At 38.9% G+C, this 57,671-nt stretch carries 48 protein-coding genes; 13 read left to right on the forward strand and 35 right to left on the reverse strand.

What is annotated here, in order from left to right:
* The coding region (locus tag M5A78_RS19975) for an IS3 family transposase (protein WP_248736569.1) at window positions 1–90 on the forward strand (90 nt) is incomplete at its 5' end.
* A gap of 59 nt (window positions 91–149) precedes the next feature.
* Here the strand turns inward: M5A78_RS19975 and M5A78_RS19980 are convergent.
* The 3 genes from M5A78_RS19980 to M5A78_RS19990 form a co-directional block, all read right to left on the reverse strand.
* Window positions 150–2,543, reverse strand: coding sequence for a M14 family zinc carboxypeptidase (locus M5A78_RS19980; RefSeq protein WP_248737038.1), 2,394 nt, complete (start codon window positions 2,541–2,543; stop codon window positions 150–152).
* Window positions 2,544–2,903: 360 nt separating this feature from the next.
* Window positions 2,904–3,818 (reverse strand): pseudouridine-5'-phosphate glycosidase, encoded by a 915-nt coding sequence (locus tag M5A78_RS19985; RefSeq protein WP_248737039.1) that lies wholly within the window; start codon window positions 3,816–3,818, stop codon window positions 2,904–2,906.
* Window positions 3,815–4,912 carry a PfkB family carbohydrate kinase gene (locus M5A78_RS19990; RefSeq protein ID WP_248737085.1) on the reverse strand — a complete coding sequence of 366 codons (1,098 nt, stop codon included), beginning with the start codon at window positions 4,910–4,912 and terminating at the stop codon, window positions 3,815–3,817. Before M5A78_RS19990 ends, M5A78_RS19985 begins: the two co-directional genes overlap by 4 nt.
* A 435-nt stretch (window positions 4,913–5,347) precedes the next feature.
* Between M5A78_RS19990 and M5A78_RS19995 the strand changes: the two genes are divergently transcribed.
* Complete coding sequence (locus M5A78_RS19995) at window positions 5,348–5,884, forward strand: ribonuclease H-like YkuK family protein (protein ID WP_248737040.1); 537 nt, start codon at window positions 5,348–5,350, stop codon at window positions 5,882–5,884.
* A gap of 86 nt (window positions 5,885–5,970) precedes the next feature.
* Here M5A78_RS19995 and M5A78_RS20000 read toward each other — a convergent pair whose 3' ends face one another.
* The 3 genes from M5A78_RS20000 to M5A78_RS20010 form a co-directional block, all read right to left on the reverse strand.
* Complete coding sequence (locus M5A78_RS20000) at window positions 5,971–7,431, reverse strand: PAS domain-containing sensor histidine kinase (protein WP_248737041.1); 1,461 nt, start codon at window positions 7,429–7,431, stop codon at window positions 5,971–5,973.
* Between the two features lie 185 nt (window positions 7,432–7,616).
* Entirely contained in the window at window positions 7,617–8,627 is a 1,011-nt protein-coding gene (locus tag M5A78_RS20005; protein ID WP_248737042.1) for a DUF418 domain-containing protein, read from the reverse strand.
* 119 nt (window positions 8,628–8,746) lie between these two features.
* Window positions 8,747–9,355 (reverse strand): class I SAM-dependent methyltransferase, encoded by a 609-nt coding sequence (locus tag M5A78_RS20010; RefSeq protein WP_248737043.1) that lies wholly within the window; start codon window positions 9,353–9,355, stop codon window positions 8,747–8,749.
* Window positions 9,356–9,621: 266 nt separating this feature from the next.
* On the opposite strand from M5A78_RS20010, the gene M5A78_RS20015 reads away from it, so the two are divergent.
* Complete coding sequence (locus M5A78_RS20015; protein WP_248737044.1) at window positions 9,622–10,440, forward strand: PRD domain-containing protein; 819 nt, start codon at window positions 9,622–9,624, stop codon at window positions 10,438–10,440.
* A gap of 60 nt (window positions 10,441–10,500) precedes the next feature.
* Here the strand turns inward: M5A78_RS20015 and nagE are convergent, their stop codons facing one another.
* The 4 genes from nagE to M5A78_RS20035 all read right to left on the reverse strand — a co-directional run bounded on the left by nagE (window position 10,501) and on the right by M5A78_RS20035 (window position 15,819).
* On the reverse strand, window positions 10,501–11,949 hold the full coding sequence (nagE, locus tag M5A78_RS20020; protein WP_248737045.1) for an N-acetylglucosamine-specific PTS transporter subunit IIBC: 1,449 nt from the start codon (window positions 11,947–11,949) through the stop codon (window positions 10,501–10,503).
* A gap of 195 nt (window positions 11,950–12,144) precedes the next feature.
* Window positions 12,145–12,630: a PTS sugar transporter subunit IIA gene (locus M5A78_RS20025; RefSeq protein ID WP_248737046.1), complete on the reverse strand. Its 486-nt coding sequence runs from the start codon at window positions 12,628–12,630 to the stop codon at window positions 12,145–12,147.
* 226 nt (window positions 12,631–12,856) lie between these two features.
* A complete protein-coding gene (locus M5A78_RS20030; RefSeq protein ID WP_248737047.1) occupies window positions 12,857–14,158 on the reverse strand; it encodes an ATP-binding protein in 1,302 nt (433 codons plus the stop codon).
* A 356-nt stretch (window positions 14,159–14,514) separates the two neighbouring features.
* On the reverse strand, window positions 14,515–15,819 hold the full coding sequence (locus M5A78_RS20035; RefSeq protein ID WP_406603725.1) for an MFS transporter: 1,305 nt from the start codon (window positions 15,817–15,819) through the stop codon (window positions 14,515–14,517).
* 117 nt (window positions 15,820–15,936) lie between these two features.
* Between M5A78_RS20035 and M5A78_RS20040 the strand changes: the two genes are divergently transcribed.
* Window positions 15,937–17,160, forward strand: coding sequence for a helix-turn-helix domain-containing protein (locus tag M5A78_RS20040; protein ID WP_248737049.1), 1,224 nt, complete (start codon window positions 15,937–15,939; stop codon window positions 17,158–17,160).
* A gap of 782 nt (window positions 17,161–17,942) precedes the next feature.
* On the opposite strand, the gene M5A78_RS20045 is transcribed toward M5A78_RS20040, so the two are convergent.
* From M5A78_RS20045 to M5A78_RS20085, 9 genes are all read right to left on the reverse strand, one after another.
* A complete protein-coding gene (locus M5A78_RS20045; protein WP_248737050.1) occupies window positions 17,943–18,932 on the reverse strand; it encodes an ornithine cyclodeaminase family protein in 990 nt (329 codons plus the stop codon).
* A 15-nt stretch (window positions 18,933–18,947) separates the two neighbouring features.
* Complete coding sequence (locus M5A78_RS20050; protein WP_248737051.1) at window positions 18,948–19,856, reverse strand: sulfite exporter TauE/SafE family protein; 909 nt, start codon at window positions 19,854–19,856, stop codon at window positions 18,948–18,950.
* Between the two features lie 314 nt (window positions 19,857–20,170).
* A complete protein-coding gene (locus M5A78_RS20055; RefSeq protein WP_248737052.1) occupies window positions 20,171–20,359 on the reverse strand; it encodes a twin-arginine translocase TatA/TatE family subunit in 189 nt (62 codons plus the stop codon).
* A 21-nt stretch (window positions 20,360–20,380) separates the two neighbouring features.
* Entirely contained in the window at window positions 20,381–21,295 is a 915-nt protein-coding gene (locus M5A78_RS20060; protein ID WP_248737053.1) for a 4Fe-4S binding protein, read from the reverse strand.
* A 60-nt stretch (window positions 21,296–21,355) separates the two neighbouring features.
* Window positions 21,356–22,189 (reverse strand): dimethyl sulfoxide reductase anchor subunit family protein, encoded by an 834-nt coding sequence (locus M5A78_RS20065; RefSeq protein ID WP_248737054.1) that lies wholly within the window; start codon window positions 22,187–22,189, stop codon window positions 21,356–21,358.
* Window positions 22,190–22,205: 16 nt separating this feature from the next.
* Window positions 22,206–22,754 (reverse strand): DMSO/selenate family reductase complex B subunit, encoded by a 549-nt coding sequence (locus tag M5A78_RS20070; protein WP_248737055.1) that lies wholly within the window; start codon window positions 22,752–22,754, stop codon window positions 22,206–22,208.
* A gap of 23 nt (window positions 22,755–22,777) precedes the next feature.
* Window positions 22,778–25,354 (reverse strand): molybdopterin-dependent oxidoreductase, encoded by a 2,577-nt coding sequence (locus M5A78_RS20075; protein WP_248737056.1) that lies wholly within the window; start codon window positions 25,352–25,354, stop codon window positions 22,778–22,780.
* 12 nt (window positions 25,355–25,366) lie between these two features.
* Complete coding sequence (locus tag M5A78_RS20080; RefSeq protein ID WP_248737057.1) at window positions 25,367–26,092, reverse strand: TorD/DmsD family molecular chaperone; 726 nt, start codon at window positions 26,090–26,092, stop codon at window positions 25,367–25,369.
* Window position 26,093: 1 nt separating this feature from the next.
* The gene (locus M5A78_RS20085) at window positions 26,094–27,434 is read right to left on the reverse strand and encodes a radical SAM protein (RefSeq protein WP_248737058.1); all 1,341 of its coding nucleotides are present in this window, start codon (window positions 27,432–27,434) and stop codon (window positions 26,094–26,096) included.
* A 257-nt stretch (window positions 27,435–27,691) separates the two neighbouring features.
* Here M5A78_RS20085 and M5A78_RS20090 point away from each other — a divergent pair, with 257 nt between their 5' ends.
* From M5A78_RS20090 to M5A78_RS20100, 3 genes are read left to right on the forward strand one after another with little or no spacing between them, the layout of a single operon-like run.
* A complete protein-coding gene (locus M5A78_RS20090) occupies window positions 27,692–28,912 on the forward strand; it encodes a PucR family transcriptional regulator (RefSeq protein WP_248737059.1) in 1,221 nt (406 codons plus the stop codon).
* A gap of 19 nt (window positions 28,913–28,931) precedes the next feature.
* Entirely contained in the window at window positions 28,932–30,947 is a 2,016-nt protein-coding gene (locus M5A78_RS20095; RefSeq protein ID WP_248737060.1) for a molybdopterin-dependent oxidoreductase, read from the forward strand.
* Window positions 30,940–31,479 carry a 4Fe-4S dicluster domain-containing protein gene (locus tag M5A78_RS20100; protein WP_248737061.1) on the forward strand — a complete coding sequence of 180 codons (540 nt, stop codon included), beginning with the start codon at window positions 30,940–30,942 and terminating at the stop codon, window positions 31,477–31,479. The genes M5A78_RS20095 and M5A78_RS20100 overlap by 8 nt, the downstream gene beginning before the upstream one ends.
* 226 nt (window positions 31,480–31,705) lie before the next feature.
* On the opposite strand, the gene M5A78_RS20105 is transcribed toward M5A78_RS20100, so the two are convergent.
* Complete coding sequence (locus M5A78_RS20105) at window positions 31,706–32,683, reverse strand: aromatic ring-hydroxylating dioxygenase subunit alpha (protein ID WP_248737062.1); 978 nt, start codon at window positions 32,681–32,683, stop codon at window positions 31,706–31,708.
* A 331-nt stretch (window positions 32,684–33,014) separates the two neighbouring features.
* On the opposite strand from M5A78_RS20105, the gene M5A78_RS20110 reads away from it, so the two are divergent.
* Window positions 33,015–34,358: a nucleobase:cation symporter-2 family protein gene (locus tag M5A78_RS20110; RefSeq protein ID WP_248737063.1), complete on the forward strand. Its 1,344-nt coding sequence runs from the start codon at window positions 33,015–33,017 to the stop codon at window positions 34,356–34,358.
* An 83-nt stretch (window positions 34,359–34,441) separates the two neighbouring features.
* Here the strand turns inward: M5A78_RS20110 and M5A78_RS20115 are convergent, their stop codons facing one another.
* Entirely contained in the window at window positions 34,442–36,355 is a 1,914-nt protein-coding gene (locus M5A78_RS20115; protein WP_248737064.1) for a Xaa-Pro dipeptidyl-peptidase, read from the reverse strand.
* Between the two features lie 342 nt (window positions 36,356–36,697).
* Between M5A78_RS20115 and M5A78_RS20120 the strand changes: the two genes are divergently transcribed.
* Entirely contained in the window at window positions 36,698–37,873 is a 1,176-nt protein-coding gene (locus M5A78_RS20120; RefSeq protein ID WP_248737065.1) for an acyl-CoA dehydrogenase family protein, read from the forward strand.
* 94 nt (window positions 37,874–37,967) lie between these two features.
* Here the strand turns inward: M5A78_RS20120 and M5A78_RS20125 are convergent, their stop codons facing one another.
* Window positions 37,968–39,077, reverse strand: a complete 1,110-nt coding sequence (locus tag M5A78_RS20125; protein WP_248737066.1) for a tubulin-like doman-containing protein — start codon at window positions 39,075–39,077, stop codon at window positions 37,968–37,970.
* A gap of 326 nt (window positions 39,078–39,403) precedes the next feature.
* The gene (locus tag M5A78_RS20130) at window positions 39,404–40,573 is read right to left on the reverse strand and encodes an MFS transporter (RefSeq protein WP_248737067.1); all 1,170 of its coding nucleotides are present in this window, start codon (window positions 40,571–40,573) and stop codon (window positions 39,404–39,406) included.
* Window positions 40,574–41,172: 599 nt separating this feature from the next.
* Between M5A78_RS20130 and M5A78_RS20135 the strand changes: the two genes are divergently transcribed.
* Window positions 41,173–41,904 carry an ABC transporter ATP-binding protein gene (locus M5A78_RS20135; protein WP_248737068.1) on the forward strand — a complete coding sequence of 244 codons (732 nt, stop codon included), beginning with the start codon at window positions 41,173–41,175 and terminating at the stop codon, window positions 41,902–41,904.
* Window positions 41,901–42,653 (forward strand): ABC transporter permease, encoded by a 753-nt coding sequence (locus tag M5A78_RS20140; RefSeq protein ID WP_248737069.1) that lies wholly within the window; start codon window positions 41,901–41,903, stop codon window positions 42,651–42,653. The genes M5A78_RS20135 and M5A78_RS20140 overlap by 4 nt, the downstream gene beginning before the upstream one ends.
* A gap of 190 nt (window positions 42,654–42,843) precedes the next feature.
* Here the strand turns inward: M5A78_RS20140 and M5A78_RS20145 are convergent, their stop codons facing one another.
* From M5A78_RS20145 to M5A78_RS20165, 5 genes are all read right to left on the reverse strand, one after another.
* Window positions 42,844–43,590, reverse strand: a complete 747-nt coding sequence (locus M5A78_RS20145; RefSeq protein ID WP_319942322.1) for an amino acid ABC transporter ATP-binding protein — start codon at window positions 43,588–43,590, stop codon at window positions 42,844–42,846.
* Window positions 43,591–43,605: 15 nt separating this feature from the next.
* Entirely contained in the window at window positions 43,606–44,265 is a 660-nt protein-coding gene (locus M5A78_RS20150; RefSeq protein ID WP_248737087.1) for an amino acid ABC transporter permease, read from the reverse strand.
* Window positions 44,266–44,330: 65 nt separating this feature from the next.
* Complete coding sequence (locus M5A78_RS20155; RefSeq protein WP_248737088.1) at window positions 44,331–45,104, reverse strand: amino acid ABC transporter substrate-binding protein; 774 nt, start codon at window positions 45,102–45,104, stop codon at window positions 44,331–44,333.
* Between the two features lie 317 nt (window positions 45,105–45,421).
* The gene (locus tag M5A78_RS20160) at window positions 45,422–46,612 is read right to left on the reverse strand and encodes an MFS transporter (protein ID WP_248737070.1); all 1,191 of its coding nucleotides are present in this window, start codon (window positions 46,610–46,612) and stop codon (window positions 45,422–45,424) included.
* Window positions 46,613–46,793: 181 nt separating this feature from the next.
* Window positions 46,794–47,030, reverse strand: a complete 237-nt coding sequence (locus M5A78_RS20165) for a YciI family protein (protein ID WP_248737071.1) — start codon at window positions 47,028–47,030, stop codon at window positions 46,794–46,796.
* 326 nt (window positions 47,031–47,356) lie between these two features.
* Here M5A78_RS20165 and M5A78_RS20170 point away from each other — a divergent pair, with 326 nt between their 5' ends.
* Together M5A78_RS20170 and M5A78_RS20175 are read left to right on the forward strand one after the other, a co-directional pair.
* On the forward strand, window positions 47,357–48,124 hold the full coding sequence (locus M5A78_RS20170; RefSeq protein ID WP_248737072.1) for an ABC transporter ATP-binding protein: 768 nt from the start codon (window positions 47,357–47,359) through the stop codon (window positions 48,122–48,124).
* Complete coding sequence (locus tag M5A78_RS20175; RefSeq protein ID WP_248737073.1) at window positions 48,111–50,042, forward strand: ABC transporter permease; 1,932 nt, start codon at window positions 48,111–48,113, stop codon at window positions 50,040–50,042. Before M5A78_RS20170 ends, M5A78_RS20175 begins: the two co-directional genes overlap by 14 nt.
* Window positions 50,043–50,076: 34 nt before the next feature.
* On the opposite strand, the gene M5A78_RS20180 is transcribed toward M5A78_RS20175, so the two are convergent.
* The 7 genes from M5A78_RS20180 to M5A78_RS20210 form a co-directional block, all read right to left on the reverse strand.
* On the reverse strand, window positions 50,077–50,976 hold the full coding sequence (locus tag M5A78_RS20180; RefSeq protein ID WP_248737074.1) for a sensor histidine kinase: 900 nt from the start codon (window positions 50,974–50,976) through the stop codon (window positions 50,077–50,079).
* Between the two features lie 92 nt (window positions 50,977–51,068).
* Window positions 51,069–51,743: a response regulator transcription factor gene (locus tag M5A78_RS20185; RefSeq protein ID WP_248737075.1), complete on the reverse strand. Its 675-nt coding sequence runs from the start codon at window positions 51,741–51,743 to the stop codon at window positions 51,069–51,071.
* A gap of 341 nt (window positions 51,744–52,084) precedes the next feature.
* On the reverse strand, window positions 52,085–52,366 hold the full coding sequence (locus tag M5A78_RS20190; RefSeq protein WP_248737076.1) for a hypothetical protein: 282 nt from the start codon (window positions 52,364–52,366) through the stop codon (window positions 52,085–52,087).
* Between the two features lie 614 nt (window positions 52,367–52,980).
* On the reverse strand, window positions 52,981–54,042 hold the full coding sequence (locus M5A78_RS20195; protein ID WP_248737077.1) for a sigma-70 family RNA polymerase sigma factor: 1,062 nt from the start codon (window positions 54,040–54,042) through the stop codon (window positions 52,981–52,983).
* 69 nt (window positions 54,043–54,111) lie between these two features.
* Window positions 54,112–55,416 (reverse strand): WD40/YVTN/BNR-like repeat-containing protein, encoded by a 1,305-nt coding sequence (locus tag M5A78_RS20200; RefSeq protein WP_248737078.1) that lies wholly within the window; start codon window positions 55,414–55,416, stop codon window positions 54,112–54,114.
* Window positions 55,417–55,474: 58 nt separating this feature from the next.
* Window positions 55,475–56,530, reverse strand: coding sequence for a hypothetical protein (locus tag M5A78_RS20205; protein ID WP_248737079.1), 1,056 nt, complete (start codon window positions 56,528–56,530; stop codon window positions 55,475–55,477).
* A gap of 607 nt (window positions 56,531–57,137) precedes the next feature.
* Window positions 57,138–57,461, reverse strand: a complete 324-nt coding sequence (locus M5A78_RS20210; protein WP_248737080.1) for a DUF2834 domain-containing protein — start codon at window positions 57,459–57,461, stop codon at window positions 57,138–57,140.
* Window positions 57,462–57,671 lie beyond the last annotated feature (210 nt).

Here is a 57,671-nt window from a genome sequence, read left to right on the forward strand (position 1 = left end):
ATTCACTATTACAATAACAAACGAATAAAGGCAAAATTAAAAGACCTAAGCCCAGTAGAATACCGAACTCAGGTCCTCAAAGTAGCCTAAAATATTTGTCTAACTTTATTGGGTCAGATCAGTTACAGAGTCAGGCTCCTTCAATCACATTATTTTTCAAAAATGGCATTGGATAGCAGTCGGAATAGGTAATCTGTATGATCTCTGAAGCCCGCCTCCAGACCAATTAAGGTTACATCCTTATCCTGCTCTTTGACCATTACTGCCTGACCTTTAGCGTTTCTGTTATTTCTCCAATGACCCGCTATAAAGAAATCATCAGTGTTTGCATATCTTGCCACCACTTTATCATTTCCAGTATTGGTATACCATGTAGGACGATAAACAAATCCGAGATCATCCTGTCCATACCCGGCTGTTAGACCCGCCCCCTCATAGTTGACCTTCACAATTCCATTGCTATCTGAACCACCGTTATTAATTGTATCGTCCGTTAACCCTAGCGTTTTCGTTGCCTGTGAAGCGCTGGATCCTACTGCTATATATTTACCACCTTGAGCTACAAAGTTTGTAATGTTCGCTCTTAACTTCGCTTCCTGAGCCTTATCTTGAGGGCCAAATTCTTTATTTGAAGCACTTGTGATGACAGTAATGAGGTTGGATGATCCGCTGTAAACAAATACATCAAACTCTTTTAATCCTTTTTCGGCAACTTCTACTGGTGTCACTTCTGTTACCTCGAAGCCAAGTCTCCTTAAGGAAAGCTTTGTTCCGCTGTGGGACTGGACTTTACTTATGCCGCCGTCCTTAAGAATCGCAACTTTCAAGTTGGATAATGGAGTGGCATCTGCCGGTACCTTCGCGGTGGATTCCACCTGAATTCCAGATTCCTTAACAGCTTCGGAGATTTTATTTGCTGCTGCTTCTGTGTAAAAATTACCTTTGGAATCGCGTACAACAGGTAGCCCTTGTTGAAGCAACGTATTTACTAGATTGACAGCTTTTACGGAGCTGTTTGGAATCAAGAATGGACCTTTACCGGAAACAGATCCTTCTTCCGATATTTTGTTCAATTTTGTTGTTGTAACATCAACAGAACTTTGTGTAGGTATCGCTTCAAAGCCCCAGAGTTCTGGCAGACTCCATGCTGAAATATCATACATCGCGTCGATATCATTGGTGATATCTTCACCCTTCCAAAGCATAGTATTGGCTAATCCAGCTTTTGCCTGGTCCATATTAACGATGTACGTCCCTTTAGGATATGATTTCCCATCCACATTGAATGCCTTAGGAGCCTGAACCACATCAATGTCATTGTTGATTAAATGATTAACGGCTTTATTGGTTACAGTCGGATCTTTTTCATTAACCGGAAGGATATAGGCTTTAGGGAAGAAACCCTCTTTATGAAACGGATGGTCAAAGTTTATGCCGCGTTTAAACATTTCGATTTGGTCGGTAATCATGGCTTGTTTGTTCTCTGTGGAAAAATTAAGAGCACCAATAATGGCGTTGTACATCCAACGCACACCATCCCAATCATTTGTCGGTGTCTCTAACGTATGACCGTAAGCCCCATGATACATCGCATACATTGGAGTGAAAATTGGCGGATAGTCATCCCATCCATCCTTGTCATTGCGCTGTGGAATATAGACGCCTTGCATATTTTGGTACAATTTATTATCCGAGAATTGACCCTTCTTCATCATAATCTCATTTTCCATCGCTTCTGCCTGCTTATATGCCCATTTGTTATAAAGATCATATTCGTAGTTAGGATTATGCGGCGGCGTACAAGGTTCAATCAACCCTTGTCGGTTTGGCGCGTAATTTTTCACGTATCCATGTGTATCAAGGAACACCATTGGGTTCCATTCTTTAATGAGCTCAGCAGTTTCTCTCGTTTCCGGCTGGGACTGGGTAATAAAGTCACGATTCAAGTCAATCCCCTCGCCATTAAACCGGGTGGCATCGACACGTCCATCAGGATTTTGGACAACGTTAAAAATGAGAATGTTATTTGCCAAAATGTTTTTCGTCTCTTGGTCATTCTCTGTGGCAAAGCGTTCAATTAACTGAAGTATGGCATCGGTTCCAGCAAATTCTGTACCATGAATGGAACCATTAATCATGATTGGCACTTTAAAGTCTGGATTGTTGGCTATCCAATCCTGAGCCTTGCCTGGGTTTTTAAACATTTGCTTTCTTAACGCCTGGATTTTTCCAAACTTTCCATGAGAATCAGGGTCAGCAATGGTTACAACATAAAGAGGATGTCCATCCGCTGAAGTCCCGCGAACATCGACTTTCACACGGTTCGATTGTTTCTCAATTGCTTTCAACTTGGAGCCGATTTGCGAGAATTTCACAAAGTCATAGTTTTCACTATTAAACTTACTTCCATCTTGTTCCTCGTAAACATTGACGCTTGTCCATTTTGGCGCATCAGCAAATCCAGGTGTCAATGGTACTGTAGTAAGCAAACCCACAACTAAAATGCCGGCAACCACTTTCTTTTTCTTTTTCTTTTTCTTCATTCAAAAACCTCCATTTTCGAATAATTATTTAATCGTATGCATAATTACTTATTACCTCCTATTTTATTATGAAAACCATTAAATTCCATCCAGCCTTTCTCCTAAACAACCATGAATTATTACTAGGTTAAAAGTAACAACACACACACTACCATTCTATGAACAAAAAATTTTATTATTACATATTTAAAATCTAGTTCACAACATGTCCGCTCAGGACGGACAAATGTCCACGAACGGTGCCTGACACCCTAATTACTAATGACACACTAAGAAAAGTGCATAAAAAAATGGCAGAGAGAAAGGTCTCTCTGCCATTTTTATTGTTTTAAACTATTTTTATGCTATTTTTCGAAGGATCTATTTCAAAGACTCTAAGCTTACAGCAATTTTTGAACCTAACACGGCGTTATTTTTTACTAACTGAATGTTTGAATCTAAGCTTTTTCCACCAGTTAATTCTTTTACTTTTGCTAGTAGGAATGGTGTTGCATCTTTACCTGAGATGTTGTTTTCCTCCGCTTCTTTTAAAGCAGTTTCGATTACATCAGTAATCATTTGCTCATCCATTGCATACTCTTCTGGGATTGGATTAGCAATAACAGCTCCACCCTTTAATCCCAAATCCCATTTCGTTTTTAATGTTGAAGCAATGCTTTCGGCATCATCTGCACGGAAGTTTACTGGGAATTTACTTGAGCGAGTATAGAATGATGGAAGTAGATCCGTTTGATACCCCATCACTGGCACACCTTTTGTTTCAAGATATTCCATTGTTAAACCTAAATCTAAGATAGATTTAGCGCCTGCACAGATAACAGCTACATTCGTTTGTGCTAGTTCTTCTAAATCGGCTGAAATATCCATTGTTGTTTCAGCACCACGGTGTACGCCGCCAATTCCGCCAGTTACGAAAATATGAATTCCAGCGAGTTCTGCACAAATCATCGTCGCAGCAACTGTTGTTGCCCCTTTTTTCTTAGTAGCAACCAAATAGGCTAAATCACGGCGAGATGCTTTGGCAACATCTGAGCTTTTCCCGAACATTTCAAGCTCATCATCAGATAAACCAATTTTAATTTTTCCATCTAAAATGGCAATTGTAGCTGGTACTGCTCCATTGTCACGAATAATTTGTTCTACTTCACGGGCAGTTATCACATTTTGTGGATAAGGCATGCCATGTGAAATGATCGTCGACTCCAAAGCTATGATTGGTTTTCCTTGTTCTTTCGCTACACGTACTTCTTCAGATAATGTAATGTATTGTTTCATGATAATTCCTCCATGTCTTTTTGTAGTTGTGCCGCTGATAAATCCTGGCGTACGGTGTAGGATGATTGTAAGGTCTTTGAGGCGTTAACCGCTCCAGCCTTGGCAATATCCCTTAAATTTTTACCATTTAACCAAGAATAAATTACTGCAGAAGAAAATGCATCCCCCGCACCGGTTACATCCAGGATATCCTTTGTTTCAATCGAAGGCATATGAAAAATTCCTTCTTCATTATTCGCAATCATTGCCCCTTTTTTCCCATTGGTAATAACAACATTAGCTATACCAAGTGAGAGCCATTTTTCAAGGGCAAGCTTCCACTCATCTTCATTGGTTATTTTAATATTAAAATACGTTTCCGATTCATCACGGTTAGTTATTAACCAAGCTATCCCATCTAAATCATCAGGTATTCGATTCATTTTCGGTGATGAAACCGGTATTAAAGCGATCGGTCTATCATGTTTTCTCGCAAATTGGCATAAAAATTGCAAAGTTTCCTTTGGACAGTTTAAGTCTGCCACAATGCATTTTGCCCTACTTAATAAAACATCCTGTTTTTGGAGTAATTCTGGTGTAATGGACTCATACACTTCCATATCGGCAAGAGCTATAATTAACTCGCCGTCCGTATCTAGAACAGCAGTATACGACCCTGTTGACTTTCCAGGGATTTTAGCCACTTGATCTAAATGCATATAGAGTGTTGATGATTCTTCAATGAACGACCAATCACTGTCAGTACCACATGCTGTTACTAACGATACTCCCATTCCAAGACGACCTAAATTCTCGGCGATGTTTCTTGCGACTCCTCCCACACTCTTAGCTGATTGAATAGGGTTAGAAGTACCCAACTGTGCCTTGTTCTTTACTTGGAATTTTCGGTCTAAGTTAGCCCCGCCGATACAAACAATTTGCTGTGACTCATTTAAAACATAAGCCCGCCCTAAGATTTCGCCTTTTCTAGTAAGCCCGGAAATAATATTAGCAATCGAAGGCCTTGAAAGACCCAAAGCCTCTGCAAGCTCCTGCTGAGAAATATAGGGGTTCTTTTGAATCAAATTAAAAATTAACTGCTCTTTCTCGGTCATTCTCTCAGTCACACACTCACCTCCTTTTAAACTTTTGTTTAAAATCAGAACTTATGTTTACATTGTACTCCTCATTGTTAAATAGGTCAACTCCTTTTTGACTATCTTAACTTAATCAAAACAAACAAAATACATTCATCAATCCCGCAAAGGGTAAAGCCAAAACCGATAAGCCTTAAACATGATCGGTCAAAAAACGGAGACGTACCTAGGATGGTCATACCGAGTGAAGCATCATTTGTTATCCAGCAGATTATTAAAAAAATGGAAACCTAACTCGGACGTTTCATTCTAATTGCACCCATTCCCCCAAAAAATATAGAGAATAAAAACGAATTTTTCAACGGCTGCACGCCAATTATCCCCTTTCCATAAAATGTGGAAAGAACCAAAACTGAATTTTCCAACATGAAGGGAAAGATGTGGTGCTTAAATATGAAAAAATCCCAGACTTATCACCAGTCGTTTCAAAATCTCCAAGAGAATGAAATAATGTTTGAACAGGTTTTTGAACGGATAATCGAGTTCATGAACATAGATCCAAGTGGAAACTTCCGCCTAATGGTGGGAACAGATTCACAGGTTCACAAATCCCAGACTACCTTTATCACTGGAATAGTTATTCAAAATGAAGGGAACGGTGTTTGGGCGTGTATTAGAAAAGTGATAGTTCCCAGAAAAATGACCCATTTACATGAGCGGATCTCTCTTGAACTATCCTTAACAGAAGAAATTGTTTCTATGTTCACAGAGGAGAAAAAAAATGAATTAATCCAGATTGTCCTTCCATATCTCTATCAAGGCGCAACATTTATCATGGAGGGTCATATCGATATTGGGGCGGGGAAACGAAATAAAACCAGTGAATTTGTCAAAGAAATGGTATCAAGAATAGAATCCATGGGAGTCGAACCCAAAATCAAACCAAACGCCTTCGTCGCCTCCAGCTATGCCAACCGCTACACCAAATAGTGTATGGTGTCAGGCACCACAAAAAGACAAATGTCCACCATACGCGGACAAAATACAACATTTGTCCACGTGTGATGCTCGACACCCTAAATATATTCTAGTTCAATTATTATTGTGGTGCCTTGTCCTGGCTGGCTTTCGATTTTCATGGTGCCCTTGTGTTCTTGGATGATCTTATTGCTGACTGTTAGGCCAAGTCCGATTCCTTTTTCCTTCGTTGTATAGAATGGAGTACCTAAATAGCGCATTAAGTCTGTGGCGATGCCGATGCCCTCATCGAAAATATGAATTAACACTTTATTTCCTTCAACTTTCTCTACCTTAATATGGATATCTCCACCGTTAGGCATGGCTTCAATGGCGTTTTTAATAAAATTGACAAAGACCTGCTTCAGTTGGTGTGGGCTGCAAAGTAAATCGATATCGTTTGCTTGATAGTGGTTTATGATTTGCACATTATGTAGTAAGGCTTGTGGGTGAAGAATGTTAACCGTGCTTTCAAGTATTAAGTAAAGACTTTCTCGTTCATATTGAATGGCTTGCGGTTTCGCAAGTGACATAAATTCATTGACAATTATATCAATACGATCTAATTCGTTCATAATTATCGATAAGTAGTGGTCTTGTTTTTCCTTGTTAGGCGTACTTTTCAAAAGTTTTGAGAACCCTTTTAAAGAAGTCAATGGGTTTCGTATTTCATGAGCTACACCTGCCGCTAATTGACCGATTATGGAAAGACGGTCTAAATTACGAAGTGCCTGATCATTCTTTACTCTATCCGTAATATTTCTCCCAACCGAAACATATGATTCGATTTCTTTTTGTTCGTTATAGATGGGAGAAAGATTTGATTCAGAATAAATGATTTCTTTATCTCCAGTCAACACCTTTACTTGGAATAGCTGGGGCTCATTTGTTTCGACTAGTTTTTGAAACACTCTTTCAAAATGCCCCCTATCATCAGGAGAGATAATGTCAAATATATCTCGACCAATCAATTGCTCTGGGGTATACCCCAGAGCCCTTTCGTGAGAGGGTGATGCATAGACAATCTTTTTATCCTTCGAATAAACCTTAATCATATCTTCTGTATTTTCCGTGATTAATTTATATAACTCACGAGTTCTTTTCAATTCTTTTCCTATAAATACACTATCAGTAATATCACGGTAAATGGCTATTATAGCGAATATTTCTCCCTTGGAATTTCGAAAAGGAGAATAGGAAACTGCTATATCAAGAACTCTTCCATCTTTATGAAAACGTTGAGTAATAATATTATGGAATGGACTACCTAATTTAACATTTTCTTTTATTTCCTTTACTGAATCAGGAATGGGAAAATCATCATATTTTCTTCCTAGTAAAACATCTTCTGTAAATCCGAAAATTTTAGTATACATTTGATTTACTCGAATAAACCGGTCCTCCATATCGATAATACAGATTCCGTCAGCGGAACAATTGAGAAAAAGATCAATTATTTCATCTGGATTAAGGATAATAGATTTATCTTCTTTTCCAATAATAGGGAAACTTTTCGGCATGTTCATCTCTCCAAACAGGTCAGATATCCTATCTTTCTCCATTTTACAGAATTTTAGAATAAAGAAAATAGAAATTTTAAAGGGTGTCACTTATAGGGTGTCAGGCACCATGAAAGGACATTTGTCCATTCGCGGTGCCTGACACCCTTATTTTATTTGACAAGGAAAACCTGATGCCTTGCCACTCATGTTTTAGTGCTTTTTTTGAGTGGCGGAATTTCAAAATAGGTCACCACTCTCCACATCCATTCCAATGGCCCGAATCTAAAGAAGCGCAGCCAAATCGTACTGAAGATAAGTTGAACAAAATAGATGGCCAAACATAAATAAAGCGATTGAACATAAGTAATATGGTTGAATAAATGCAGCATCTTCCCCGCCAGTAATATGAAGACAGTTTGTGAAATGTAGTTTGTTAGTGCCATTCGCCCGTAGCTTTTTAACGGTGATAATACTTTCTGAACCAAGGGGAATTGTAAAAGTAAGATCATGAGCCCCATATAAAACGCCGAGATAATCGGGCCAATCGTAATCCCAATGTTCAAAAAGTGCTGTGTCTCCTGGTAATCCCCTTCCGATCCATTGCCAAACACAACAGGAATAAATTGGTATTGATACATAAGCGCCGATGTACTTAATAAAAACATAACCCCTGTAAAAATAGCTGTCGTTTTCCAATGTTGTCTAAGGTTTTCAAATACCCGATATTGCCCGGCGGCAATTCCCAATAACATAAGAGGAAAAACCATGAAAAGCTTAAATGAAACGATTCCCAAAATCATTAACAAGACGGTTCCAAACACAAGATTAACCATTTTATTGACATTGTAAAAAGGCAAAATAAATAGGCCACAAATAGCGTATACTGTAAGCGCTTCGCCAGGATGAAACTGGACATGGACCAAGCCGATGATAAATAATGCGGCGATTCTTCTCAGAAATAAAACGAATCCGTTCCTTCCTTTCGCATTGGCCCGTGTGATAAAAATATAAAATCCAACCCCAAACAGAAAGGTAAAAATCGTATAAAAACGCCCTTCCACAAATAAATATAAAAACCTCCAGTAAGAAGAATTTATGGTGTGGGGCGCCGGTAGCTTCACAGACAGCAAAGGGATTATATTCACCAAAATGATTCCCATCAGCGCAAATCCCCGCAAATAATCAAGCATATCAATCCGTTTATTTAACTCCATCGCCGCCTCCTTAAAGTGGTGCCCGACACCCAAATGATGTCCACAACAGACGGACAAATGTCCACAAGTGGTGCCTGACACCAAAACTGACACCGATACATATGAACTCAGATCCCTCTCTAGTATTCTAGCCGATAGATCAAAAATCTTTCATTTGGATTATGTTCATATAAATACGGCAATTGGACTTCTCTTTTTAACTCAAAAGAAGTATGGTTTTCAAGAAAATAAATATAATCCTCTGATGGATAATATAACACCAATTCAATATTCCGCTCTGATTCTTCCACTGACAGCAGGATGTTATTTACGATTTTCCTAAACACTTGAATCGAAAACGGATTGAAGAAATAAAAGCGATTATCCCTTGAATCTATTTCATACTCTTCTGCCAGGCAACAATGAAACTGAATTTTATCCAAACTATTTTTGGTTCTCCTCACGTAACTCCCGCGATTTTCAACTGCAGCCTGAAAAAGAGTCCCGTCCATTTCCACCCCGACCACTGAAGCATGGAAAAAATATTCGATATAAAAGTTTAACCGCCCTTTCCCGCACCCGAAATCAACCACTCGATCACTGCTCTCCACTTCATAATGACGAAATAGTTCCTCCAGGGCGCTATAAGGCGTCGGCTCATAGCGGTGATAGTGCAGGGACTTATGAAACCCCTGCTGCTCCCCTCTTGTTTTTATGTTCAATAATTTATCATAATAATATTCTTTCATTGATTACACCTATTCAAGTTTGTTTATAACAGCAACTATGCTTTATTTAGATTAAACTATTTTTTGAAAAAAAGACATTAAAACCAAGCCATCCCCCCATTTCTCCTGAATATCTGCAATAAAAGAAGGAAATAGTGGTATAATGTCGAAAGTCTAATAAAATAGAAGAATGATTTTGTTCTAGCACCGAAAGATTAAAATCATTTCTACAAAACCTTAATCATTAATCCTCTGTTTGGAAGAAAGGAACAAGGAGATGGTTTCATATGAAAATTAAAAAAATATTAAATAACAATGCCGTTGTCGTTTCAGATAACAATGAAGAGAAGATTGCCATTGGCGGGGGAATCGCTTTTCAAAAAAAGAAAAATGATATTATTAACCCAGGTAAAATTGAAAAACTATTTGTCATGAAGGGAAATGAAAAATTCCAACAGCTCCTCCTCCAAATACCCGAAGAACATTTTACCCTCTCAGAGGAGATTATCACCTACGCTGAAGACTCCCTTGGATGTAAATTAAATGATCATATCCATATCGCCCTAACTGATCACTTATCATTTGCCATTGAAAGAGTACGAGACGGAATTAATCTTAAAAATAAGCTTTTTCATGAAATAAAAATCCTTTATAAAAAGGAATTTGAAATCGGTATGTGGGCCCTTAGGCATATTGAGAAAAAGACAACTATTAAAATGCCCGCAGATGAAGCAGCCTTTATTGCCCTTCATCTTCACACCGCTAACCTAAATGGTGGGGACATGAAGCAAACACTGCGGCAAACAGCGATCATTGGGGATATGGTCCAGATCATTAAGGATGACTTAAACATTGAAATTGACGAAGACGATCTTTCTTACCAGCGCTTAATGACCCATCTTCGCTTTGCTATTTCTAGAATCAGCAATGGTGAGCCGAATACAATCGATGACGAGATGCTGAAAATGATCACCAATAAATTCCCAACCGCCTATAACTGTGCGAAGAAAGTTGCCAAGGAACTTTCGCAAAATCACGCCATACAACTGCCAGAGCACGAACTCGGATACTTAACCCTTCATATCGAAAGATTACGAAAGCGATAAAAAACGCCTGGACCTCTATGCTGTCCAGGCGTTTTCGCATCAATACCAGCTATGATATTTCTACTTGTTCTTGCGGATCTTGATAATTTCATCGGCAACAAATTGTACATTGGTTCCGACAATAACTTGAATGCTTTGCGGACCGACAACATTAATTCCCGGTACGCCTGTCGCTTTAATTTTCTTTTGGTCAACGGCCTTCATATCTTTTACTTCCATTCTTAGACGAGTTACACAATTGTCAACCGACACGACGTTAGCGTCGCCGCCTAGGCCTGCGTAAATTTGCGCTGCCATCGAAGCAAATTTACTCTCACCTTTCGCAAGAGAAATTTCTTCAGTCTCTTCATCATCATCTTCACGACCAGGAGTCTTAAGGTTGAATTTCGTAATGATAAAGCGGAATAAGAAGTAATAGATGACCGCAAATACTAGTCCTTGAACAATTAACCAGTATGGGTGATTTGCCATTGGATTTTTTAAACTTAAGAAAAAGTCGATAAATCCTCCACTAAAGGCAAATCCTGCTGTCCAATGGAATGTAGCTGCAATCGCCAATGAAAGACCAGTTAAAATGGCATGCACAAGATAAAGCATTGGAGCTAAGAACATGAAAGCAAATTCTATTGGTTCTGTTACCCCTGTCAAGAAGGAAGCAAAACCTGCTGCCAACATTAATGAAGCTATTTGTTTTTTCTTTTTTGTTTTTGCAGTATGAACCATCGCTAATGCTGCAGCAGGCAACCCAAACATCATGATTGGGAAGAATCCTGCTTGATACATTCCTGTAACTCCTTTTTCACCTTTACCTGACAAGAAGTTTCCAATATCATTGATTCCCGCAACATCAAACCAGAACACGGAGTTTAAGGCATGGTGTAACCCAGTTGGAATTAAAAGTCTGTTGAAGAAACCGTAAAGTCCCGCACCAAAAGCACCTAAATCACTAATTGTTTTACCAAAAGAAACTAATGCAGTATAGATGACTGGCCAAATAAAGAACAATGCACCAGACACCACCAACATTGCAACCGCTGTCATAATTGGTACCAGGCGTTTCCCACTAAAGAAGGCAAATGCATCTGGCAGCTTTACATGACTAAAACGATTGTACATCATCGAAGCAACAATACCTGAAAGAATACCCACAAAGGCATTTCCGATTTTAGCAAACGCAGGGTCTACCTTTGCTGCATCAATTCCCTCCAGCAAAGCAACCGAGCCGGTTGAAAGTAAGGTTGTTACGACCAGATAGGCAACCAAACCACTTAGCGCCGATGAGCCATCTTTTTCCTTTGCCATACCCAATGCTACACCTACAGCAAATAGGATTGGTATATTATCAATAATTGAGCCCCCGGCTTTAATTAAGAAAGCAGCAAACGGACTATCCGCCCCCCAGCCTGTTGGATCGATCCAATAGCCAATACCTAGTAAAAGGGCTGCAGCTGGTAAGATTGCAACCGGTAACATCAAAGAACTACCAAGTTTTTGAAAATACTTTTTCATTTTTTTACCTCCCATAAATTTTAATCAAACTACTAAACTGTCAATAAAACGAACAATGAATACGAATAATTCCTACAAAAGAATGACGAATAGCAGCCTTATATCCGATTTATTATTGTGTTAATCACCTCCTTCAAGATAATTTTTATTAATGTGAAGGACTGAATTAGGAAACAGCCCTTCACTTCAAACCAATTACACAGAGGCTGTGAAAATAACGGTCTTGCCGGCAGTACCTTCTTTTTCCTCAGTGAAGGCATAATGCTTCTTACCTTCTTGACTATTGGTAATCACAATCGGTGTGATCGTGCTTTTTGCATTTATATTAATATATTCCCAATCAACCTCAATTAGTAATTGTCCGGCAGAAACTCTGTCCCCTTCTTTAACTGCAACGTTAAACCCCTTGCCTTCTAAAGAAACAGTTTCTAAACCGACATGAATGAGGATTTCTGACCCATCCTCAGCACGAATGCCAATCGCATGCTTAGTAGCAGCAACAAGAATAACGGTCCCCTTTACCGGGGCATAAATATTTCCGTTTGTCGGTATCACCGCAATCCCTTCCCCCATCATCTTTTGACTGAAAACAGGATCTGGAACTTCCTCAAGTGGAACAATCTTACCATTAACTGGTGTATAAAAATCCACTGCATCTTTTTTAAAAAAATTAAACTTCATAACCATAACTCCTTTGCTTTTTGTTTATAGTTCCCAAAAGATGTAAAAGAAACAACAAAAAAGGCATGGGGGTACAAATAAACAGATGTAGACATCCATTCATTCTACCACCATGCCTGATCGTATCAGTAACATGTGATCATAATTAAACTTACAATTAATAATACCATTAATTTATAAAAATACAATATGAAAACGCAATCATTTTTTTAAAGGAAAAAATTCCCTATTTAAGCAGAAGGTTTTTTTCAATAGATTCAACAGAATTTTCCCTTTCATTTAGTTCATTCATACTCGGGAATTGGATTGTAAAGATGGTCCCTTTCCCAAGTTCACTTTCCACCTTAATTTTGCCTTTCATTGCCCGAATAAGCTGGAATGAAATAGTAAGCCCGACGCCGGTGCCTTTTTCCTTTGTTGTAAAAAAGGGAGTTCCAATCTTCTTAATTTGGCTTTTCGTCATCCCTTTTCCACTATCAATGATTTCGATGGTGATGGTACCACCCATCTCAATCGTATTAACCGTAAGAGTTCCTCCTGTTTTCATCGCTTCAATGCCATTCTTGATAATATTGACTAACACCTGCTTGATTTCACTTCTGTTTCCTTTTATGTAAAGAGATTCTTGAATATTCGTCTCGATTGTTATGTTCTGAATATTCGAATAAGAAGTCATCAGGGCAATCGTCTTCTTCACCTCATCAGATAGATTGATAGTAGATAACTCTTCCGTATTGGGCTTTGCTAACGACAAGTAATCATTAATAATAATTTGGGCATGATCCAGTTCATTTAAAGCAATTTCAATGTAATTTTTCTGAGCAGTTTGCAAGTTTTCGTCGTCGGAAATTAACTGCAAAAAACCTCGAACAGAAGTCAGCGGATTCCTTACCTCGTGGGCAACCGAAGCTGCTAATTGACTAATCACATTTAATTTTTCATCATTCTTTAATTTCTCACGAAGCTCTATTTGTTGATTAACATTTTCGATGACAAACACAACCATCATCAAGCAGATCCAAGTAATGAAATAAAAAACAACCATGAAGAAAATTTGCTCGAATTGATTCGCTTTGAAAAGGGTAACCAAAACGATTAAAGTATTAGCTAAAAATACTAAACTGACAAACACTATCTTATGGTTCTTTTGGAAGTCTGTAATTTTATTTCTCAAAAGGATAAGAAACAGACTTGTGAGTGAATGATTAATTAAAACGACATAAAACCCGTCTCCGCCAATCATAAATCGATAAACTAATAAGACCATTACCGTGATTAACCCTGGAATCGTTCCTCCATAAACAAAAGAGATGATAAAGGGAATGATTCTAAAATCATAGACATATCCCTCTGAAAATTTCATTGGATAAGACATAGCAAGAACTAAAATTATCAATAAAGTGAGGGTTAGTTTCGAATAAGCCTTACTTCGTTCCCTGTTTTTTTCATGAAAAAATAAATGATAGACTACCATTGGAAAAAATACAATTAATATTTGATATAAAATTACTTTGACATCAATAGCCATTAAATAACTCCTCCAAATAGGTAGTCATATGATTCAAAGCAAAACACTAAATACTTTTATTAACATTACAGCAATTTATTTCAAATTTATTATACACCATCAGACGAAAAAAAAGAGTGGCAGTTTCACCTCCGCTCTTCAAAATACTTAGACTAAAAAAGAATTGTCATGCTTTAGACAAGGAGCAAGTTCCTTTTATCAGCGACTTTTGCGGTTTTATCAGCGAATCGAAGGGTTTTGGTCAGATCGTCCTTAAATTTCGATAAAAGCAACCAGCTATGAAAAAGAAGCCGATTTTTAATACTTAAGAAAAAAGTAAACCTTCCTAATTGTTAGGAAGGTTTACTTTATTTGGATCACGAAACCACGCCTGCTTCTCGCTTAAGGGAACGCTCCCTCTCTAGTTGAGGATGCGCCTTCCTGACGACAGCCGGTCTCGCAAGCACAAGCATAACGCCAATTAATAAACTCGCTGACAAAAGTAAGATCCACTGTGCCTGAAAAACATCGTACAAGAAGCCGTATAGGACCATTCCTAGTGGCATCAACGCCATTGACATCGTTTCAAGAATGGAAAAGATGCGACCTTTATAATCATCATCGATTTGCTTTTGCATCATAACCATCAATGGTGTATTGACAATGATGATCAGTGCACCAAGACTGAACATCGTAATCATGTAATAACTAAAAACCAATCCATACGTCATTTTGATCATTAAGGGCAGGGCAATCGCCCCCATAAAGATTCCCATTCCAATGATAGCTCGCTTTGATACAAGAAACGGAAATTTCACTTCTTTTCTTATCGAGAAATAGATTGATAGAAACAGCATTCCTATGGCAAATGCCCCTTGTGTAAAGCCAAAATGTTGGGAAACCATTTTCATTTTTTCAATAAGGATGAAAGAATAGCCAACCTCAAAAGCACCAAAGAGGAAATTAATTAACAGTGATATCCAAATGATTGTCATGAGCAACGGTTGTAATTTCAAATAGCTAATTCCTGCCTTCATACTTTGCCACATCGATTCGTTCGGTTCCCCTATCACAGGTTCTTTTCGGTTCGCAAACAGTTTAAAATTCATGGTTGATTCAAGCGTCACTGCGATTGTCGAAGCTGCCATATACATGATGAGGAATACAGGCATTGAAACGGCTCCGTACAATAAACCCCCTACTGCAGGGCTGGCAATGGCCGCAAAGGAAATGGACATCTGGTTTAATGACATCGCTCTTTGAACTCTTTCCTTATCAACGAGTCCTGTAATCGAGGACGTAAACGTCACCCCGGAAAACATAGAAGTCAGGGACAAAATACACGAAGTAGTATAAATCGCGGCAAGTGACAATCCTGATGTAAAACTTACGGCTAGTAATCCTCCAATTGCCAGTGTTGTGGCTATTTGTGCAATAATGACAATCATCTTTCGCGAGTATTTATCCACCATATATCCTGCGAATGGAGCAGCAAGTGTTCGCGGTAAAATGTTGCAGATTAAATTCGCGGCAAAACTAGTCGCTGAACCGGTAGCTTGTAAAATATAAAAACTGATCGCGAAAGCATATACTTGTGCACCAAACGATGAAATCAATTTGCTAATCGTGAATGTCCAAAGATGATAGGTTGCCTTTTTAAGCTTTTGATGATCATCCAACACTATCTCCACCCCTAATGTTTAATTTAATTAAACAAATCATACCACTTAATCTCTTCCATTTCAAGGGAAAGTTTAATATAATTAAACTAACTAAGAATCTAGGAGCGTGCTTTTTTAATGTTTGGAGAAAGAATACGGGAAATAAGAAAAAAGAAAAAGATGACCCTTGAGGCACTCGCGGGTGAAGAACTGACAAAAGGGATGCTTAGCCTAATTGAAAATAACAAGGCAAATCCTTCAATGGATAGCTTAAATTATATCGCTAAGCGGCTGGAGGTGGAAGTAGCCGATCTGCTGGAAGAAATAAGTTCACAGGAATTGCATGAAACCCTCGAAAAAGCGGAGAAGATATACAATTTACCGTCTGAAAAAATGGTTGATAAAAATAAACAGCTAATTACTCTAATTGATCCTTACATCACAAACCTTACCCAGGGATATGAGTCAGCACGATTGTTAGACATATATAGCCGTTGTCTTTACCATGAAAAAAAAGCGGGCTGGCAGAATCATTCGGAAAAGGCTGCAAAAATGTACGATCAAATGAATTTAACAAATAAGCGTGCTAACATTGGTATCTTTTGGTCCATGGTGAAATTTATCGAGCACGACTACTTACAGTCTTTACAGATTCTCTTAAGTGAACGGAAGAAAATCGAATTAAACCACGCTTTCATTGACCCTATGACACGAGTGGATTTTGACTATCACGAGGCCATTTTACATTTTGCTGTCGGTGATTCGGATTCAGCTGCCCATGTGATGGAAAACGCCATTCATTTTTCAAAAGAGCATCGAATCTTTTATCGCATTGATGATTTGTATAGACTCGCCGCTGCACACGCAGAAATGACTCACAATAAAGAAGCAATAGCACATTATTCGTTGAAGTTAAAACAATACGGAGAGTTTGCAGATGACAAGCAGTCTATCCTCGTACATGATTTTTTTCAGGTTATGTCGTTCATCTCAGAGAAGCATGATTATATAAAAGCATTGGAAATCATCGAAAAGCATTTAGCAGATCCAAAAATGATAGAAATCTACCGGTATTTGTACCTACTAGAAAAAGGTAAAGCCTTGTTTGGCATTGGTCGCTTTACCGAAGCCATTAAATGTTTAGAAAAAGTTGAACTACCGACCTATATGCATCATCCATTTGATTTATCTTTGTTTTATGTAATGGACTCCTATAAAGCACTTTGCTACCTTGAGCTCGGAAACATGGATAACGCTCTTCGGTTCGCCAAAATAGCTGTCGAGAATTTCGAATGGCTTCCCTATACACCTTACAAAGACTTTGCTGCTGAGACGTTCAATACTGTCAAAGCGACGCAATAGTTCAGTAGTTACAGACCTCGAACTTCGGGGTCTTATCCACTAGCCTAGAGGCAAAAAATTTGCCCGGAATTGCCATTTCAACTCCACGCACTCATGAGGAGTGCGACCGTTTCGTCCTGATTTTAACCAGGGCAAGGGCCCAAAAACGAAAACCTGTCTGAATCCTGGTCCTATTCGGACAGGTCGAGGGCTCAAAAACGAAAACCTGTCTGAATCCCGGTCCTATTCGGACAGGTCGAGAGCCAAAAAGTGAAAACCTGTCTGAATCCCGGTCCTATTCGGACAGGTCGATGGCTTAATACTCCCCTTTCGTGAGTATTCCTGATTATTAGATGGATTTGCCTCCGACATAGGAATATAATGATAGAGTTTTGGGACATCCTTTTTCAAGGTTTCCTTACCTTTACATAAAATTGACAACAAGGAGATAAAACAATGTGATTTGTATTTTTTCTTTTAATAGCCTTCGCTTGGTGCGATGCCGACTTATTTTATAAAAAAGGCACAGATAGTAATGACAAATTCAACCAGCTCAAAATTATCATCACGGTAGGATTGGTCAACTGCCATCATAAATTGCTCCACCCCATCATTCTCTTCCCTTCATTCTCCAACGAAAATTCCTTAACCGCCTTTGAATTTGGCACAAAAAAATCTCCCTTCTATGCAGGGAGATCTTCAACAACCATATTTTCATTTTTATTCGTCTAAACTAGAGTAATGAACAGAATACTACATCTAGATGGCAATTTTCACCAAATCGCGATGGCGGGGTTATTATTCTAAATCTCCACGACATTTCCCACATTATTTTCTATCGCCTTTTTATAGATTTGATGGGCGGTAACGACATCAAGTACCGCTGCACCAACAGTTTTGAAAAGGGTAATTTCTTCGTCGGTTTCTCTTCCTAAAATTTGTCCTAGAATAACCTCACCTAATTCACCATTGAAGTCCTGCTCAGAAACGATGCCCTTTTCCATTGGGATTAAGAAATCTCCTGCTTCCGCCAGTACACCCTCTTTTGTGTCAAAGAAAACTTTATCTGCATTTTTGACGATATTTTCATCAAGCTCTTGCATTTGTGGTGTATACGCTCCTACCCCGTTAACATGTGCCCCTTTCTTCACCAAAGTACCATCAAAAACTGGTCTTCTTGAAGTGGTCACACAAGTGATAATATCCGCATTCCTAACTGCTTCATTTCCATTTTCAACTGCCACAATCTCGGTATCATAGGCTGCTAATTCACGCTGCATCGTTTCTGCGAACTCTTTTGCTCTTTCATAATTGATATCGAATACCCGAACTTCTTCTAAATTTCTTACACAAACCATCGCTTCAAGCTGTGTAGCCGCCTGCCCTCCAGTTCCAAATAAAACGCCAATCTTAGCATCTTTTTTAGCAAGAATATCAGTGGCCGCACCTTGAACCGCACCCGTACGCAATTGCGTTAAATACGTTCCATCCAAGATGGCACACACTTCGCCCGTCGTTCCATCCAAAAGGATCATTTGGGCCGGAACGGAAGGTTTACCTTTTTCGATATTTTTTGGAAAAACAGATACGATCTTAATTCCCGTAGCATCAAATTCTTCTACATAGGCTGGCATAAATAAGCTTTGTCCCTGTTCCTTTGGAATATCAATATTCACCCTTAGCGGAGATACACACTTTCCGGCCGAATAGATTCTTAACGCATCTTTATCCGCTTCAATCGCATCTTTCATCGTAAATACTTTTTTGATATCTTCCTTTGTTAAAACTAACATATATAATCACTCCTATTATTTTGCAGCTGCTAGCTGTTCATTTTCTTCTTTTTTGCTTGAAGATTTTAACTCATTTATTAGCATGCTTAATCCGCTATAAAGTAGAATGGCAGCAACGACCCATTGGATCATGGAAACATCTAGACCCTTAACTAGATAAACGGCTACAAGAACACCGATTACACCGAAGGTTGAAGCAAATAACGTGATTTTTCTTCCATATTCTCCGAATTTAATAAATTCCATGCTGCCCACAGGTACAGAGAAGGTACATGCACCCATCATAATTGGGAAAGCAACTGCTGGGTTCATTCCGAGTGCATATATTGTAGCCATTGTTAAGGCATAAGATCCGATTCCGATATTGTTTAAAGCTCCGAAAATGAATAATGCTACGGCTGCTGTGACAAGTTTACCACCAGTAAGAGCTGTTGCTGTCCCACCAGAAGGGACAAGGTTGAATTTACCAGCTAATATAAATGCCGTGGCAACCAACAATCCTACACTAATAAATCTTCTAATTACCTTAGGATCTAATTTCACGACAAATCTTGGTCCAATATATGCTCCTATGATTTGAGCAACGATACAAACGATTAATGTAACTGGACTTACTTCGATAACGGATATGTATGCTAGCGCCATTACCGCTACTGGAATAACACATTGGGCATTTAGGGTACCTGGAAGCTTTTTATCTGAAACTAGTTTCTTTTTTCGATAAAGAATCGTAGAAATAGCAAAGTCTGAAACACCAAAGGTTGAGAAAAAGAAGATGACGGCAGAAGAGATCGATAAAAATATATTGCTGCCTGGCTCTTTCTTTAGTTCACTTTTATTTTTTCGTAAATCCTGTACAAGCTTAAATGCGAAAATACCATTAATAATTACTATAAGTGCTAGAATCGCTGTTGCCATTGTCATTCACTCTCCATTTTTATTTTTATTAAGGATGGGCCCTTTTAAAATAACCTTCACGCAGAAGTTTGTGAAGTATTTCACTAACTTCTACACCCTTAATATACTCCCCGCTTTTTCAAACAACAATAGCTTTCACAGTTTCTTAACATATTTACTTTTATTACGATGCAAATCTTTCACACTTTTTTAACATAATGTTCTTATTCATTCAAAAAATCCCTCAGACTCCAGTCTGAGGGAATAGTTTAGCGCTACCACGGCTATCAAACACACATTTTGAGTTTGTATTATTAAATACCAACGTCCGTTCCTCTTATTTATAACACCTTTACTTTTTCTTCTTCGTTTTCTTTTTCCTCATCCATCAAGCCTTTAGTGGATTTCTTGAATTCTTTTAAGGATTGACCAACTGCCCTTCCTAATTCCGGTAGTTTCTTAGGACCAAATATGATTAAAGCCAGAACTAAAACAATGATTAAACCTGGTATTCCGATATTTGATAGCATTTTTTCCATCTCTTTTCATTTTTAGCATGTTTGGCTATTTAAGTATCCAGCTTTCCGATTCTTACAGGCCGGACAGCTTTCATCATGTTCACGCAATGTTTGAAAGCTATTGTTGCAGAGGCTACACATTTTCGTATATACATCATAGCTTTTCGTAACAGCTGAGGCTATTAAACTTGTCATGGTAATAGCCTTTTCAGGGCAAAGCTCCTGACAAAGCTGACAACCGGAACAGGACTGAGGGTTTATCGTAAAGCCGGTGTCATCTAACTTAAAACAAGTTTTAGGACACATGACTTCACAGCCCTTACAGAGGGAACACTTTTCACGATCTATTGTCACATCAAAAAATTGATGATCAGGATAATATCGAGTAACATCTAAATCCATGTGGTTAAATCTCCATTTGGCAGGGGTTACTTGCCGTACAAATGACTGGCCTTCCTTCTTCCAGAGCGAAAATAGCTCTCTTCTTGAATAAGAATCCTCGAAACTTGTTTCAGTTTCTGTCATAAAAGGCGTCCTACCAAGCTTACATAATAATGAATTGACTTCTTCCACCATATCCTTCCATTCTAGGCTGAACTCTTTTTCTTCACAGGCAATCGTGTTGATTCCTTTAGCATGGTAGATCAGCAGCTCCTTTGGAGATGGAGGTTTTACGGTTGTGGCAATTATTTTATTTTGAAAAAAGTCTTTCTTTGGAAGTATGCCAGACACAGCTTGAACTGGACAGGCTACGATGCAGCTTCCACATTCTCTGCACTTTTGATTATCTATTACTGTCTTTCCCTGAGAGATGATTAGGGCACCATCATGACAGGCGGTTACACACTTTTCACAGGTAGATCGGGGGCTCTTATGACGCACACAAGCTGATGATAAAACTTCATACTCATAATCAAGACTTTCCATCCACTTTTCAACGAATCCCATTCATTCCACCCCCGATTTTTTAAAAATACGTAGCAGGTACCCCCTGCTTCATTAATAACCTTATGAACCTAATACGTAAAACACATATCTGCTCATGCCTTCTGCGAGAACAAAGAAGATCAGTGCAGCATAGATAAAGGCGTAATTAATTTTATTCTTGGTGGTAAGAGCTAAATAAGCCATCAATGAAAGGCCGGCAATTTCAATCACCCACCGAACCCCAATCATGCTGGAGTATGGTACCAGTTTATTAGCCGCTGTTTCACTCGAGATTGACTGAATTTCAGGTATATAAGCATTGAACATGGCTGAACCAATTAACTGGACAGCAATTCCAATGATACTAAACGCGAATGCCCACTTTATCGCCTTTAGGATTGCTTTACCCTCAAGGAATGGGGCAATAAGGCTTGCCCCAAGAATAGGACCGATTGAAAAAGCTGTACCATAAAAAACAAGATAAGTATTCAAATGATTCCAGCCGTTAACACGTGTAACAGTGTAGGCAGTTGCCATGCAATAAATATCAATAACTCCGACTAGCCCCGTAATCAACATAAGTACAGGATTGATTTTCTTTTGGACAATGGCAAGGCCTGCAGTGATGCAAGCAAAAGCAATAAAAGCACCGGTTACAACAATTTCATTACTCATCCAAGACCTGCCAAACCCTCTAATGGCATTGAAGGCATGGAGTGGTTCGCCAAGATGAAAGAATGCTCCAAATAAGCCGACAATCGATAAACAGGCAATAACAATAAGAGGCAATTTCATTATTTTAATAGGATTAGTGCTGTCATCGGCCATCATTCCATTTATAAACCATAGGAACAATATTCCTCCGACTGCAGCAGGTATTGCTACTGTGAAGATTAATAGCGCCCATTCATGCATCGTTTCTTTCCCTCCCTTATTTTGATTGACTCAATGGTGTAAGCACCAGGTTTGGTTTTGTGATCGAGGAGCTTGGCAGCCCTTTGATATCGGCATTTTTTCCATATTTAGCACGTAGCTTGTTAATCTCGCCAAACTCAATCGCCCGCATCGGACATGAGGTTACACAAACAGGGTCCTCACCCTTTTCCCTTAAATCAATACAAGTATCACATTTCGTCATCATTCCGAGTTCTTTATTGTATTGCGGGGCACCGTATGGACAGTTCCACTCACAATAGCGGCAGCCCATACATTTTTCATGGTCGATTAAGACGACACCATCTTCTGTTCGTTTGTAGGCTGCGCCTGTAGGGCATCCCTTCACACAGCCTGGCTCGTCACAATGATTGCAGGATATCGATAAATGGTACATAGATACATTTGGAAAAGTTCCTTCCCGATAATCATATACACGTCTAAAGTTCCGGCCAACTTCCAAATCACTTTTATCCTTACACGCAATCACACATGTTTTACATCCAATACATTCTGCTACATTAACGTAAAATCCCATTTGAGGCATTTCACTTTACCTCCTCTCTTTTATTAAAATTTGATGATGCGCTGATCCCATTTATAATCTTCTTCTAGCGGTTTACCCTCCCATTTTTCGAGATTGCACCTTGCAGTATTGTACCCTGAGGTACCAAGCCCTGTTGGGACAAAACCTACTAGCATATTATCTGCACCTGCTCGGTCCACTTTATCCTTCTCATCGAGGTCCACCCAAGACCCATGCGGCAGAGCAATCGTTCCTGGCATCAGTGTTTCAACCACAAGTGCCGGTCTAAGCGTCTTACCATACTCATTGGAAAGCATGACAGTATCACCGGTTTTTATACCTTTCTCATCTGCATCAGAACGGCTTAAATAAACAGGATTTGGCCATGCCTCTCGAAGCTGTGGTACATTGTCAAAGGTACTGTGCGAACGACGTAGATAATGTGGATTAAAGACCTGGAATGGATATTTCCCTTTTTTCTTCTTTTTCCAATCTGAAAAAGTAGATTCATAGCCTTCAGTCCTTGGTTCATATTTAGGAATAGGAGCAATCTCAGTAAAAGCCTTCTTGGATGCTTCATTAATGGCTTTGCAATAGATTTCAAACTTGCCGCTTTCACTTGATACCGGATTCTTTACTGGATCATCAATAAAATCCTTATAGGCTATAAACCCTAAATTGTCGCCTTTTTTTCTTGGTACCTGATAAATACCTACATCTAAAAACTCTTTCAAACCTATGCGTCCTTGCTGCGGTGTTCCTTTCACTCCCCATTCTTGAATGTCTTTGGCCGTGATCGTGCAAAGTGGTTCGAAGTCTTTTCCGTTTTCTTTTACCACCGTACTTCCCGCAAGCTGATTGAAAAATTGCTGTTTTTCATCGATTGGATAGATTTCTTCAGGGTTTTTTCCAAGTTTCTTAATCAATAATTTAGCAATCTCTTGATCACTCTTTGCTTCGTATAAAGGATCTACGATTTTAGACCAAGCAATTAATATTTCGCGATTTCCTTCTCTAACAGCCCCTTCTCTTTCCCATTCTGTTGTGACTGGGAGAACAATATCAGAATACTTAGCTGTTGTTGTCAGTGCATAGGCATTCGTGACAATAAATTCAACTTTACGATGTGCTTCAATTCCTCTCATGATATTGCTTCGTGTTTGAAGAACAGCGTTATATCCATGGTAGATGAATTGAATGTTTACATTCCTTTCTCCTTCGCCTTTTTGCAAATACTTCCCTTTCAAAACTGCGTCAAAGATTTGATTCTCATTAATAACATTTGTGATTGCGTTCGGAATTTCAGGCAATCCGCTGCCCCCTGGTGTCAACAATGCCGGTCCATTATTTCCTGCGTATTCCCAACAGCTAACACCTGTCATATTGCCGGAACTGCCCATATGCCCGGTCATCATCCCTAGTGTAGAGAATGCCTGCACCCAGCCTTCGCCGTTATTTATCCTTGCAGGGGCCCATCCTGTCAATAATGCGACTCTTTCAGTACCACCAATTTCCCTTGCAAGATAACGAATCGTACTTGCATTGACACCACATATTTCAGAAGCCCACTCAGCTGTTTTCGGCTGCTTGTCATACGTACCTAAAATATAATCTTTGAAGTTCTCCTTCTTATCAACACCTGCCGGCATATGATCGGCATCAAAACCAACCGTATATTTATTTAAAAAGTCCCATTTTACAAGTGGATTTGTTATCGGGTCATCTTCTTCAAGTAAAGTGTGCATAATACCAAGTGCCAATGCGTGATCAGTGCCCGGACGAATAGGGACCCACTCTGCTCCAAATACATTGGCCGAATCCGTATATAGTGGGTCAATTGTGATGAAACGAGCCCCAGCCTTTTTAGCCTGCAAATAGTTATATGTGGCACTTCCCATCGTGCTCCATGCGGGATTGGCACCCCATAGAACAATCAATTGGGAATTCCTTAAATCCACACGGTCATTAATCCCTTGAACATAAAGGCCTTCGCCGACACCCAGCATTTCATACGTATAAAGCCAGGCGCCCCATGAAATGGTGCCGTCGCTGGAAGTGTAACCACCCACAGTGGCCATCGCATTTTTAATATCGCCCCCGCCTGAAACCCAAATAGATTCGTTTCCATATTTACTACTAATTCTTTTCGTTTCAGAGGCAATATGATCAATCGCCTCCTCCCAGGAAATCCGGACCCATTGATCCTTTCCACGGAGTTCTTTCTTCCCTCCACCTGGCTGCCAATGTTTCCGTTTCATTGGGTATTTTAAGCGATCAGCATTAAAGACCTGATGGCGCTGTGAACGCCCCCGTAAACAACCACGTTGTTGGGGAAAATCCGGCGAATCTTGATGGGTGTCATCTGTCTTTTGACGAATCACAACACCATCTTTGACAAGTACTTTATTTAGACATCTACTGCCACAATTGTGCCAACATGCGGCTGTTTTCCATACACCTTCCCCATTGGTAGCCTCTGCACCTTTGTTTACCTCTGCTTTGGCAACAAGACCTCTGGAAACCGGAACAGCCACAGTGGCGGCAGCTGCGGAAGTCCAGCCAATGAACGATCTTCTAGTCAACTTGAAATCTTTGATTTTATTAATTAGATCAATCATCATGACCCTCCTTATCTATTTGTCTTGGATAATCTCTATATTCAATAGTTCTTGAAGAACTTTTGAATCCATTTGTAAAAAATGTTCTAAGATTTTTGCTAATCCTCTAAAAAAGTCTGTCTCAGCATGTGTTGCGACCTTTTCTGCTAACATCGGAATAAAAGCTAACAAATGATCATTAATAAACCTCTGTTGTTCTTTAAGTAAATAATTTATTTCTTTACTAGCATCGGGTCTTTCCGATTTTCCAGCTTGAATACATAGCTGATTAAGGCGATAAACAAAATCAAGCTCTAGGCCGACGTGATCATCTGGTTCAATATTGAAATCCGCTGTTTGAAACCCATATTTCTCGTAAACCTTTCTTACATCCATCGTTGTTTTCTGGAACAACAGCTTATCTTTCCTAACATAGACGGATTCCCAAGGTTGTGCCAGTATTTCAAAGGGACCGATAAACATCCTCGTATAATCCCAATGCAAATCCTCAAAATGGTTGTCAATATGGATAGGGTCATGCTGGGATAAATACTTTTTCATCACCTGCACTCCTTCTCGGATTCCATCTGATTCATCTTGGAAAGGAAACTGGTCAATCATGTTTCTTTGAATAAATTCTTTGATGTACTCCTTTGAAGGCTCCTCGATAAAGAATCTTCTTAAGATGTCATAAGCAAATTCCCTTGCAAAAAATACGTTGACAATATCTTTGACCGGTAGGGACTGTTTTACTGCTTCCATGTTATCGCTCCTTTTTCAACCAGTTAGATCCTATCTCTTCAAGGACAAAATTTTTAGGTGTGGTCAATTCTAGCTGCACTTCCCGGATGACCTGTTCTTTTTCTTCTATCTCGACAACATTAGATGAAAGAACGATATCAACATCTCGATTTTTTAATAATTTTATAGCTTCAATTGGAAATTGCAGAAAATCGTAATCCTCATTGATTGTGAATGGGACATCATGATTTTCGAAAACCTTCTTTACTTTTCCCTTGTCCTTGCCGAACACCTTTGCGGTTTTAAAATAAAAATCCCTGTTGGAAAGTTTATACGTCTCATCCAGCACTTGATCATGGTTTTGCTGATAGATCTGTCCAGTAAATTTGTTTTCCAATGAGCAGTAATGCACACCCAGCTTAAGCTTCCTCTCCATTGCAAAATCGACTAGCTCCAAGCAAAGTGCTTCACTTTCTGCCACAGCCAATCCGCCTGCATACCAAAAGTTGTAATACACGTCATATGGTGGATTTTTTAGTTCTAATCCCTTTTCTTTGAAGGTCTGGGCGTTCCCAAGAGGAAAGCAAAATTCCAAAAGATTTATTCCAAATACATCAAGCTTATCAAGCTCTAACAAAAGCTCCTTCATTTCTTCTCCTGTCCCTGGAATTACCGGCATTTCAACCAATACATCCGGAATATATTTCTTCGCAAGGGCAATTTTCGTAAGAATGTGTTTCCGCTTTTGTATGGAGTCTTCCATTTTGATACTAAAGCGAATTTCATTTAAATGGGTGTTGTGCAAGCCCTGTAGAATTTCTTCGCTAAGCAAGTCACCCGCTGTATATAATCTCGTATGTGCATCTGGCACTAGCTCGTCTGCCAGTTTGAAAAAGGCGAGTGTTTCGTCCGGATGCAGCAGCGGCTCCCCACCGGTCAAGGCGAGATGTGTCAATAGGACGCCTTGTTCAACTAAACTCTTTAAATCTCCATTCACATTTTTCTTGTTTTGTAAGTAAAAGTTGTATTCATCTTGATTTTTGTTGAAGCAAAAATAACAATCTCTGTGGCATTTTAAAGAAACGAAGGTCGTATAGCTTCCTGTTCCTTTCGTACAGGCTTCACAAGCACTTGAAATCCTCTCGTTTGATAGAATGCTTTTATTATTATTCCGATATATCGCTCCCATATCACGCAGTTTATTGTGTGCAGCAGGACCATGATGCTTCCGTTTGGAAAGTGGCAAGCCAAAGGACTCAATCTGCTCCAGGGTAGCTTTCTCAATATTTAGGTATATATCTGCATACTGAACAAGAGATTTGTTGTTTATGGTCCTTAAATTGGCTTTTGTAAGATTTTTCATCTTATCAAACTTCCTTTTTCGGATTTTTAGGGCTGTTTCATTTAGTTCTCATTGTGAATAACTTCACATATTATTCATGGATTCATTATATGTTTTTACATAACGAGTTGGTATGGCCCTGCCACACGAATAATCATTCGTATTTTTGTGCAGGCAGACGAAAGGATTTTACGATTCTGTGACATTCATTGTCCAGTCCATCTACTTGCTATAAGATGGTGTAGACAACATATAGATAGGAGAAAGGTGAATAATCCATGAACAATCATTTTGCCATTCCAGAATTTGTCCAAGAATTATCGACTGCATCAAGCCATGGTGTTAACCAGATTGTTCAAAAACTCTCCACACTTTTATCTCATCCAGTCCTCGTGGTGGACCCACTCTATCAGGTTCTCTCTTGTTCAACTGGAATTGAAGCGATAGATGAAATAGTTATCATGCCTGACAATCAGCAGGAGTCCAATCCACACTTTGCTGTCTTCAGTTGCCAGATTTCAACCATAGACTCTTTAAAAAATGGATTGGCGAATCCAATAACCCTTAATAATAAAATCCTTGGTTATCTCATTTTATTTAGTAACGACAAACCGTTAGCTGCTGGTCTTTATGAAGATGCCCTTATTTATACGGCTTCATTATGTGCCCTGCAAATGCAAAAAAGCCTAGAATTAAAGCAAGAGCGGCAGAAATTCAAAGAAGCATTTCTTTTTGATCTGCTTTATGGAAACATCAAACAAAAAGAGGATATTACTGAATATGGAGAAATTTGGGGATGGGATTTTAGCATCCCTCATATTGTAATCGTATTTTCATATAAAGAAGACAATCATTTTTTTACCAATAAGCAAACGGTTAACATGCTTTTACAAGTTGTTGAAAATGAATTGATTTCACAAAATTTCAAACCAATTGCAATGGCCAAACAAAGTCAGGTCATTACCATGATTCCGCTGGTTGACACTGATTATGATGAGAATAGGGCCAAGCTGGAAGCCTTTGCGGTGACTGTCCTAAACAAGGCTGCAAAAATGAATCCAGAGTTCGAGCTCGCTTGCGGAATTGGAAAAAAGTATAGGAACCCAACAGAGCTTTTTAGGAGTTATCAAGAAGCAAAAGTAGCCTTTGAATTAGGCATCCTGTTGAAAATCACAACACCATTATTCACTGATTTTGGCTTAGAGCGGATTTTATATAAACACGATTTGCAAGACTTGATAGAATATTACAACCATACATTAGGAAGCCTGCTGGAACACGATAAGAATCATGATGGAAATCTGATCGAAACACTTGAAGTACTTGCCGCTAATCAATTTGATATGGGAAAAACGGCCAAGGCATCGTTTCTTCATCGAAATACACTGCGTTATCGTGTGAAAAGAATTGAAGAAATTCTGAATATGAAATTGGATGACTTACATGTTCGCTTAGATATTATGGCAGCTTTCAAAATTAAACAGCTTAGAAAAATATGAAGAATGAAGGTTGTTCCCAATGAAAGATGGCGTATACAGAAATACTTGTCCGCGGAATTGTTTTGGAACGTGCGGCATATTGTCCTATGTCAAAAATGGCCGGCTCATGAAAGTGACAGGGGATCCGAAACATGGATATACAAAGGGAAGACTTTGTGCAAAGGGCTATGCTTCCACGCAATTTGTCTATAATACACAACGACTTAAATATCCAATGATTCAAAGTCCTAGAGGGTCTGGAAACTGGAAGAGAATTTCATGGGATGAAGCTTATTCGATTATTGCTGGTAAAATAATCGAATTGAATCAACGCTTTGGTTCCAACCTTGCCAGTGGCTACAACAAATTCTCAGGGAATCTCGGGTTCCTGCACTATGCGGTTGAAGGGATGTTCAATAGTTTTGGCCCTCATACGAAACCAGTTGGCAACCCTTGTGCTTTAACCGGCAAGCTCGCAGTTAATCAAGCCTTTGGACACAATTTCAGCTCTAATCCCGAGGATATGGCAGATACAAACCTCATTGTCATCTGGGGAGCGAATCCTGCTGTTACAAATGTCCATCAAATGAAGTTTATTTATGAGGCACGACGCAGTGGCGCAAAATTCATTGTCATTGATCCGATTTTTACCAGAACAGCTGAAAAAGCGGATGTCTATATCCAAATCAATCCCGGAACAGATGCATGGCTAGCGTTCGGAATCGCCAAGATATTAATAGAAAAAGGGATTGATGACGAGGAATCCATTCGGGAGCAAACAATTGGTTGGGATCAGTATAAACACTTTATTCATCATCAAATTGATCTATCTGATGTATCCAAACGAACAGGTGTCCCAACGGAGGCAATGGAAGTACTTGCTGAATTTTACGGAAATTTAAAACCGGCCGTGACCTGGAATGGATTAGGGATTCAGCGCAACGATAGAGGCAGCCACAGCATCAGTGCCATCAACAGTTTGGCAGCAATGACAGGTATTCTGAGTAACCCAAACAGCGGTTTATATTATATGCATTTTGACATTGAGCATTTCCCGCAACTACTATTAAATCATCAGGGCCCTGTTCATCCAAACATCACTAAATCTAGAGATATTGATATTAGTAATTATTCAAAAAACGCTCTCGCCTTAACAGAACCGCCGCTTAAATTCCTTTGGGTGGCTTCAAGAAATATCATCACTCAGGATCAAAACCTTAAATCTTGGCATCAATTGTTCAATCAGTTGGAACTTATCGTGACAGTGGATCTTTATTTGACAAAAACAGCGAAACATTCCGATATCGTTTTACCAGCAGCCTCTCATTTTGAAGAAGAAGACTTAAATGTAGGTTATTGGCATTATTGGCTATCCATAAACCAAAAATCAATTCCTCCTTATTACGAAGCAAAAAGTGATTTACAGATTGCTAGGGAATTGACCAAAAAACTGAATGAGCTCTCACCGGGGTTTTCTAACTTCCCTTTTGAAAAAGAACCCATTGACTGGATAAAAGAAGAGCTTACACCGGAGATTATGCGACAGTATTCCCTTACTAGCTATGAGGATTTATTAGAGGGTCCACATAAAAAAATAGAAATAGCTCACTCTATGCCAGATTCAGAGAAATTCAGACTGCTTCCATCAAAGGAAACAGTTACCGAGCAGTTACAAAGTGAAAATTTAAAGAAACCATTAACCTATAGACTGTTAACACCGCAAACATTGTTGAAAATCCATTCTCAATATGAACTGGTGCCTTGGTTAAATCAGGAGCAGACTGAAGATATCATTGAACTTTCCTCTACTGCCGCTATTCAACATGAAATTGATGAAAATACGAAGATTGAGATTTACAATCAACATGGATTTATTATCGGTACCGCTAAAATTAATCCTACCTTGCCAAATCAAGTGGTGCTTGCCTCCCAGGCAGGCAACAACCCTATTAATCAATTGATCACTCAAACGGACGATAAGGGTGCAAATGGCTCCAGTACTTTCTTTTATGACAGCATGGTGAACATTAGGAAATGGAGAGAGAAGAATGTTTAAACGAACTGGATTCATTTTCAATGCCGATGATTGTATCAATTGTAAGGCATGCGAAATCTCCTGCAAAAATGAAAATCAAACACCAATGAACATCCAATGGAGAACGGTAAAGAAGGTAGCTCCTGAATTATATCTATCTCTTTCCTGTAATCATTGTGACAGCCCTGAATGTTTTCGTGTCTGTCCAGAAAGAGCGTTCATAAAGCGTAAAGATGGGATCGTCCAAATAGACGAAAATCTTTGCACAGGCTGCCAGCTATGTGTTTCTGCCTGTCCCTATCAAGCACCACAATTTAATCCTGAAACACGGAAGGTTAGCAAATGCCAAATGTGCTATCCAAGACAGGATATTGGAATGGTCCCAGCTTGCGTCGAGGCTTGCACAACAGGTGCGCTAAACTTGGTAGATTTAAATACTTTCGAAGATGAGCAGACAGTCCGTAACCTTCCTGGTTTTTCCGATGTTACCGTTACCAACCCATCCATCATCTTCTATCCTTTAAAACCAAGAAAGAGGTATTTTCTTCAATAAAGAATCTTCTAGTTAATCGCTCATTTGTTAAGATGAGCGATTATTTTTTGCCGCTGGGCGCTCCTCAAAAAAGCTAACACTTGTCCTTATTGCAAGGTATCGCTTCCGAAGCTTATTCTTATGGAGCTGGACAATTCTCAAAGTCGAAATTTATACTTTATCTCATAAAACCAAATCAGGGTCAGTCCCTTACCGCTTTTTTGCGAAGAGGGACTGACCCTTTAACTTACACAGTGCCAAGTGTAACGCCAAGTTTAGTTAAATATTGTCGATAGGCAATGCTCATTCTGTCACATTTCAACGAAAGTTCTACCTGCAAATCAAGTGGTAAGTCCTCTGGTTTCTGGTTTTCGACGATAGGCTTGTCCTGAGCGAAAATCATATCCTGGAACTCTACGATTTCCTGATCAGTTGTACCTGTTTCATAGTTAAATGACAAAATTCCATAGGCAATGGACTTGCATTCTGCAATAGGAAGGATGGTGAGTAATATGGTCATCTTGTTCTCAGTATCTGGATCTCTTTTAGTGAACCGAACGGTTAATGGTCGTATTACTTCATACGTATAAAAAACATCTTTGGATTGTCCGGTGCCGTCAGGGTCTGGCTGAAATATAGCGATTTCATCTGAAAAAATTCGGTCTTCTTCCATATGAACATCGTAATCCCCAATGACAGGATGCTCCTGTACTCCAAGAAACCCTTCATGTATAAAGGAAAGATGGCTTACATCCAGGAAGTTCTCAACGATTCTTGGAGGATTAGCATTCACTTCCTGTGGTCCCCATAAGACATTACGGAAGTTATCATCTCTATATTCAGGATAAGAAAAGAATTTGGGATTATTGTTGTTGAGATTAATCCACACAAATCCATATGCCTCTTTGCATGTATATTTAATAGCTTTAGCTTTTAATGGAATGGCTCTTCCTTCAGGGAGCTGCGGGATTTTCGTACATGTACCGGCAGAATTATATTCCCATCCATGGTAGGGACATACGAGATTCCCATCTTTCACGCAGCCTAGTGATAGAGCAGCACCTCGGTGAATACATAAGTCCTTAAAAGCGTGGATCCCTTCTTCATTGCGGAAGAGAACGACCCTCTCTCCCAATATCGTTACCTGTAATGGCTCTTCTTTTACGTCCTCTCTTTTACAAGCAACGACCCAGTCACTACGTAACACGTTATCTTCCAAAAGCATGTTTACCATCCCTTCATTGATGAATTCTTTTTATTACCTATATTTTATGAAGCTATTTTAACAAAGTCAACACAAAACACGAACATTATTTTAAAAAAATATAAAAATATACGTGATTTACTGTTTACAACTCCTAAATTGTTTTTTATAATTCAATTAAAGTTTTTAATACAACAGTAGTAAAAAACCTACAAATCATTTCAAAGGCAATTGCTTCTACATCAATGCTTTACTGTGATTTCAACATGATTGAAATGCTATTTTCCTAGTATCTTTATTCTTTTATTGTTTATTTATTTCAAACTAATTTAAAGTAGAGGAGAATAATCAAGTGGATCAAAAAGAGCAAAACACGAACATTGTAGTAGGCATCAATGAAAAAATTAGTTGGGGAAGAGCTTTTTTGCTTGGGATGCAGCATGTATTGGCGATGGATTTGTATATCGCACCAATCATTATTGCTGGTTTACTTTCATTGGATTCAATGAATACGACATTTTTCATTCAAATGTGTTTTTTGGCAGCAGGACTAGCTACACTCATACAAACCATTGGCGGCTTGCGGTTGCCAGTCGTTCAAGGCCCTTCCTATGTCCCTATCGGTGCGTTGGCAGCAATAGGGGGAAAACTTGGTTTAGGTGCTGTTTTCGGCAGCCTACTTCCTGGGGCCTTAATTATTGCTCTCCTTGGGTATCCGTTAAAATGGTTTGCTAAAGCTGTACAAAAAATAATCCCGCCGCTTGTGGGAGGAACCGTCATTGTCATTGTAGGGATTTCATTAATGCCTAATGCATTTAATAGTATTTACCACGCACCTGGAAATGTAGGACACAATGTATTGATTGCATTTGTTTCTGCTGCGGTTTTAATCATCTGTATTCTTCTTGGACGTAAGGCAAAGGGGTACGGCACATTTTTCCGCTTAGTTTCGGTCATCTTAGCCATCATCGCTGGCACGATTACCGCATCACTTTTTGGAACCGTTGATTTCTCCTCTGTAAAAGAGGCATCTTGGATTTCGTTTCCGAGCCTTTTCCCATTCGGAAAACCTATATTTAATTTACAAGCGATTTTAACAATGGTATTTATTTATTTGGTCATCTTAATTGAAACAACTGGGACTTGGTTCGTGGTATCAACCGTTACTGACAGTAAGTTAGATGAAAAACGATTAAACCGTGCATCTGTCGGCGAAGGAATTGGCTGTTTCGTAGGATCTCTTTTCGGTGGTACACCTATGACAGGGTATTCTTCTAACGCTGGAATTATTGCAATTACTGGTGTTGCAAGCAGAATGGCCATTATTGCTGCCGGAATTATTTTAGTGGGATTAGGGCTAATCCCTAAATTATCTGCCATCATTACATGTGTTCCCGAACCGGTGATTAATGGGATCTTTGGTGTCGTGTGTGTGGCAATTGTCATGAACGGTTTAAAAGTCATTCAGCATGTTATCATCGATGACCGCAATATGATGGTAATCGGAGTTCCTATCCTGCTAACAGTAGGAACTATGGTTCTTCCGAAGGAAATCTTAAACAGCGTCCCTGATTTTGCAAACTATATCCTATCTTCTGGAACAGCTGTCGGGGCGATCGCTACCGTTATCCTTAATCTAATCATCCCGCAAGAACGAGAAAAAACAGTTCCGACGGGCCAAGGTTCATTAACTTAGTCAGATAAACCAAAAACAACATTGAAATAAACCAAAATGAAAGAAGGATTAGTCATTAAGACTAATCCTTCTTTCGTTTTGGCTTATTGACTGAAGGCGTTGCTGCCTCCGACAATTGGCAATATTATTTCGCTGCGGGTTGGTGTTACCGTAATTTTTGTACCAGCTTTAGTACGAATGGTATAGTCGTAATCACTTGCGATGAGAACAACACCAATACGGTGCCCCTCCTTAAATACATAGTCTTTAGGCTGCATGTCCCATTCGAAGGTGTAGTCTCTGCCTGGAACAAGTGATTCGGAACGACCTGCCGAATGAAGATTTTGCGGGTCTACCCAACCGCGCGATACAATTACTGGGTTGGAACTGCTGTAGTCAACCAAAATTGCTGTTAAGTTTGCAACAGGACGGTCGATACTTGCACGGATATTTACTTTAGGCGTACCGCTTAACCGAACTTCCCCAGTTAAGTTCGGGGTGAGATAAGCTAATCGGTTTGAAGAAATTAACTCCGGATTCGCTATCAGTGTATTGGCCTTCTTCAGTGGATCATCAATAACTGTTTGCGTATTATGCGGCTTATTAGGAACAGGATTCAGCTGCAGTGCCCCTAAATCATTTCCAGTGCCTGTTAAATGAAGCCTAGTAGCTACCGTTCCTGGTGCAGGCCAGTTGGCTTCCTTGCTCCAAGTTTTGTCCTCACGCTGAATATCAACAGCAGGCTCATTCATTATTCCGTTTTCAATTCCGTACAGATAAAAGTCAAACCATTTATTTTGTGTTTGTGGCCAGTTATTCCCAGAAGGACTTGAATGGCCTCCCTGATGCAGCCACAATTTACGAGGGACATTATTTTCTCCTAATGCTTCCCACCACTGGGCAAATTGTTTTGTCTTAACATTCCAATCATTAAGCCCATGAACGACAAGAACACTAGCCTTCACTTTTTTGGCATCCTTAACATAATCCCGGTCGGCCCAGAACTCGCTGTAGTCACCAGTTTCTCTGTCTTGGGCAGCTTTCAGCTCTGCAATGACATCTTTACAAACTTGAGGATTGTTTCGCGTTAACACGGCTTCAGCCATATTATCTGTGTCTTCACCTTGATAGCCCCCAGGAGCAATAACAGCACCGTTTGCACGATAATAGTCGTACCAGCTGCTGATTGCGGCAACTGGAATAATCGTTTTCAATCCATCTACACCGGTGGCCGCAACAGCATTTGGCAATGTCCCGTTGTAGGAGGTACCTGTCATACCCACATTCCCCGTTGACCAATCAGCAGAAACTTCTTTTCCATCTCCGGTAAATGCCTTAGCCCGGCCGTTCAACCAATCAATAACAGCTTTTGTACCAAGAATTTCTCGATCGTCCCCTGTTGTCGGACACCCTTCTGATTTGCCTGTCCCAATACTCTCCGCAAGAATAACACCATAGCCACGCGGAACATAGTAATTCCCTAAAGAGCCAAGATTGGCAGCTTGTCCTTCCGCAAGTGCAAATGGCTTACCGCCACGTCCGTTCCCATTGCCTGGGTGCATAACTGGAATTAAGTCAACATCGACATTAAAGACAGGGACATCTAGAATGCCTGAGCGATAAGGACTCATCTCATAGATGACAGGAACTTTAATCCCCGGCTCGGTTTTAGGACGGTATACTTTAATGGAGACTCGGTCACGTTTACCGTCTCTGTCGCTATCTATCTCTGTCTCAACAAACAAGTTTTCAATAATTGCTTCATCGGTAGAGTAGATTGGTTTTGTCATTCCATTCTCTAGTTCAATTTTTGTTGTCTCTGATGCTGTTTCTGGAATCAATCCATTCAGTGGGATTCCATTCCACTCTAAAAGTCCCCCCTTGGTGTTTGACGCCAATGCAGTTGTCACTGTTTGATTTTGCCTAGTTTCTGCTTTTACTGTCCAAGCATCTACTCCTGCTACTAACGAAAGAGAAAGAACAGAGCACAAACTGACGTTCAAGATTTTTTTCCTCAATACTTTTCCCCCTTAGACATGTTTTTAGGCGGTTATCACCATTTTCTATTATATAAGTGAATATTCTAAATTTTTGTTAAACAATGTCGAAAAATTAAAAAAGGGAAAAAGTACTATCTTTTTTACAAGGTAAACCGCAAAAAGTCCTGCTTTTCAATTCGCGAAAAGCAGGACTTAAATCACGCTAGATCATCATTTTTGTAATTAGTCAGAATTTTTACTAAAATCCATAAAACTCCTTGACAGTTCCATTATGCTTCGTTATTATTTATTCCAATAAAATACATCGGGATTATCAAATTAACATCGATAATAAACTAGCAGGACACTAGGAGGGAAAACGTGCTGAACCTATTCGTCAAAACAGAAATTCAAAAGACATGGTTACAAAGATTGCGTGAGCATGAACGGAAATTTAAAAATAATGCAGCAGAAATTGATGAATTTGCGCTCTTTCCAGAAGAAAATATTCAGGATTTAGTTCGGATGGGCTATACAAGTATTACCCTTCCAGCTACTTATGGCGGGGAAGGATTAACAGTTTATGATATGGTCCTCTTTCAAGAAACACTGGCTAGTTTTGATGGATCTACAGCACTTTCCATTGGCTGGAATCTCGGGGTAATCGGGGAGATTTTTGAAAAAAAACTTTGGAATGATGATCAATTGAAGTTTTTTGCAAAGGAAGTTCTTAATGGAGCCTTAGTGAATCGAGCCGTAAGTGAAGCCCAAACAGGGAGTCCCACTCGGGGCGGACGCCCTGGAACGACTGCGATCAAAAAAGAGGGTGTTTGGGTCATAACCGGGCGGAAAACTTTTACAACCATGTCACCAGTATTAACTTATTTTCTAACATCTGCCTGGATTGAAGAAAAGCAAAAGGTTGGATTCTTTCTCCTGCACAAAGATTTAGAAGGACTAACCATTGATGAGACATGGGATGTCATTGCCATGAGGGGTACAGGAAGCCATGATCTCGTTCTTCAAAATGTAAGGGTGGATGATGCGAAATTGGTGGAACTTCCAGAAATGCCAAGTGGCGGCCCAATAAATGGGTGGAACCTTCATATTCCGGCTTGTTATCTTGGGATAGCACAAGCAGCACGTGATTACGCTGTCCATTTTGCCAATCATCATGCTCCAAATAGTCTAGACGGACCGATTAGCCAATTACCCAATGTTCAACAACTGCTAGGTGAAATTGATTTAGAATTAATTAGAGCCAGGCATCTTATTTATAGCGTTGCAGCAGCTTATGATGATGCATCACGAAGAGGTTATCTTGTAAATGAAATTGGAGTTGTTAAGCATGCGATTACTAATTCGGCCATTACGATTGTCGATAAAGCCATGAGAATCGTTGGGGCAAAAAGTCTTCAACGCAGTAATCCATTGCAACGGTACTATCGCGACGTAAGAGCGGGTCTACACAATCCACCCATGGATGATATGACGATAAAAAAATTAGCACTTTCGGCAATTGATCAAGCTAAAATTAAATCAGCAAAGAAAGATTAGAGTTGGAATTCTCCTGTTTCTACTTCATAATCATTCTGAGAATTAACATTAAAAAGTATGACCCCCGGTGCCGGGGGTCATTCCTTTAGATCCTTTACCTTTGGTACTTAGATAACTTGGATGATACTGATCCCGTCTGTCTTTGAGGTGTTTTAGCTTTTAGGTTGGAAGCCCATGAAATTCGGGACTCATACTTTTGGGTTTGTTCCTTGTTGACGAGGCTTTGTAAACGATCTTTGTTCTTCTCAAGCGATTCCTCAAGAGCCAGCAAGCGACGGGTAGGAAATGGCATCCCCGCTAGAATGGTGGTTATAGTAGGGTCAGATTCGGAGATATAGGTTCCCTCAAACAATTCCAAAGGTTCTCCAACCCTTTCGAAAATCGATGGAACATTAATTAACTTAGCCATTTTCTCTGGCCCTTCATAGATTAAACCTGCACGAATGACACCTGTTGATTCAACAGGACAAAATATCGAGTTTGCCCATGATTGTTGAATTTTACTTGATACTTCTGAGGTAGTCTTTACATCTGTTATCGTGGCTGAAGATATTAAGGTTACTCCTCTTGTACCCAGTATATTCATCAGATCCGTTTCATCAAAATTTCCGTAAAAAGAACTCTTTTTTGTTACTTGCAGCACAGTATGAATGGCTTCCATTACTTGATGATTAGATGAAAGATAAATCTGATGCTTACTGGATTGAGGGTTTAACTTACGCATTTGATCATTGTCCACAAGAAACAAAGACGAGAGTGAGTCAATCTTGGAAATCTCTTCGATGCATTCAGTCGCATTGATTCGGTTACCGGCAATTACGTTTCGATCAGGCACGATCGCAATGGCACCAATGTTGACACCTGGAAGTTGGTCTAATAACAGATCAATTAATAATGGGCTCATACCAGATCCAGTACCACCGTCGGTAGAAAAAGCCACAAATAAAAGCTTTATGTTCTTAAAGGACCGCTGCACAAAGTCAATTATTTCTCGATAGTTTTCATTAACCGCTCTTAATCCTATTGATCGATCTTGCCCAGCACCATTAAACCCAGGGACAAAATACTTTCTATCCACCCTCGTGTTCACTAAGCCATCACGTTGGTTAGTATTGATAAGCGCTGTTTGAAAGCCCATGGTTGAAGCTATCTCAGCTATATTACCGCCTGCTTGGCCTACTCCCAAGATTCCAATCGAGTTCATCAAATCGCCTCCTTATTTAATATGATAATACTCATGTTTTATGAATTTAGACGTTTTCATTTTAGAAAAATAAAATTGTTTATGCAGAATGCTTCTGTTCCCCTACCGATTTCACGCGATGCGGGACTCGGTCGGCTACCTTGTTTTTCACTATGATTGGGTGAGAATAGAGAGGAATATACATAATATGATGAAATATAAAATACAAAAAATCGATTTGTCCCCCTCCGCTTTGGCTAAAATGGGAACGAAAAAAAATCACCCTAGCTCCCGATATTGGATAGAGCTAGGGTGATTTTTTTGGAAAAATAAGCAGCAAAGCAAAATCAAACTGATTGTTTCACTTTGCGCGTCTGGGTACTATATATTTGATAAAGCAACAAAGCAAAAATGGATAGGATTGCTCCAGAAATGTACGGTAAACCAATTGAAATTGAAAATAGCCATCCACCTAATGGAGGACCAATAATTCTACCGAATGAATCAAAGGAAGAAAGCAAGCCTGTCACACTGCCATGCCCTGTACTAGAATTTTTGGTCAAAAGGGCTGATATCGCTGGACGAATCATTCCATTTCCTAAACCAAAAATCGTTAAGAAGACTGCCGAGGTCCAAAAACTATTAGCAAATAGGATTAAAACAAAGCCAATAGCCGACACGAAAACCCCTATTCGGATGACAGTGCCTTCCCCAAATCTCTTTGTCATTGGACCAACTAATCCACCTTGAACGATGGCGCCGCCAAATCCCATAATCATAAAGATATAGCCTAATTGTACCGTGTCAATCGTTGCCTTTTTAGCTGCAAAATAGGCGAAGGTCGCTTCGAGCCCGGCCATTGAAAGGGTGACAATCAATTGTAAAATAAAGATGATCGTAGTCGGACCTTTGAAAGCTTTCCACATTGATTCTTTATTTTCCGTATGTTGGCTTCTTTTTTCTAACGAAAGTGATTCTTTCAATAGGATCATGACTAAGACTAAAGTAATGACAGATGAAATCCCCGCAATATAAAAAGGAACATTTAAACTTATTTTCGAGAAAATGCCGCCAATGGCTGGACCAAAAACAAAGCCAAGTCCGGTAGCGGCTCCGATAATTCCCATTCCTTTTCCACGTTCTTCTGGAGTCGTGATATCAGCTACATAGGCCATTGTAGTTGGCATATTGGCTGAGGATAAAATCCCACCAACAATCCTTGCTACGAATAAAACCCATAAAGAATTTGCCATGGCCATGATAAAAAAGGAAAGCGCTAAGCCAGCAATTCCAATCATCATTACAGGTTTTCGACCGATACGGTCAGAAATACGCCCCCACATTGGCGCAAAGAACAATTGCATTAATGAATAGACAGCCATTAACAGACCAAGCTCTGTGGGATTGCCACCAACCTTTTCAGCTAAAAACGGAAGAACCGGAATAATAATACCAAAGCCAACCATCACTAAAAACATCACTAAAAATAAAATAGGTAGAACTTTTTTTGTCTCCATGATTTTTTCCCCTCTTATCATTCCGAGTAGTGGATCAAGTACTTTCTTGTAGAGCACGGGATTTGTTGTTGCAGGATAAAATCAATCCATATTCTTGTAATCCGATTCCTGATTATTCTTCAGACGACAATCCAGCAAGTTTCTTATCTTTAATAAGAATATCTCTTTCATATGCTCGAAGCAATGCTCCATGTATCGAAAGTGTATCAGAAATACTAGCAATTAGTCAAACGTGACTAATCAACAAAAAAATAATTAATCACCTGTAATAATAAACAGTTAAAAGGTGTCAGGCACCACAAAAAGACATTTGTCCACGACTGGTGCACACTTGAATTTCAATAATAATTATTATTCTTTTGATACGGCTATATTATACGAGTATCCTAATTATTTGAGATTAAGTGTGAATTTAATTCTCAATTAATATATGTATTTCTCAATCTAAATTGACAGTACTTTTCCCTTACAGTAGAATCAACATTGTATTAATAGATGCAGTTATTTCCTCAGCTACAATCGGTAGAATATAAATTAAACAGAGCAGAACACGGCGATTGTGTTGCTTTATTTCCTATACCTATAAGGAAGTGTATCGGATGATAACAGACTATAAGCCAGCAGTGAATTTTAACCATATCAATTATTCAGTTGATGGGATACATATTTTAAAAAATATAACGGAATCTTTTCCTGAAGGCAAAATCACTACGTTAGTCGGTCCTTCAGGAGCGGGAAAGACGACCTTGCTCAAATTATGTAATGGACTGCTATCGCCTGATTCGGGAGAGATTTATATTAAAGGCAAAAGCATCAGTAGCTATGAACCGGTGGAATTGCGCCAGCTTGTCGGGATCACGCTTCAAAGTGCACCAATGATCAATGGCAGCGTCCTGAAAAATCTAGCATTGCCATTGGAGCTGCAAGGACGGGAATTAATTGAAAAAGATGCAAAGAATTTATTACATGATGTGGGATTGGAAGAGGAATTTTTGCATCGACCAATCAAGGATTTGTCAGGTGGGCAGCGCCAAAAAGTATCGATTGCGCGCACACTCGTTAACCGTCCCCAGATATTATTGCTCGATGAAATCACTTCTTCACTTGACCGGATCTCACAGCAGGAAATCGAAGAACTCATTGTAAAAATCAACCAAAAGTATAAAACCACGATTATTTGGATTACACATAATTTACAGCAGGCAATGACGGTCGGAAACTATACTTGGGTCATGATGAAGGGAGAAGTCATTGAAACCGGAACAAGCGACTTGCTTCATTCACCTGTTAATGAAAAAGTGAGGCACTTTCTAAAGGGGGAAGTGAAATGAGTTATGTCCATTTATCGATCGCACTTATTTTCGTCATCCTTCCGATCATTTTATCGAAAACGCTTAACTTAGGGCTGGAAAGAGACACCATGATTGCAGTGGTCCGTTCAATCGTTCAATTGTTGGCCGTCGGCTATATTCTTAAATTTGTGTTCGATTCCGAAAATATGATTTATATTTTACTGATGGTGACGGTCATGATTGCTGCAGCCACACAAAATGCCCAAAAAAAAGGAGTATCAATTCAAGGCATCACATGGAAAGTGACGGTCACCTTAGTCGTGATTGAAGTGCTGACACAAAGTATTTTACTTGGATTCAAGATCACTCCTCCAACGGCCCAATACATCATCCCGATTAGCGGCATGGTAATCGGAAACTCGATGGTGCTCGCTATTCTCTTCCTCAACAGATTCACGGCAGAAGTAGAAACGCACCAAGATGTGACCGAACTCATCCTGTCACTCGGCGGAACACCAAAACAAGCCATACACACTCAACTCATCACTGCTATAAAATCGAGCATGATTCCAACCATCGAAAGCCAGAAAACAATCGGTCTCGTCCAGCTGCCGGGAATGATGAGTGGCCAAATCATTGCAGGAGCCGACCCTATGCAAGCGGTGCAATTTCAATTACTCATCCTTTTCCTATTATTAACGACCGCATCCGTCACAAGCGCTATGCTTGGATATTTATCGTACCCAAGTCTGTTCAACCATCGGATGCAGCTGTTGAGGGGGAAGTAGAGATTTGGCGGTCAGCCCCCTACTCAGCTAAAGTGAAATGAAGTAAAGTGTGCAATCAAGATGTTGTCGGGTTGAAACCCTGGTTCTCCCACAAGGTTCATGTCATTGTTCTCTTCCCTTTTCCCACAAAAAAAAGGCAGGCAACCCATTGAAAGCAATGTTTTGCCTGTCTTTTTGAATGTTACCATGATTATTTCAAACTGCGGTTTAAGAAAGCTTTCGTTCTTTCAAACTGTGGATTAGTAAACAACTCTTCTGGTGCACCAGATTCAACGATCTCCCCATTGTCCATGAAAATGACCTTATTCGCCACTTCCTTGGCAAAGCCCATCTCGTGGGTTACGACAATCATCGTCATATGCTCTTGGGCCAAATCCTTCATGACTTGCAAAACTTCACCTGTCAATTCCGGATCCAATGCAGAAGTAGGTTCGTCAAAGAGCAGAATATCCGGATTCATCATCAGCGCCCTGGCAATGGCTACTCTTTGTTTTTGTCCTCCAGAGAGCTTTCCTGGATAGGCTTCAGCCCAATCAGTGAGTCCGATCTTTTCCAGAAGCTCTGTACTTCTTTGCTTAATTTCAGCGGAGGATTCCTTCTTTACCATTTTCGGAGCAAGCTCCAAATTCTCTTTGACCGTGAGATGTGGAAAGAGATTAAAATGCTGAAAGACCATCCCCATTTTGGCTGTGATTTGTTTGATCTCTTGCGGTTTCGTATAGACTCCATCCCTTACCAGAAAGTTGCCGGACACACTGATGGTGCCACCATCAATTTCTTCAAGATGCACCAAACTACGGAGCATCGTGCTTTTTCCAGAACCGGAGGGACCGATTACGGCTATTACATCGTTTTTATTAACATCAAATGTAATCTGCTTGAGGACATCCAGCTTGCCATAAGACTTTTTAAGGCTGGATACTTCCATGATAGTCATATCCATCACTCCTTTTTATTCAAATTTCAAGCGTTTTTCGAGCCACTTAAAGATAACCGTTAAAAATATCGTCATAATCAAATAAATGACGCCGGCAACGACGAATGGAACAATTGTAAAGTCACGATTGACCGCAGTCTGGGCAAAGTGCAGTAATTCTGGTACTGCCACCGCATAAAGCAGCGCCGTATCCTTGACCAGTGTCACCGATTCGTTCGTCACTGCAGGGAGTGCAATGCGGAACATTTGCGGCAGGATAATCCGTGTCATCGTCTGCCATTTATTCAAACCAAGTACTTTGGATGCTTCATACTGGCCTTTATCAATGGCCAACAGTCCGCCGCGGAAAATTTCAGCGAAATAGGCGGCATAGTTCAAGATAAAACCTAAACAGGCAGCGACAAAGCGATCTAGTACCAAATATTCTCCAATCACAGGGATCATCGGCAGCCCAAAGCATATAAACAACAGTTGGAGCAAGAGTGGCGTCCCGCGCATCAGGTAAATATAGCCCTGTGCAAGCCATGATAACGGCTTGAAACTACTTTTGACAGCCAGCGTTAATAGAAAGCCCAACGGAATGGAAGCCACAATGGCAATCAAGAACAAGAGGACCGTCATCTGTGCCCCTTCCAGCATTGGCTTAAGTATGGAGATTAAATAATCTAAAGACATAGGAAATCCTCCAAAAATGAAAACAGGGTCCCCCATAAGGAAATCCTGTTACCTTATAATCGTTACTACTTTATTACTTTATTTTCGCCAAACCATTTTTTTGAGATTTCTGCGGCAGTGCCGTCTGCATTCATATCGTCGAGTGCATTTTGAAGCTTTTTAAGTAATTCTTCGTTCCCTTTTTTCACACCTATACCATATTCTTCTGGAGCAAGTGATTCATCGAGTACCTTAAAAGTATCTTTCTCTTTCGCCATGTAATAATCAATGACAACCTCATCGATAACAACGGCATCCAAGCGGCCGCTCTTTAAGTCGGTTAATGCCTGAACATTATCGGCAAATTCCGTGACGGTCTTTACTTTGGATTTAATCGGATTCGCGTTCAAGGCATCTGCTGCGGAAGAAAGAGATTGAAGACCAACAACTTTTCCTGCTAAATCATCAAGTTTTGTAAGTTTTGAATTTGCCAAGGTGACCACCACCTGTGCATTTTTTAAATAAGGTTTTGTGAAAAGAACCTTCTTCTTCCGGTCATCCGTTATAGTGTATCCGTTCCAAATAAGATCAATCCGACCGCTGCTTAGCTCAGATTCTTTTGTTTCCCAATCAATGGGCTGAAATTTAACCTTAGCGCCCATTTTTGCTGCAGCTGCTTTGGCGTAGTCAATATCAAAACCAGTGATCTCATTATTCTCATCCCGGAATCCCAAGGGAGCAAATTTATCGTCAATGCCAATCACCAGCGTGTTGTCCTTTTTATCAGCTGATTTAGAACAGCCAGTAACAATTGAAAATACCGCTAATATGACTAAGACAAAAGTTGTTAAACGTTTCATCATTATCGAATACCACCTTTAATAGAATATCATTTCACTTTAGTGCGTTACCATATTATCACGCTATCACATTATAACATTATATTATTATAAAATACAATATCTGTCGAAAAAAACCAAAATTTGTCGTCATGCCCCCAAAATTCATATCATGAGCGATCACCACGGCTTTTAGACTTTTGTCTATAAAGATCAGGAGTTCATCGTAAGAATTAAAGTTCCAGCAATACGATGAACAGGAAAAAGCCCATCTTCGCACTATGGGCTTTCATATCTTATGATTCCACTCCTACAACCACCTAAGTTACCACTTTTGTCTACAAGGTTTTTGCCGGGATTGAAGAAAGTTTAACGGATAACGGAAAGGCTAACAAAAGTAAACAAATAATAAAGCCAATGACTCCACCCCAGCCGAAATTCGACCAGAAAAAGCCGCCGGCAGTACCCGCTGTGCTTGAACCAAAGTAATAAAAAAATAAATAAAGGGAAGAGGCTTGCGCTTTGGCTGTTTGTGCTCTTCTCCCCACCCAGCTCGAGGCAATCGAATGAGAGCCAAAAAAGCCAAAGGTAAAAATAGCAATGCCGATTATTTTTAACACTAAGGGTTCGACAAGTGTCAACGCCGCTCCTGTAACCATAATAACCAGTCCAAGCCATAATACCTTTCGGCGACCAAGCGTATCTGAAAGCCTGCCCATCCATGTTGAACTAAAGGTACCTGTCAAATAAACAATGAAAATCCAGCCGACGATTGTCTGGCTCAATTGATAAGGAGGTGCCATCAATTGAAAGCCGATATAATTATACAACGTGACAAAGCTTCCCATTAGGATAAAAGCGATACAAAATAAACACAATAGTGCCGGGTCTTTCAAATGACCAACCAGGGATTTGACTAACGTTTCTAGTTTCAATGGCTTTGGCGTAAAATTTTTTGAGTTCGGCAAATGGAACCAAAACCAGATGCTAAGCAGTAAGCTAATCGCACCGATACTTCCCATGGCAATCCTCCAAGAAAAAAGGTCCGTAACAGAGCCAGTAATTATTCTTCCTGCCATGCCGCCGATTGAATTCCCACTAATATAAATTCCCATTGCAACACCAAGACTTTTAGGATCAACCTCTTCACCCAAATAAGCCATGGCGATGGCAGGCAACCCCGCAAGAACGATACCTTGCAGGACACGAAAACCGATTAACGAACCGAATGTGGGACTGAAAGCGGTAAAGATTACAATGAGGGAGGATAGGATTAAGGAAGCAGTCATTATTGGTTTACGTCCCCACGCTTCAGATAAGGAACTGGTAAAAAGCATGGCTACTGCAAGCGTAAATGTCGTCACCGATAACGCTAGACTCCCTGTCGCCGCCGTGACATGAAACTCCTTTGAAAAAATCGGCATTAAAGGCTGTACATCATAAAGGATGGAAAACGTGATAAAGCCCCCGGCAAAGAGGGCGAAATTGGCTTTTCGAAAAGCTGTTGTCCCTTGTTGCAGCTTACTCAACAAAAAAACCTTCTTTCAAACTTTTTTACACGTTTCCACTTTACTACTCTAATTTACAAAACTCAAATATATAAATATGGTGTCAGTCACCACAAAAGGACATTTGTTCATTTATAGTGCCTGACACCATTCATCTACTCAAAATCCTCAGTTAGGGGCTCTGTTGTCCCATTTGTTTGTTTTACATCACTGCTATTTTTCTCACTTCCACACTAGTGCCTTCCCAAAGCAAAATGGGGCAACCCTTCGCAATGTTAACCGCCTCATCAATGGTTGTTGCCTTAACAAGGATATATCCTGCGATTGATTCTTTCTTTTCAGTGTAAGGTCCGTCTATCGGTACATTATTTGGTTTTAAAACTCTGCCTTCCGCTGATAGATGATTACCCCCGTCTGCGAGTTTGTCCTTTATAGCCATTGGTTCAATCAGATTAGATATGATTATAACAGCTAAATCGGAAAAAACGTAACGTTATCATTTATCTGAATTATACTGTTCACGTTAGCGCAGAAATTCAAAAAGTGCTCTAAAATCCCTGACAATTCACATACATAAAGCCATTTGTGACAAAAATGTAAGTTTACGGTTTGATTTGTTCGTTAAAGTTATGGATGAAATTCTTCCTGACAAGTATGCTTTTCTTATAAGAGATTGTTCAAAAAGCCCAGGAAACGTAAACACTAATTTCTACATTAGCTTTTGAACAGGTATGATAAGAGTTGTTATTTGAAAGGGGTATTTCAATGGATACAGTATTAATAGGAAGTTCTATTTATAAGGTTTATGGGTCAAAAAATCAAGTTTTTAACGCTTTGCAGGAAGTGAGCTTAACTGTACATAAAGGTGAATTTGTTGGGATTATGGGACCTTCTGGGGCAGGAAAAACGACTCTCCTAAATATTTTAGCCACCATCGATAAACCAACTTCGGGTAATGTTGTGATAGGTGGTAAGAATCTTATCACTATGAATGAAGAACAATTAACGCAATTTCGTCGCGAACATTTAGGGTTTATTTTTCAAGACTATAACTTACTAGATTCATTGACAGTAAAAGAAAATATCCTATTGCCGCTATCTTTATCCAATCATCCTGCTAATGAAATGGAAAAGAGAGTGCATGAATTATCACATGTATTAGGAATCGAAGCCATTTTAGAAAAATACCCGTATGAAATTTCAGGAGGCCAAAAGCAGCGAACATCGGCTGCAAGAGCCATTATCGCAAATCCAAGCTTAGTACTTGCTGATGAGCCAACAGGGGCACTTGATTCAAGATCAGCAACGGATCTTCTCAATACATTTAAACAACTAAATCGTGACTTTCATTCAACGATATTAATGGTTACTCACGATGCTTTTGCTGCTAGTTATTGTGACCGAGTTCTTTTTATGAAGGATGGGAGCCTGGTGACAGAGCTTGTTCGAGGTGATAAGGATCGTAAAGAGTTTTTCCAGCAATTATTAAACACGCTGTCGACTCTAGGGGGTGGGAGTCATGACATTATATAATATCGTATTCAAAAATATTAAGCATAACTTTTCCCAATACATCCTCTACATTGCATCAATGACATTCAGTGTTATGATTTATTTTACCTTTGTATCGCTACAATATAATGATCAAATCACGGCTGCTTTACCAGAATCAGAGAAGTTCGAATCTGCTTTTCTCGGCTCGTCATTCGTACTACTTCTCTTCGTAGCAATCTTTATTTCTTATTCCAATTCTTTTTTTATGAAGCGAAGAAAAAAAGAGATTGGTCTATACTCACTTTTTGGTGTTTCTAGAAAAAAGATCGGTAAAATGCTATTTTGCGAGAATTTCATAATGGGAATTCTCTCACTTCTCATCGGAATTCTCGTTGGGGAATTATTTTCTGTCTTTTTCACTATGATACTAATAAAATTAATGGGTTTTTCGATCGTAGTAAAATTTTCCTTAAGTACATACGCGGTGTTGCAAACAGTTATTCTTTTTTTGATCATCAATTCATTAACTTCGTTGCAAGGATATTTCATTATGTACCGCTTTAAATTGATCGAGCTATTTCATGCTGAAAGAAAGGGAGAAAAGCCTTTTAAACCCTCTTTTATCATTGCGATTCTTGCATTAATGCTAATTGGAATCAGCTACTGGCTTCTACTGAATGCATATGAATCAAAGAGTTGGAATGAACATTTTGGACGAAATCTTTTAATTACCTTAGTGATGATTGTTGCAGGATCGTATTTCTTGTTTCATTCCTTGAGCGGATTCTTTCTAAAAATGCTTCAAAATAACAAACGTTTTTATTATAAATGGTCAAATTTATTAACGATGACGCAATTAACGAATCGATTAAAAACCAATGCCGTCATGCTAACAATGATTTCCGTCTTGAATGCAGTCACTCTCATTGCCTATGGATTTGCTTTTAGTATGTACTATAATTCCTTAGCGACAATCAAGGATTTCACCCCTTATAGTTATCAATACACTGTTACGGGCACAGAAGTAGATGATCGAATCAATCGGATAATTATCAATAATCAAGAACACCCTGTTCTTTTTTCAAAAAAATGGGATTACCTTTTGATGAAAGCTGATGCAACTAACTTACCGAAACTTCCTGGCAGCTACTATTATTTTGATGAAAAAGTTGCTTTAATTCCGCTCAAAACATATAACCAATTGGTAGAGGAATTGAATAAGCCAAAAATAGCAAGCTTAAAAGCGACGGAAGCCGTCTCCATTGTAAAGAATTTTATTGGATCGCAAAATGACAATGAAAATGTCAACAAAAGGATTTTGTTGACATCACCAACCGATGATCAATCGGTAAAAGTAGTCGATACAAAATCACTCAGTTTATTAAACGGAGATGTTCAACCATTTTTAATCGTTATCCAGGATCAATTGTACGAAAAGCTAGCTAAAGAAAATGAGCGAAAAACGGTTCAAGTGTTCAAAATAAAACAGGAAGAAACATCAACTGAACTTACAAACAAAATTAAAGACGTGCTCCCTGCCGAAACCGAATTCTCCAGCTTTTCAGCTAATTACGAAGAAATTCAATCTACTTATGGACTAGTTATTTTTATTAGTGGATTTCTTGGCCTAGTTTTTCTCGCGGCAACAGGTAGTATCATTTACTTTAAAATGCTCACAGAAGCAACCGAGGATCGGACAAGATATTTGGTTCTTCGAAAAATTGGCATTAACAAAAGAGAAGTAAGGAAAGTCATCAGTAAACAATTCAGTATCGTCTTTATATTGCCTTTGATCCTGGGAATTGCCCATAGTAGTATCATCTTAACCGCATTATCAAAAATAATGGACATTAATTTTCTCATACCTGTAATGATTTGTACCGGAACCTATACATTACTTTACGGTTCCTACTATGTGTTTACTGTGATTTCAGGATCGAAGATTGTTAATCAATAACAGAAAAGGTTCGAGGGTAGCTGTCTCGAACCTTTTAAATCTCATTCATTTGATAGTAATCATTTAATCTTGGAAAATGAATCGTAACCGCTGTGAACTTGTTCTCTTCAGAATTAATTGTAAGGCCATGCCCTAGCTTATTTGCTAGCTTTTTGGCTAAATAAAGGCCCATCCCAGTAGAACTTCCGAACATTCTCCCGTTTTCTCCTGTAAATCCCTGATCAAATACACGTGCAATATCTGCTTTCGATATTCCAATCCCATTATCTTCTATAACTAACCGTGTTTCCTTCTGATCCTCTTCCATCGAGATGGATAATTTCCCCTGATTCGCTGTATATTTGAGTGCGTTTGTAATTAGTTGGGAAAGAATGTATAAGAGCCATTTCTGATCTGTTAAAATGTCAATTTGTATTAATTGAAGATCAAGCTGAATTTTTTTCTTAATAAATATCTTCGAATGCTGCCTGATAGCAGAATGAACAACTTTGGATAAATCTACCTCAGTAATGAGATAGTCACGATGAACATGGTCACTGCGAACAAAGTATAGCGCCTGTTCAACATAAGCTTCAATTTTATCAATTTCTTCTTCAAGACTATTAATCGCATCAGATTTATCACTTTGTTCAATGACTAAACGACTAACAGAAATCGGCGTTTTAATATCATGAAACCAAGAGGTCATAAATTCTAAATTTACCTTTTTGTCTTGGAGAATTTCGGTAATCATTTCTTGATGATGTTGCTCCATCTTTTGTAACAAGCTGTGAAATAGATGTTGTTCATATGTTTTGGCTTTTCTAACCAAATTACGTTGAACAGTTTTAAAATGCTTATTTATAATGAAGTATTCACTTAAAAGATAAACACTGAAAAGAACAGCTCCAACAAGCTGAATATATAATAGATTGCTAATGTCTATTTTGAGCATTGGTTCCACCCAAATCATGATGGTCATAAATGTCATAATGAAAATATATGTGAAGATTAATCTTCTTTGATAGAAAAGATAGTGCTTCAAGTTCATGCTAACATATATCCTTGTCCTTTTTTGGTTTGAATATAATCGCCAATTCCTGTTTCATTTAGCTTTCGTCGTAAACGATTTACATTTACGGTTAGGGTATTATCGTCAATATAGCTTTCATTTTCCCATAATACTTGCATCAACTTGTCACGACTTACAATCTTATTTTTATGCTCAAGAAGAACGGATAGAATTTTGAATTCATTTTTCGTCAAATCCATTTCTTTATCATCAACGATAGCAGTTGCAGTTTTTAAATTTAACGTTAAATCACGATGGCAAAGAAGTTCCAGACTTTTCGCTTGATATGTATACGTCCTTCTTAAGATTGCATTTATCTTCGTCAATAACATCTCCATCGAAAAAGGCTTCTGAATGAAATCATCTCCGCCCATATTAATCGCCATCATCATATCCATTTGCTCCGTTCGCGACGATAGAAATAGTATAGGTACATTAGAAAGCCGTCTTATTTTCTCACACCAATAAAAACCGTTATAGTATGGAAGATTAATATCCAACAAAATCAGGTGTGGATTCGTAAGCATAAACTCTTCATCGACCTTTTGAAAATTGTTAATATAGCAAGGCTCATAACCCCAGCTTTTCATGTTTTCACCAACAATTTCGGCAATTTTCCTTTCATCCTCAACAATTAACACTTTAAACATCTCATCCACATCCTAAAACGTAGTTAGTGCTATTTTACCAAAAATCGCCTACCACTCCTACCACTTGAAAATGCAAATCACCAAAATTAATCCATTTACTATTATTTATTTAAAATAATTTAGATTTTTAAAACGGAGCAGTCCATTTCCTTTATCAAAAAACTCCCTGGTTACATTATACGAGGGAAGATAATACTTTCAGCAAAAAGGGGCTGTCCGAAAAGGGTAAATCCAGTAAAAATTGAAAATCAAGTATGTTGATATATCAGCATTCTTAAACAGGTAAAGGGGCATCCAATAGCCGAAAAATCGACTTATTGGACAGCCCCCTAAGTTTTTCTTTAATACTCCCCTTCGAATGGGGTAATTGAAATCTGTAATCGGTTTTCTACTGCACGAAGCCGCTGATTTACTCGTTGGAGACGGCGTTGAAGTTGGTTAATTTCTCTTTCTTGCCGCTCATTCTGTCTTTCAAGCTGATTTACTCTTCCTACAAGCTGTTGCCATTGGGGTAGTTGCAGGAATTGCGATAGTTGTCTGTTGGGGTCATATTGATTCTGCTGTACATATGGAGTGTAGTCGAACTGGACTTGTGGAATTTGATAATTTTCATACGGATACATCTGGGCATCTCTCCTTTTGGGTTAATATCTATAGATTATGTAGGCATTTTGGGTATGAAACGGCGAATGCCCAGAGACTGCCTTTTAAAAAAATGGCCCGATGTTTGAATGCCCAGAACAAAAGGCGCAAGCGCCCGTTTAGCGGCGTATGGACTGGAGCGCTCCAACTGAGATAAAGGAAAATAGAAAAGCGGAAGCGCCTTGCCCAGGGGCGACAAGCATAAGACCAGCCGGTGAGAAGGTTGCTTTTTAACCTTCTTGCCGGATTGGCTTATGACCTCGAGCCCCTAGGCGCTGGAGCTAGACAACACGAAGAGCGATAGCGATTCGATGTTGACTTATCGTAGGGCGGAGAGCGAAGTACACTAGCCGCTGGGCGCTGGAGCTGGATTCAGAGAACTATTTCAATTTATCCACAATTAATTATTTTATAATTTCCTATACAATAAAAAAGCAGGGACCTTAGTTGGTCCCCGCATCACCATTATAAACTATTTTAACAACCGCCTCACAGTGGCTTGGATGGTGGTCGCAGATACATTTAGATGTAGTTGTGTTTAGCTGAAATGTTAATTCTAAATAATGACAAACAAGATTTAAAATTGCGATAAATGTTATTCCAACGAAATCTTCACAACATCATCCAAATATTTCGTTGTATTATATCCATAAACTTCCATCCTTTTAGGAATCACTTTCTCTCCAGCGTTGTTACTTTGCAACCCTATGTTTAGAACTGAAAAGAAATAACGGGGCTGCTCGATTTCCTCATATGAGCCGGGGTTTTCATTCATATCGTATTTAATCCCGTTTTTATCAACAAGTACTCCTTCAGAATTCATCTCCATAGAACTAGTTTCATTTTCATCCTCACCCACAATATTAAATTGAAGCGACTCATATGCTCGATTCTCGATTTCATGATTGCTTATGACAATATTGGTAGGCTGTCCAATTTCCACCTTGTCGATGGAGATTGTACTTCCTGCATATTCAAAGGTTTGAGGATATCCTCTAGAAGCATCCAGTTCGATGGTTTTTAACATGACATCCTGAAAGGCAGCTAAATCCTCCTGACAGTTTTGACAATGATAAATATGTACCTCGAAATCAACCTTTTTTGACCGATCCAGAGTTCTTTCTAAGTAATCGATGTAATTCTTATGATACTCTTTACAGCCATTAAAGCGTGACCCATACCCCATTCCTTTTCTAAGTGACTGGATTCCGGAAAACAAATGCTCTTTCATCTTTTCCACTGAAACTTGGAGAAGATGTGCTGTGTCCTCCTGAGAGATTCCTTTTATATATGTAAGGACCACCGCTTCTTTCTCATACTCTTTCAATTGATCAAGTGCTTTAAATAAATCCTGACGTGGTTCACTTTCCTCTGAAGCTTGTAAACTTCTATCATCAGAAAGCTCCCGGCAGGTATGTATGAAAATGGATGTAACCCACGTTTCGAATGATGTTTCACTTTTAAATCGAGGCAATTCCTTGTGGATTTTTATAATGGACCGGTAAAAAAGCTCTTCCATCTGCTGCTGATTACTAATATAGGACCAACCAAGTGTATAGAACGATTGTTTATGCTGATCGAACCAATCTACGATGTATTCCACGCCATTTTCTCTTATTGTAGTAATTGAAATTGGACCTATTTTTGCTGAGATCATAAATGTGTTTCCCCCCTTTAACATTCGGAAGAATGATCATACTCTTTTCATTATTTACACAGATTCTCCTTACCTTGCACGAAGCACCCCATCTGGATCGACCAAACCAGTAAAAGACCATGTCTTACCTTGATCCTGTGAAGTAAACTTTGCCAATACCTTTCCGCCCAAGTAATCGCCTTCTGGACCTTGATTCACTAATAAAGTTCCTTCCGTTCCGTGAAAAGTAGGAATCTCCGCTACTGTGAAGTAGCCCCGATATTCCTCAGGTATCGGAACCTCTACGCGTTCCCAATTCGCTCCACCATCGGTAGTCCGGAAAAAATTTGGTCTTGGAGGCTGCCCTTCATAGCGATATTCCCCAAAGGAGATAAATCCTAATTGATCGTTAATAAAACCTCCATCTGTCACTAAGGAATAGATGTCATCCACCGGCCCGACCTTGTACCATGACTGGCCACCATCGTTTGTTTTAAAAATAAAGTGTACCTCACTACTCATCGTTTTATCACCGGTAACGATGAGATAACCATCCTGGTCAGACGTGAACCCAAGTATAAGCATGCGCAAAAATGGCAGCTGATCCGAAACCAACGCCTCATTCCAAGATTTCCCTTTATCCCTACTAACCAGAACCCGCATCCCTTGGTTAAGTACAAACGCAGTTATCTCCGGTGTAATCACATAACTGCCATCCATTAACTGTTGTTCCGAACTGTTGGATCCACCGCCAAATAAATTTTCAATCGCAACAGGAACCACCTGCCAATTTTGACCATTGTCATAAGTGACCTTAAGCGTTTTATCCCTAATCTCATAATCTATGCTTTCCGATGGTTCCTCTATTCCGGCTTTCTTTCGATATTCTTCCAACGTTTCAACAGGCGGCAACCCGATTTGCGTATCGGTTGTTCTTTCAATATTTGTTAATGTGTACGTTAAGTTTTCAGCCTTATTGATTGTTAGTTTCCAAACGATAGTAGGAACGACTCTATCATCCTGCATCTTTCCCCAACCGTAATCGATTTCTTGTGTTTCTTCAGGTAACTGAACTTGAAAAACTACTGCAACTACAAAAGAGTTTTCATCTCCCGATAACTTAGTAAATCTAGTAAAGCTCGGATTGGCAATCGTTCCATCGCTCTCTAAACTTTTTATGAAATCAAACCAGATTCGGTATGCAATCGTTTCTGGTTTTTGATCATATTCTTCTACTTGAAGTGTGTAGGGGAGTTTACTGTTTATATCAGCCTTTTTTACTTCGACTTGTTTAGGAATTGGATTTTCATGATCCTCATGAACCATTTGAAACATAATGAAGATAACAATTAATATAGCTATGACAATTAGTAAACGACTTTGCGCTTTTTTCATATGAATCATCCTTCATTCAAAATATATACGTGGTTAAGTACTTTCCTTAGGCTGGAACCTACTCTCCACGATAAAATGGTGCAAATACATAACGGTGTGGAATAATAATATCCTCCTTGCCTGGAATGTATAAGGAAATCGTTGGTCCTGTTTCTGTATCAGCCTTGGAAGGAATATATATCTTACCTTTTTCATCTATAAAGCGAATCCCCTCCGGATTTTTCCAGTCTCTTATTCCTTTATACAGGACAGCATTATTATCTTCATTCCAAGGTTTTACTTCATCTTTAACGGGAATCCATTTTAGCATATTGATGACAATCGATAAATCGTTGTTCGGGTTGTAAACCGTTGTTCCTTCCCCATTCCAATCTTGTTTATGGATCTTTACCTTATTGCTCTTTGTTTTATCAAAATAAATTAAATATCCTGATTGTAATTTCTGGTTTTGGTCAAATCCGTAAATATACGTATAGATATTTGTGATCGTCCCATCCTGTTCAAATTCTATTTCTAAATCATTGGTCATTAAATACGGTTCTAGTTCCATCTTCGCTTTTACAGAATCTATTATTCCACTTAGCTTTGTTGTATAAAAATTATCATTCTCTAGCTTTACTCTTGTTTCAGTTTTCAACTCGAAGATTTTCCAGGCTAAAGCTCCTTTAAAATTGATAGCATTTGAACCAACATAATATACTCCAACAATGGTAAACAGTGAAAATAGAATAACCGTCCATTTCCAAAAGATCTGACGAATGGGCTTAAAAATAGTAAAATATTCGTTTATCTGTTCAAGAGAATGTTCGGTTTTCTTTGAAATTGGGATAAAGGTTTTATCTTGAAAGTAAAGAAAATACCATTTTTTATTTTCCTTTATTATTGTTAAACTTTCCAAGGGAAAAACATAGCGTTCCGTGGAAGTACTTGATACAATAACCAATTGCGTCTTATTGATTTCAATCTGACTACCAACTTGGATTAAGCTGTCTTTTTTCACATGCTTTCGATAAACAACAAAAATATGGATAAACGTTAATAACAGCAGAAAGCTGATTCCTAAAAATATCGGAATATTGGTTTTCAATTGTCCTATTTTTGTAATGCTGTACAAAACCCTCCACAACATTACATAAAGTAGAAGTATAATCAGGCTACTTTTACTTCCAAAAATTAAATCTCGTAAGATTAGTCTTCGATATAATTTTTTTGTCAATTTATTTTCAATTACCATTCTTATACTCCTTTGCCGTCCTTGTTAAATGACAAGTAGAGCGATTATAATAAGTGTTTTTTTCAAGTTTACTAAACCATCTTTATAAATTTTTCCAATTTAATCGTAACATAAAAAACAAACATACTTTAAGGGAAATTTTAGCGGATTTGATGAATGAGTATTTCAAAATTATTAGGCTCTCCGTCCTCAAAATTCTCAATACATTTTTTACACAAAAAAGTACCCCAAAGGTAGACTTTTCTTATGTGTCTACTCTATAGGGTACATTTATATTTAAAGGGCTGTTGCCTTATTTTAAAATGAGTTACGATACACACTCAACATGGCTTGAGTGGTGATCGTAGAGATAAAGGTGTTGTAGTGTTTACCTTAATAGTCCTAATAGCTGTTCACATAAGTAATTACATATACTCTTCAACAATCGCGCCCGATTCTTGAATAAACATTTTAATTATTTTAGCTGGAAACATGCTTTTTTTCTAATTTATACTTTATCTTTACTATTAATATAAGAATGTCTAAAAAACAAAAATAAAGGTAGAGCTAAAGATAATCCAACTGTAAACAGAGATAAAAGACAAATCCATTTTTCTTTAATGTTATACTTTCGTGATTCATTGAACATAAATACCAAGAAAACAACACATGAGATTAAAAAATCAACTGCAAAAAAGGCCGATATCGTGTTAGTAAATAATAATTCCATTAATAAACCTAAATCAAGTCCATTATCCCTGAGGAACTGAATAAAAAAATAATACGGAAAAACAGTACCAATTAGCCCTAAAATTAAATATAATTTTTTCACTGGATAATTTCCCCTTTTTCAACAAAGTTACTATTAGATTACCATAACTAATTCTAAGATCGTTCAAAATATATATATTATTGAAGATTCCTTTACTTAACAATCTGGCCCTATAATGAAAGAAAGCACTGTTCCTTATTACAGGAAAGCGCCCGATTGTTGAAGATCATTGCATATTTAAGATAAGCATCCGTTAGTGAAATAGCATAC

The sequence above is a fragment of the Neobacillus rhizosphaerae genome, from assembly GCF_937468385.1.
GTDB classification, from domain to species: domain Bacteria; phylum Bacillota; class Bacilli; order Bacillales; family Cytobacillaceae; genus Neobacillus; species Neobacillus rhizosphaerae.

Coding starts and splice junctions, on each gene's coding strand:
- M5A78_RS19980 (WP_248737038.1), bottom strand. CDS start 2,543: ATGAAGAAAAAGAAAAAGAAAAAGAAAGTGGTTGCCGGCATTTTAGTT.
- M5A78_RS19985 (WP_248737039.1), bottom strand. CDS start 3,818: ATGAAACAATACATTACATTATCTGAAGAAGTACGTGTAGCGAAAGAA.
- M5A78_RS19990 (WP_248737085.1), bottom strand. CDS start 4,912: ATGACCGAGAAAGAGCAGTTAATTTTTAATTTGATTCAAAAGAACCCC.
- M5A78_RS19995 (WP_248737040.1), top strand. CDS start 5,348: ATGAAAAAATCCCAGACTTATCACCAGTCGTTTCAAAATCTCCAAGAG.
- M5A78_RS20000 (WP_248737041.1), bottom strand. CDS start 7,431: ATGCCGAAAAGTTTCCCTATTATTGGAAAAGAAGATAAATCTATTATC.
- M5A78_RS20005 (WP_248737042.1), bottom strand. CDS start 8,627: ATGGAGTTAAATAAACGGATTGATATGCTTGATTATTTGCGGGGATTT.
- M5A78_RS20010 (WP_248737043.1), bottom strand. CDS start 9,355: ATGAAAGAATATTATTATGATAAATTATTGAACATAAAAACAAGAGGG.
- M5A78_RS20015 (WP_248737044.1), top strand. CDS start 9,622: ATGAAAATTAAAAAAATATTAAATAACAATGCCGTTGTCGTTTCAGAT.
- nagE (WP_248737045.1), bottom strand. CDS start 11,949: ATGAAAAAGTATTTTCAAAAACTTGGTAGTTCTTTGATGTTACCGGTT.
- M5A78_RS20025 (WP_248737046.1), bottom strand. CDS start 12,630: ATGAAGTTTAATTTTTTTAAAAAAGATGCAGTGGATTTTTATACACCA.
- M5A78_RS20030 (WP_248737047.1), bottom strand. CDS start 14,158: ATGGCTATTGATGTCAAAGTAATTTTATATCAAATATTAATTGTATTT.
- M5A78_RS20040 (WP_248737049.1), top strand. CDS start 15,937: ATGTTTGGAGAAAGAATACGGGAAATAAGAAAAAAGAAAAAGATGACC.
- M5A78_RS20045 (WP_248737050.1), bottom strand. CDS start 18,932: ATGTTAGTTTTAACAAAGGAAGATATCAAAAAAGTATTTACGATGAAA.
- M5A78_RS20050 (WP_248737051.1), bottom strand. CDS start 19,856: ATGACAATGGCAACAGCGATTCTAGCACTTATAGTAATTATTAATGGT.
- M5A78_RS20055 (WP_248737052.1), bottom strand. CDS start 20,359: ATGCTATCAAATATCGGAATACCAGGTTTAATCATTGTTTTAGTTCTG.
- M5A78_RS20060 (WP_248737053.1), bottom strand. CDS start 21,295: ATGGGATTCGTTGAAAAGTGGATGGAAAGTCTTGATTATGAGTATGAA.
- M5A78_RS20065 (WP_248737054.1), bottom strand. CDS start 22,189: ATGCATGAATGGGCGCTATTAATCTTCACAGTAGCAATACCTGCTGCA.
- M5A78_RS20070 (WP_248737055.1), bottom strand. CDS start 22,754: ATGCCTCAAATGGGATTTTACGTTAATGTAGCAGAATGTATTGGATGT.
- M5A78_RS20075 (WP_248737056.1), bottom strand. CDS start 25,354: ATGATGATTGATCTAATTAATAAAATCAAAGATTTCAAGTTGACTAGA.
- M5A78_RS20080 (WP_248737057.1), bottom strand. CDS start 26,092: ATGGAAGCAGTAAAACAGTCCCTACCGGTCAAAGATATTGTCAACGTA.
- M5A78_RS20085 (WP_248737058.1), bottom strand. CDS start 27,434: ATGAAAAATCTTACAAAAGCCAATTTAAGGACCATAAACAACAAATCT.
- M5A78_RS20090 (WP_248737059.1), top strand. CDS start 27,692: ATGAACAATCATTTTGCCATTCCAGAATTTGTCCAAGAATTATCGACT.
- M5A78_RS20095 (WP_248737060.1), top strand. CDS start 28,932: ATGAAAGATGGCGTATACAGAAATACTTGTCCGCGGAATTGTTTTGGA.
- M5A78_RS20100 (WP_248737061.1), top strand. CDS start 30,940: ATGTTTAAACGAACTGGATTCATTTTCAATGCCGATGATTGTATCAAT.
- M5A78_RS20105 (WP_248737062.1), bottom strand. CDS start 32,683: ATGCTTTTGGAAGATAACGTGTTACGTAGTGACTGGGTCGTTGCTTGT.
- M5A78_RS20125 (WP_248737066.1), bottom strand. CDS start 39,077: ATGAACTCGATTGGAATCTTGGGAGTAGGCCAAGCAGGCGGTAATATA.
- M5A78_RS20130 (WP_248737067.1), bottom strand. CDS start 40,573: ATGGAGACAAAAAAAGTTCTACCTATTTTATTTTTAGTGATGTTTTTA.
- M5A78_RS20135 (WP_248737068.1), top strand. CDS start 41,173: ATGATAACAGACTATAAGCCAGCAGTGAATTTTAACCATATCAATTAT.
- M5A78_RS20140 (WP_248737069.1), top strand. CDS start 41,901: ATGAGTTATGTCCATTTATCGATCGCACTTATTTTCGTCATCCTTCCG.
- M5A78_RS20145 (WP_319942322.1), bottom strand. CDS start 43,590: ATGACTATCATGGAAGTATCCAGCCTTAAAAAGTCTTATGGCAAGCTG.
- M5A78_RS20150 (WP_248737087.1), bottom strand. CDS start 44,265: ATGTCTTTAGATTATTTAATCTCCATACTTAAGCCAATGCTGGAAGGG.
- M5A78_RS20155 (WP_248737088.1), bottom strand. CDS start 45,104: ATGAAACGTTTAACAACTTTTGTCTTAGTCATATTAGCGGTATTTTCA.
- M5A78_RS20165 (WP_248737071.1), bottom strand. CDS start 47,030: ATGGCTATAAAGGACAAACTCGCAGACGGGGGTAATCATCTATCAGCG.
- M5A78_RS20170 (WP_248737072.1), top strand. CDS start 47,357: ATGGATACAGTATTAATAGGAAGTTCTATTTATAAGGTTTATGGGTCA.
- M5A78_RS20175 (WP_248737073.1), top strand. CDS start 48,111: ATGACATTATATAATATCGTATTCAAAAATATTAAGCATAACTTTTCC.
- M5A78_RS20180 (WP_248737074.1), bottom strand. CDS start 50,976: ATGCTCAAAATAGACATTAGCAATCTATTATATATTCAGCTTGTTGGA.
- M5A78_RS20185 (WP_248737075.1), bottom strand. CDS start 51,743: ATGTTTAAAGTGTTAATTGTTGAGGATGAAAGGAAAATTGCCGAAATT.
- M5A78_RS20190 (WP_248737076.1), bottom strand. CDS start 52,366: ATGTATCCGTATGAAAATTATCAAATTCCACAAGTCCAGTTCGACTAC.
- M5A78_RS20195 (WP_248737077.1), bottom strand. CDS start 54,042: ATGATCTCAGCAAAAATAGGTCCAATTTCAATTACTACAATAAGAGAA.
- M5A78_RS20200 (WP_248737078.1), bottom strand. CDS start 55,416: ATGAAAAAAGCGCAAAGTCGTTTACTAATTGTCATAGCTATATTAATT.